Raw genomic sequence first — 57,671 nt, forward strand, 5'->3', positions numbered from 1 at the left:
AGCACCCAATGCCACGTCGGATAACCCCGATCAGATCGGTAAGGTAGGTAAGGCCAGCCAGTCGAGCCTTAAAGCGCGCGTGTTATATCTCAACAAAGGTTATGGTGTGGCGGACTTAGCCGCAGAACTGGCAAACAGTGAACCCATGAGTCACATTCGCAACCGCTTTGGTACCTACTGGACTCGCCAATGGCAGCGCTACCTGATTGGGACGGCGCGTGGGGTGATTGGCAGCAACATCGCGAATGATGATAGTGACATGGTGGTTCAGGGCGGAGATGAAATTTCCGCTAATAACCTGATTGACGCCGCGTTTACCGCCGGTGATGCCGCCGACACATTCAGTGCTATCGGGGTTCACTCTGTGGTGATGAAACAGATGGCAACCAAAAACCTGATTGAAACGATCCGTGATTCAGAAGGCCGTATTATCTTACAAACTTACCTCGGTAAGCCCCTGTTCATGGATGACAGCCTGAAATATGACGATGGGCGTTATCTCACGGTCTTTTTTGGTGGCGGGGCCTTTGGTTACGGCAGTGGCAATCCTCATACGCCCGTCGAGCTGGATCGCAAGGCATCGGGCGGTAATGGCGGGGGCGCTGAAGTCCTGTGGGAACGTAAGACCTTTATTCTGCAACCGGCGGGATTCAGCTGGCTGGGTGAAGAGGACCCGAATCAAACCCCGTCAATCACGGATATCGCTAAAGCGGCTAACTGGCAGCGCAAGTTTGACCGTAAAAACGTCCCCTTTGCAGCGGTGTTAAGCGGTAAGCCGGTTTCTGGCAGTAAAGCGAAGGATACGGCGGCGGGCTAATCACAGAGAGGGGCGCTTGCCCCTTTGTTACTCAGGCGGTTTCATGGTTGTAGAAATTACCCTCGGGCAGGTTCAGGAATTGCTGGATTCAATGGGCTTTGAGGCTCCTGATTTTATTATCAATGCATTTATCACTGTGGCTAAGAGTATTGATGATGGCTTACATGCTGCGGGATACCCAGAGTCAACCGTGTTGTTGATCAAGCTCTATGCCGTTGTGTTAATGCTGTCATCTGCTGACGTGAGAAAGACAACGTCAGAACGTGCCCCCTCTGGTGCTTCTCGTTCATATCAGTACTTCGATGATGGAAGAAAGCAACTGGCTCATTTGTTATCAAAACTGGATGTGAAGGGGTGCACCGAGGCTTTACCCATCAATAAACCCCTGAGTTTTGTTCAGTTCGGCGTGTTCAGGGGGTGATATGGCTAAAATGTCACGATGGTCTTACAAGAGCGTGGCGACCGTTTACCCTGTCAGTTTCGGCGGAACATGGGCGGATGAAATCACTTTCGGCGCACCTTACCTTATTGACTGTAACTGGGTATCCACGAATGAAAAGGCCATTGATGCCAACGGAAGTGAATTTATTTCTCGACGGGTTTTCAATACCGAATTGTTACACCAGGGTAAGCCCGTAAGACGACCCGAAGTGGGTGATTATATCACTCAGGATGACACAAGATCAGAGCCTGATCCGCGAAAGGTTAAAGCGGGTGGTTCAACAATCCGCGCTGTCGATAGCTATGACATGAACATGTTTAGGCAAGATCCTGATTACAAAATAAGGACGTGATATGGCAACCAGCGTGAGAGGCATCAGAGAAGCCAAGGCTTCACTGGCTAAAATGGTGGGTGATATTCAGTCAAACAAAGTCAGCAGGGCGATGCACAGAGCATTAGATATTGGCGGCAGGCAGGCCGCTGTTTATACCCCCATCGACACAAAGACACTCATCAACTCAAGCTTTCGGGAGGTCAGCGTTAGCGGCACGCTGTTCACGGGTCGAGTGGGTTACAGTGCCACGTATGCCGCCTTTGTGCATGACCCGAAAGTGGTACAGAAATTCAAGCGCCCAACGGCAAAGAAAGCGTTCCTCAAGGCCGGTTTTGAAGAAACAAAAGCCCTGATTGACGCTGCCATTGCGGAGGAACTGAGGCTGTGATTATTGATGACTTTCTCGATTACTTAGCGCGTGGAAATCTAACGGAGGGCTTTATCGCTCAAAGATTGAAGTGGGAGGAAAAGGCGAATACCCAAACGCAGCAATATCTCGTCATTCAACCTGCTGGCGGCTCCGGGCGGCTGGCTGGGTTAAGTGCGGATGATTACATTGATGTGATTTTAGTCTCTGAGCAAGGCAAGCCCATTCCCGTGATGGAGAGAGCGGTTGAAATATTGAATTTTGTCGCCAACAACCCTGATGACGATCAATTAAACTCAGTATTCAATGTGGGGGGATTGCCATCGCCCATCACTTCAGAAGAAAACCGAACGATATTCAGGCTCTCATTCCGTTGTTTGTCATAAACAAACAAAACTCAAACGAGGTCGCTTAATGCGGCCTTTTTTCTTTTACCCATAAGAGGTTATTTATATGGCAAATTGCCCGGTAGAGACCAATAAACTGATTGGTCGTCATGCCATTATTCGTATTGCTCAGGGCTGCCCTGACAACGCACCGAAACAAGCCGCATTTTTACGCATCGGGGCGCTGACCACCAAATCCTTTGACCTGTCCCCCAACACCCTGACGTCTGAAGCGGATGATTCCAAAGGGCTGGTTGAAAGTGTCGTCACCAGCATGGACTTAACCATCAGCTTTGACGGGGAATACCGCAAGGAAGATAAAAAAGAGGACTTCGGCCCCTTGCGTCTGCTGAAGGAAATCCCGAAAGAGGTGCAGGCCGGTCGTCAGCCGGCCTATTGGGTACAAATGGATTTCACGGGCGACCATGCCTTTGTGTTGCAGGGCTATATGGTGTTTACCTCGTGGTCATCCCAGTTCGGTGCCAATGAGATTGCCACCTATTCCGGCGAGTTAAAAGTCAGTGATGCCGACTCGGTTGACTGGCTGATTGAAGAAGCCGTGACCAAGCAGAACGCCGGCGGTTGATCGGCGGGGCTGAATATCACAAAGGGTACTGGCGCAGTGCCCTTGATTATGTTCAGGAGGCTTTATGACACCCATACTTGAAATCGGGGAGATGGTGATCTCCACGGCGAAAAATGATTTTTTACTGCGTCCCTCTTTTGCGGCCATGACCCGGCTGGGCACCCCCCGGCAAATCGTCGAGGCATATACAGTATTGAACGGCGCGCCCGCACAGGCACTGGTGCAACAGGCGATGCAGGCTTACGGCACGTTACCCGACTGGCTGCTGACCCATATGCATAAGCCGGTATTTGGTCGTCCGGTCTTATCGACCGCAATGGCGGTGATACAGGCCTGCTGTGAAGAGGACACTGACGCCCTGACGGGGGAGTGGCACCCCGGACAGCGGGGCGTGGTCTATCGTCCGGGCAGCATGCCGGTGAAGGATATGATCCCGATAGCCCAGGAACTTATCACCCACGGGGTAATGGGCAAAGTCAAACTGCGCAAACTCCAGCGTCACGAAGGCACAGAAGCCTACTCTGATGCGTTCCATGCGGTGGAATACATCAATGCGGCGCGTACCCACTTCACCATGTCACGCACGGAAGCCGAGCGGTTAACCATGACGGAATTCCAGATGATGCTGAAAGCGAAGTTCCCGGAAGAAAAAGGCTTCACCCGTGAAGAATACGACGCGGTGATTGAGGCCGATGATAAACGCACCCGTGAATTGCTCAGCGGTAAACGAAAACTGGTGAGGATGAAATAATCAAAAAGTGACATCAGTGGTAACAATCTGAAAAAAATGATTATTTAAGGGTGTCAATCTACCATTTAATCAAATCTGCTGACTTATTGAAGGTGTTTAGTGATAAAAAGGGATAAATACCTATCATATGGGTACAAATAGTTGAATATTCGAAGTGTGTCCCAATTTTAAATGACTATTATTTACAAAAAGTGACACTTGGTAATTAATAGCGTCCTACCGAAATGACGAAGCCCCTGACTACAGCCATAGTCAGAGGCCTCTGAATTGCCCAGTTTGATTAGGAATCTAAGCGTGACCATTGTAACAGTTAAGGCAGTAACTCAAACCCTCAATGTGCCATTTTATGGCGTAGATCTCGCTATCGTGAATTATCACGGTCAGCCGTATGTGCCGATGAAGCCGGTGGTTGAGGGGATGGGGATGGACTGGAAAAGCCAGCTAGCTAAGTTAAATAAACGCTTTAAATCAACTATGGTGGAAATCACCATAGTTGCCGCAGATGGTAAAAATAGGGATATGGCTTGTCTCGCTCTTCGTAAACTTGCTGGGTGGTTAGCTACTATCAACCCGAATAAAGTTAATGTCGCTATCAGGGATAACGTCATGCGATGATGTGCTTTACGAATACTGGACAACGGGAGAGGTTACAGCGAAGAAAACCACGACTCAGGATCGCACTCCTCTTCGTGGGCTGGTTAATACACTGATAGGCAAATATGGCGTAAGCAGTAAAAAGTTATACCAAATGGTTCATCATGAGTTTGGGATAAAACATATCAATGAATTAACGGGCGAACAGTTACCCTCTGCTATCGAATATTTGGCGACTAAAGCCGTTGAAGGTGAGTTTTTAGGAAAAGAGGAAATTCCGATCTTTCATGGTTACACGGGTTTTACAGGCCGCTTGCTGATGGAATTGAAAAATGGCGAGGTGCATTGTACTCAGATGCTAACCCCGCAACACCATGTTGCTACTTTGAATGACTTCACTGAGATGACGCAACGCGCTGGCTATCTGATGATACATGAAGAAGATATGAGACCGATGATGAAAGCATTACAGGGTTACAAACTCAGCGTGTAACTCCAAGCCAAGGATGGCTAAAAGTTGAAGTAATTGGGTATTATTTGATGCATTATGATGATTAAACAGACAACTAAAATAGAGTTTAAGCTGTTGAACCTAAGGTTCAAACGGTCTAATATTACCTCAGTTATATTTATCAATGAGATAAATGGTAATGATTTTTATATTAACTTCATGATGTTAGGGGGCTATATGAGAACTGAGCATACCAGATCTATACAAACTATTAGCCACTCGACAGAAATAGTTGATAGGTTCTTTGATGATTGTTTGCAGAAAGAGTTTTTTATCCGTCGTCTGAGCTTTAGAAGTGATCCCAATCGTCAAATATTTATTGTTACAATAAACAACGATAAGAAAAGTGATGCTTTTTATGTTGTTCCTTTTGCGGAATTCTCATATAGGCGCAACAAAGTGAATGTTATAGTAGACCCTAAAGCACAGTACCCTGAGCTGTGCGCAGATGTTGATAAAGCTATAGAGCTGATTAAATCCTCAATTATTGGCTATATGTCACAATATAAAAGTTTATCTCTTCACTAAACCGGAGATAGGGAATTGGCTCCAAACTTCACTAAAAACTATTCTAAAGACTTAACGCGTAAGCCTTTCAGCACATCAGAGGCAATAATAGATACATTTTATTACCTATCTTCTGACGGTGATTTAGTCAGAGTGGTTGAATATGCATTAATTGGTAGTGAATTCGATTACTATTGCGAATTAGTCGAAATGGGGTGCGGGACAGAAGACTTCTACTCGCATCACGCAGCCGCTCTAAAAAGAGCAGGATTAAAAGAATGGCAGATAATTGAAGAATTATTGTCATTAGATATGCATGAACCCAATGAAGACTCTCTGATTGGCAGGGTAGCATTTAATGATTTTAACTTTTATGACTATGACACTCTAAAAACGGGTAAACAGATTAGAGGCATTGAAATACTACGTAAATATCAGGGTATTGGTATTGCTAAGCAAATATATAAATGCTTGCTTTTAAGGCATGATTATTTAGTTTGTGACCATATACAAACCATTCTGGGTGGCCGATTATGGGCGCAGGGAATGATAAAAATTGGCGAGGTCAGAGTCTATGACTGCACGAAAAAGCAATTTATAGATGTATTGACGCCATATGGTCGCGGAATTAAAGGCGTCCTCCCGTGGAGTGCGATTGGACTAGATCAGCGTGATATGGCTCTATGGGGTTCAGAAATGAAGCTGTCAATGGAATCTTGCCACCACTTGGTCAATATTATCAGCAAAGAGCGAATATACGATAATTATGCTTAACCGTTATAAATCTAATCCCGCTAACCCGCTTCGGCGGGTTTTGCATTTCTAAAGCCACTTAATCGTGGCTTTTTGCATTGTTTTGCGCCAACTGATTGGTATCATGAGCAAAATTTAATGATGAGGGGTTATGATGAGGAAGAATGTAATTGCTCTGCTTGTGGGCGCTGTTTTATTAGTTGGATGTGACTCAAAAGAGTTATCTCCAGAAGATAATCAACAAGTAGATAGTTTGAAAACCGAGCAACAATTACTGCCAGCGGCTAGTGGACCATTTGGATTACAGATGGGGCTAACGAAGAAAAATATTGAGGATATGATCGGTAACACACTAGAGCCAACTAAAGTTACAAATGTTTATCTAGTGGACAAATTACCTAAAAAAAATGATTCTTTTAAAATCTATGCACTTTTTATCTCCCCAACGCTCGGGCTTTGCAAAATACGCGCTATTGGTAACGATATCGAAAATGACGCATATGGCATTTCTCTAAGGGTTAAATTTAATGACCTAAAGACATCTCTTGATTCGATTTACGGTGAAAGTAAGGAAACTGACTTGCTATTACCCAGTTCGATATGGAATGAGCCGAGAGATTGGATGGAAGGATTAAATAAAAAAGAAAGAGTTTTACGTGCAAAATGGGAATCTAAAAGCGAAGCTTTGCAAAAAAATAATGTTGGTTCTTTATTATTGAGTGCTAAAGCTAGCGATAGTTCATCTGGATACCTTCTCTTGCAATATGAATTCAAGAATCATATTGAATGTGCTAAAGAGATAAATAATGCTAATAAAGACTCACTTTAATTAAATAGATCTTGCCAGCATGGGATTTTTTCTCACGCCACTTTAGACAGAAGCCTCATTACGGGGCTTATTATTGGCAGTTATCTACACTAATCAACCATAACCTCGCTTCGGCGGGGTTTTCTGTTTTAAGGGGATCGGAAAATGACAACGCAGGTCGGCAATATTGTTTATCAGGTATCAATGGATGTGGCGCAACTTCTGACAACGCAACGGCAACTGGATTCGCGCATGAGTCAGGTAGAGCAGCGTTTTAATCAAACAGGGCGTTCAGTGCAGGGGGCCGAACAAGCGTTACTCAGTCTGTCACGGGCAGCCACTGCGGTCACCGCCGCTTTATCCGTGGAGAAAATAGCCAGTTATGCCGATGCGTGGGTTGTGGTGAATAACAAACTGGTTAACTCCATTAAAACCAATGAAACACTGGCGGAAGTGACCGAGCGTGTATTCAATATTGCCCAGAACTCCCGTGCGAATCTGGATGCTACGGCTGCGTTGTATGGTCGCCTTGAAAGAGCCACGCGCAGTTATGGGATGTCGGCTGATGAGGTGGCGAAATTAACCGAAACCGTGGCAAAAGGTCTGGTGGTCTCAGGCGCAACGGCGGCAGAATCATCAAGCGTTATGATTCAGTTCTCGCAGGCGATGGCTTCGGGTGTGCTGCGCGGTGAAGAATTTAACTCCATGTCTGAGAACGGCAGTCGTTTAATTGCAGCATTGAGTGACCACCTCGGCGTAAATATCGGTCAGCTAAGGAAGATGGCGGCAGAGGGTAAATTAACGGCTAAGGTTGTCTCGAAGGCTTTTCTGGCGCAGGCCAGCACTATCGCGAAAGAATTTGATAAAACATCTGCAACCATGAGCCAGTCAATCGAAATGGCGGCAAACAATATGACCAAGTTTTTTGGTCAATCCACTACGGTTCAGACGGCACTGAAAGCGTTTAATAGCACGTTGGTCACGGTCAGTGAAAATATGGATCTGGTTGCGGGGGCTGCCACTGCCTTGGCTGCTGTGATGGGGTCAAGGATGGTCAGTGCGATGACACTGGCGGCGAGTCAGAAAATCACAAACGTCAGGTCATCTATCGCGTTAGCGCAAGCGAATAAAGCAGAAGCAGAAAGCGCACTGTATGCCGCCAATATGACATTGCGTAAAGCAGAAATGGATAAAATTGCTGCGATTGAGGCATTACGCCATGCCGAGGCTGAATATGCTGTCGTCAGGGGCACCGACGCTGCTACAGCGGCACTTGCCCGATTCACCGCTGCTAAAGCCACGGCAACGACAGCCACAGCGACATACAGAACTGCACAAGATGTTGCCGCCACTGCCCAGACAAGGCTGACCGCTGCGACAAACACGGCCAGCGTTGCAATGAATAGACTGAAAGGCGCGATGGCATTTTTAGGTGGGCCACTGGGGGTGGTGATGCTAGCCGCAACAGCGCTTTATTATTTCCATGACCAAGCAGAAAATGCGAAGAAAGAGGCGAAAGACTTATCTAATACGGTTGAGAGTTTGACTGGCAATCTACAGGCGCTGAGTAAAGTTAAGCTTGAAGAAAATAAAGTCAAATTAGAAAGAAAGCTAGATGAACAGCGTGAACAGACAAAGAAGCAAAAAGTCAAGGTAAGCGGCCTTCAATACTACGCTGATCATAATGCTGGGCTAATATTTGCAACACCATCTGAGAAAAAAATGAAGGAACTCAGAGAAGAGTTAGCCTTGGCTAAGGGTGAGCTTGAGGATATGCAAACGGTCGAAAGTAATTATAAAAAGGCGCTTGATCTCACCAATAAAGCTATTGCTGACAACACAAATCTAACCAATAAAAATGCGGATGCTCTCAAAAACAAAAATGAAGGCACTGATCAGGCATCTGAAAAAGCCGCTGACTACATCAAGCAACTTAAACAATCCAATGAACTGCTCAGGATTAAAGAGGGGCTGGAAAGGGATTTAAAGGCCGCAGAGTTCAAGGCTGATGAGGTGGGCGCAAGCTCTAAGCAGAGGACAGTGATAGAGGAAGAAATCAGAGAAGAAAATCGACTGAAGGAAGCGAAACAAAAAAGAGAAGACGCTGAAAGGAAGGCAGAAAACGCCAGAAAGAAAGCCGCAGATGAAGCTGAGCAGCGAGCCAATGATATTACGAATGCGTTAGCCCGGCAGCGTGCTGAAATAGAGCGGATTAACACCGGTTACAAAGAAAACAGCCTTGAAATGGCGAAATACGATGCCGTCAAAGCCATGCCGAAAGGGACGTCCCCCGACGTACTGGAAAAAGTCAGAAAACAAGCCGAAGAGAAGTACAACCTTGAACGGGATGCTGCTGCCAGAGCGTGGTTTCTTGAGCAGGATGCGTTGGCGAAATCAAAGGCGAGCATGGATGAAGAGCTGGATTACCTGATCCGTATCAAAGATCAGGAATTGATTGAAAAAGAAGATTTCCACAAGCGCGAACAGGAAATCAGGGAACGTTATAAGCAGAAACAAACGGAAGCGGACATTAACAAAAAAGTGGGCGCCTCTGTTAGTACGAACGATACATTAATGGGGCAGGTCGATCCGATTCAGCAGCTCCAGAATGAATATACGCAAAAAATGGCGTTACTGGATGCCTATAATGCCCATGATATCGGCGAACACGAAAGAATTCTCCAGCTCAAAGCCGATCTGACCCGTAAATTCAATGATGACATGACCAACGCCCAGTGGGAGCAATGGAAGGGGCAGAGTGAGATGTATCAGTTTATGGGAAATTCCCTGGAAGCATTAGGCCAACGCTCCGCCAATGCCATCACCGGACTGTTAACCGGCACGCAGACCGCCAATGAAGCCATGCGCAATCTGGCGTTAACCATCACCAACGAAGCCGTCTCTGCCTTAGTCCAGATGGGGATGCAGCAAATCAAGAATATGATCATCGGAAAAGCTGCGAATACGGCGGCGAAGGTGGATGCGGTCGCAACGGGGGCGACCATCACCACGGCAATGGCACCGGCAGCAGCAGCGGCCAGTGTGGCCACTATGGGGACGGCGGCAACGTTTGGCATGGCTGCCATGACTGCCGCTGTCCCTGCCATGATTGCCTTACTGGGGGCGCGTAAGAACGGCGGACCCGTCAGCCCAAACGGCGCCTACCGGATTGGGGAGAATAACCAGCCGGAGATATTCAAGGCTAACAACGGTCATCAGTACATGATACCGGGCGATCGGGGGAAGGTGGTCAGTAACCGGGAGATGGGCAAGGGGGGTAATGGCGTATCGGTGGGCAGTATCAACGTGTCGTTTAATGTCCAGACACAGGGCAACTTTTCCGAACAGGATGCACGGATGATGTCAGGGATGGTGAAAAAGACCATTTATGACGTGCTGATGGATGAACGCAGGCCGGGCGGTATGCTGGAACATTAACCTTCTTCGGCAGGTTTTTTTATAGGTGAAATATGACAAAACCAGAATTTACCTGGCGGCCACAGGATCATTATGAAGTGTCCCATGCGCCGCGTGTGAAAGTGATTAAGTTCGGTGATGGCTATGAGCAGCGTGTCAAAGACGGCCTCAATCATCAGCTCAAACGCTACCAGCTGAATTTTATTGAACAGGCCGATATGGGTCGTGAGATTGATGCGTTTTTACGGGCACGGGGCGCGGTGGAGGCGTTTACATGGCGCACCAGTGACGATAACCGGTTGCGCACGTTTGTCTGCCGGTCATGGACGGTCAACCGCCAGCGGGTGGTCTGGTCAGTGAACTGTACGTTTGAAGAGGTGGTGGCATGAGGGATATACCACAGGACATGCGGATTGCGGTCACCGAACTGGGTCAGGCTGCCATTCTCAATCTGTATGAAATTGATTTAACCGCCTTTGGCGGCGATATCTACCGGTTTCATGATGGCATGAACGGGCGGTTACAGCCGGTGATTTGGCAGGGGGTGCGCTATGAGGCGTACCCGGTTGAGGTGAGCGGGTTTGAGATGAACGGGAAAGGCCCCAGTGCCCGTCCGAAAATGGTGTTTGCCAATATCAATGGGTTGATGACCGCCATCAATCAGGATTTCCATGATGCACTGGGGGCGGTGGTGACACGCCATCAGGTGCCGGAACAATATCTGGATGCGGTGAACTTCCTCAATGGCAACCCGCAGGCCGATCCGACACGGGAAGCGGTCAGTAAGTACCTGATTGAGCAGAAACAGGAGGCCAATGCGGATTTTGTCACCTATTTGCTGGCCTTGCCCAGTGAAACGGACGGTGCGTTAATTCCGGCACGGGTGATTCAGGCGGATATCTGCTGCTGGCAGTACCGTTCGGCAGACTGTGGCTATGATGGCCCGCCGGTGGCGGATGAAAAAGACCAGTCCACCTCCAATCCCCTGCAAGACCGCTGCTCCAAGAAATACAGCGGCTGCGTGATCCGTTTTCCCCGCCCGTTATCGATGCCCTATGGCGGTTTTCTGGGTGCCAATAAGTTAGGTTAATACCATGATTGAACAAGACATTATCGCCCACGCGCAAGCGGAAGGGGTGAGGGAGTCGTGCGGCCTGATTGCCGGGGGGCGCTATTTTCCCTGCCGCAATATTGCCCCCGATCCGGCGCACTATTTTGACATTCACCCGGATGACTGGATAACCGCCGAGGGCATGGCCGAGATTGAGGCCATTGTGCACAGCCATCCTAACGGTCAACCCCATCTGAGTGCCGAAGACCGCCGACAGCAGATAAAAACCAGGCTGCCGTGGTGGTTGGTCTGTGGTGATCGGGTGCATCAATTCCGACCGGTGCCGCGTTTATTGGGGCGCGAATTTATCCACGGGTTACAGGATTGCTACTCGCTGATCCGGGATGCCTACCATCTGGCGGGGATTGAGTTAGACGATATTCCCCGTGATGAAGCATGGTGGAACACGGGGCAGAACCTGTATCTCGATAACAGCCTCAGCCAGGGGTTCCGGCAGGTGGATGAGATTCAGCCCGGCGACATCATCCTGATTTGTCTGGGCAGTCAGACGCCCTGTCACGGGGCGATTTATCTCGGTAACCAGCACATTCTGCATCATCGTCCTGATCGCATCAGTAAGCGGGATATCTATGACGGTTACTGGCTTCGCTACACACATTCAGTCTGGAGACATTCTCAATGGTCAAGTTACAGCTTGGCGGCCATCTCAGAAGATTTGGCCGTCGCTATGAATTAGAGGTGCGTGACGCCGCCGAAGCGGTCAGGTGCCTGTGTTATCAGTTAAAAGGCTTCCAGCAGGCGTTGGCTGACGGGCAGTACCGCATTCGCATTGCCGGGCGGGATATGACGGCACAATCGATGCCGGCGGGGATGAATCATCCGCTGAATGCGGGCGATACCGTGACGATTGTGCCGGTGATTACCGGAGCGGGTGGTAATAGTGCCGGGATCGGCATGGCGGTATTGGGAGGCGTGGCGATTGCGGCGGCCTTTATGACCGGGGGCGCGTCAATCGCCTTGTGGAGTGCTTACACGGCGGGGCTGGCGATGGCGGGGGTGGCGCTGTTAGGGGCAGGCTTGGCGACGATGCTGACCAAAATGCCGGATACCCCCTCGATGGGGGCCAGTAAAACCGAGGGGAACCGCTATTTCAGTTCACTGGAAAACCGGATCGGGCAGGGCTATCCCGTGCCGATTGCTTACGGGGAACTGGTGGTGGGGTCAAATGTGATTTCGCAGGGCCTGGAGATCGAGTAATGGGTAAAGGTGGTGGCAAGGGCAGTACCCCGAAACGGCTGGATGATAACCTGAAAAATAAGCAGTTTCTCAATGTCGTGGATTTGATTAGTGAAGGGCAGATTGAAGGGCCGGTCGGTGGCTTGCACGGGTTTCGCCTCAACGGCACACCGGTGGTGGATAAGCACGGTAATCCCAATATCCACGGCGTCACGGTGCAGTGGCGGGCCGGTACGCAATCGCAGGAACCCTTAAGCGATTACCCGTTTGTGGAAAGTGAAATTTCGGTTGGGGTGGAAGTGAAGAAAGACACGCCCATTCTGCGGTCGGTCTCCAACCGCGATGTGGACAGGGTGCGGTTTACCGTGGGGGTGAGCCAGTTGATTAAGACCGATGACAAGGGCAATCAGGAAAACAGCTCGGTACAATTGTCTATCGATGTGAATGACGGCTCAGGCTGGTACAACGCCAAATTTGTGCATATCGGCCCGGCAAAAATCAGCGGCCCCTATTTGGAAGCCCACACGATTGAAGCACCAAAGAAAAAGCCGTTCCAAATTAGGGTGTCCCGCTTAACCGACGACAGCAAAAGCGACCGGCTGCGCAACGGCACAGTCTGGGCCAGTTACACTGAAATCACCGATACCCTGATGAGCTACCCCAACAGTGCCATTGCGGGGATGCGCATTGACCGTTCCCTGTTTGCCGATACCCCCAAGCGCTCCTATCACATTAAGGGCATGATTGTGCAGGTGCCGGACAATTACGATCCAGCAACCCGTGACTATAAAGGGGTCTGGACAGGGCGTTTTAAACCGGCCTACACCAATAACCCGGCGTGGATATTCTACGATTTGGTGACCCATACCCGTTATGGCATCGGCAAGCTGATGGGGGCATTTGGCTGTGACAAGTTCGCCCTGTATGCCATTGCGCAATATTGTGACCAGCTCGTGCCGGATGGATTTGGTGGCACCGAACCCCGCTTTACCTGCAATGCGTACATCGCCAATCAACGTAAGGCACGGGATGTGCTGGATGATTTGGCCTCGGTGTTTCGGGGTATGCAGGTCTGGAACGGGCTGCAACTGACCTGCTTTCAGGACCGGCCTGCCGATCCGGTCTGGACATTCACCAATGCCAATGTGGTCGAGGGCAAATTTAACTACAGTGCCGCCGCCAAGAAAGCCCGGCATACGGTGATTGAAGTGACGTGGGTCAACCCGGACAACGGCTGGAAAGAAGAACGGGAACTGATTCAGGATGATGCGCTGGTTGACCGGTTGGGCCTGAACGTTAAAAAGGTGACCGCGTTTGGCTGTACCAGTCGGGGGCAGGCACACCGGGTCGGTCGGTGGATCATTGAAACAGAGAAGCTCGAAACGGATTCGGTGACGTTCAGTACCGGTCGCGAAGGCATTAACTGCATTCCGGGCGATATTGTGGACATTGCCGATAACAGCTTCGCGGCTGCCCGCATCGGCGGACGGGTACTGGCGTTTTCCGGTAAAGACGTGCGTCTTGATGCGCCTGCCGACTTTGCCCAAGGGGAGTCCGGTTATTTCTCCTATATGGGCACCGCGGGCAAGTTTGTCCGGGTCGAAATTGAATCGGTCAGCGGGGATAGGGTCACCCTGAAAGATGAACCGGTGGGCTTGCGGCAGTGGGGGGTGTTCTCTATTTCCAAGCGGTCATTGGTTACGCGGTTATTCCGGGTTATCAGTATTGCTGAAGACACCAAAACGGGTCATTACAATTTCACCTGTCTTCAGCATGAGCCGCAGAAAGAAGCAACAGTGGATGAGGGTGTCGATTTTCAGGGGATGCCCGCCACACAAAACGTGATCCGCATTCCCAACATAGAACGCCTGAGTATGGCGTACATTCAGGACAGCAATCAGGTACAGGCGCGTGCAATGTGGGCCACCACCACGGTAAACCGCACGATCACCTTTGACGTCACGGTCTATCGGGACACTAAAGTGGTTTCCCACGGCAATACCCGCGAGCTGGAATACTATTTCAGCGGATTGGATGCTGGGGTGTATCAGGTGGGGGTGCGTGCCCGTGACGACAGTGGCATGTTGGGGGATGAAGCCCGTGTGCCGATGGTGATTGGTGCCCCGGCTGCGCCCTCGGTCATCACCATTGAACCCGGCTTTTTTGAGCTGAAAGCCCTCCCGCATATCAGCGCCCCGAAGACACTGGATACCCAGTTTGAATTCTGGTTTTCAGACCGACCCATTCCCGATATTAACGACGTGGAAGCCCAAGCCGATTTTCTGGGCATCGCGAAGTTCTGGATAAAAGGGCAGCTGAAAGCCGGTACTTCTTACTGGTTCTATGTGCGCAGCGTGAATGAATTCGGTAAATCGCACTTTGTCGAAGCTGAGGGGAAACCAGACAATAATGCCAACGACATACTGGACATTACGGGTAAACAATTTCTCTCTTCTGAAAGTGGCAAGCGACTGGCGGAAGACCTCCGGCACCATGCAGAAAAGGTGGCGGAGATAGAAAAAGTCACTGAGGCACTGGGGGATAAGACACTTGAATTTGAATCCACCGCCAATCAGCTGGGCAACAAAACGCTCAACCTTGAGCACCAGCTGGCGGATATCGCTGAAGGGACGTTAGAAACCACCCGGTTCACGACCGAAGTCAGTCAACGGGTGACCGAGGAATCCGCGGATCGCAAAGCGGAGATTTACCGGCTTGAGCAGGTTCAGGCTAACGACAGGGAAACGCACGCCAAATTTCAGGAACAGGTCAGTGCAGACGTGGCGGGCAATGCCGCTGCCGTGCTGGCGGTTAAAGAGGCGCAAGTGACACAGGGTGAGGTGGTCTCTCAGGCGCTGGATCAGGTGAAGGCGGCCATGAAGGAAACGGAAGAAGGGGTTCAGGACGTTGCAGGCCGCGTCACCCGTCACGCGGAAGCCATCGCCCATGTCACTGAGGCGCAGGCGACCTTCGAGCGGGCTACTACCTCACAGTTTGCATCACAAAAAAGTGACCTGAGCAGGATTGAGACCTCAGTCACCAATACCGAGCAGGCACTGGCAGAATCCCTCCTGCAGACCTCAGCAGAATTCAATGTCTTCAATGAACGCCAGCTGACCGCAGAGGCCCGGATTATCAAGAATGAGCAGGCCATCGCTACCGAATCGGCAGCGCGGGCAGAGATGGGGGCGCAGATCACGGCGAAGTTTGATGAGTCAGCGGCCTCACTGGTGGAGATTAAGCAAGCACAGTCTGACACGGACAAGGCACTGGCGGAATCAACATCGCAGCTCCGGGCTGAGATACAGTCTGCCGGTGACGGGCTGCAAGGGGAAATCGACCAGCAGGCCGGTGCATTATCCGCCATCAGCAGTGCTTTCACGGAACAACAAACGGCGCTCGCGGATCTTGAGAAAACCACCACCACGTTGCAGGAAAAACAACACAGCCAGTACGAAGCACAGCAGGCGAGTCTGGGTCGGGTCGAAAATACCCTGACGACGGTGGAGACGTCACTGGCTGAGGCTGTCGCACAGGTCTCCGCCGAGTTCAATGGGGTTAACGGACGGCAGTTGGCCTCTGAGGCCAAAATTGTCAGCACCGAGAAAGCCATCGCGACCGAGTCGGAAGCCCGCGTGGAGATGGGGGGACAGCTCTCCGCCCGGCTTGATGGCAACGAGGCGGCGATAGTCGATGTCAGAAAGGCGCAATCCGAAACCGATAAATCGGTCGTGGAAACGGGTAGTCAGCTCAGGGCGGCGATGAAGAAAGGGGATGACACACTGCAGGATGGCCTCAATCAACAGCGCGGTCAGCTTTCCGCTGTTAACAGTAAGGTTGACAGCCAGAATACCCTCATTGCTGATCTTGAGAAAACGTCCACTGAAATACAGGCGCGACAAAAGAGCCAGTATGACGCCCAGCAGGCTCAGATAGCCAGGTTAAACCAGACGGTCACCACACAAGCCTCATCACAGGCGGAATCGGCGCTGCAACTGGCGGCGCAAGCCAGCACCACCGCAGGTGAACAGCGACAAATCCGGGCGGAAATCAGCCGGGTGGATAAAGCGCGAGCCGATGATCGTCAGGCTTTTGCCCAGTCGATGGCGACCCTGAGCGCGAAGGTCGGGGAAAACGGGGCGGTACTGGAAGAGAAAGCCACCGCCGTGTTTGATATCGACGGCAACGGCTATGCCATCAAGGATATCGGGGCTGGAGTCAATTACAAAGGCCAGTTTTATCAAGCCGGAATGGTCATCGGGGCGGAGGTCAAAAACGGGCAGGTGGAAACACATTTTGGGGTACGCGCCAACCAGTTTACGGTGGTCAACCCCGCTAACGGCAAGCTGGAATCGGTTTTTATGGTGAAAGACGGGCAGGTGTTTATCAAGGAAGCCTTTCTTGGCACGGCAGTGATCGACGGGGCTAAAATCCGCGATGCGTCGATTTCGATGGCAAAAATTGCCGATGGGTTACGCTCAGATAACTGGCCTCACGCGGGCTGGAATTTACCGAAAAATGGCGCGTTTGAGATGAAAGGCACCTCAGGCGGGGCGAGGGTCGCGCTCGATAACACCGGACTGGCGGTGTTTGATGGCAACGGCGTGTTAAGGGTTAAGGTCGGAGAAATCTAAATGAGTGAAATAGGCCTATTAGTGCATCCCGGTGACGGGGGCAAACCGTACCGGCTGGATTCTGACCGGGCGCAGACACTGAGCCTGATAAGGACGATCACCATTGATTTACACGGGGATTACCGCAAGCAGGGCTGGCAACAATCCCGTCATATCCCGGAGGCAAAGGATTTCCATATTGTCCTGATCCCGATAAAAACAGTGATGGTGGGGCAGAACGGGAACGTATCCGCCATTGTTGATATACGCCTCACCAACATCCGTATGGAGGGGGAGTACCTGCGTTTTGAGTACAGTGACAGCCCGAACGGAAAACCCGACTGGTATGGCAACGTCACAGGCTGGTTCGATCCCTTTTTTGAACGCGAACGGACGTTCTCCATTCAGGTTTGTGGCTACCCGAAGCCGACCAGCTCCTTTGGCATTCAACTGGCAGGCATGAACGGCATTGCAACCTTGTCTGACCGGAACCGGCTGGGTTACTGCGTGTATCGGGGAAAAATCACCTTAGGGAAATGGGGAGAATGGCGGGTACCGGCGGCTATCCCGAACCGTGAACAGTGTCTGGTGTTTGCCCGGACAGAAACGCCGGGCGCGGCGGTCGGCATGAACCACGATAAAGTCATCAGGAACAATGACGTTCCCTGCGAGGTGTACGTGGTGATTTTCTCCAGCGGGTTCTCCCTTAAGAAACCCGATGTGGGTGTGGCGGTGTATAACGCTGCCGGAGAGATGACCTATTCCTCGTATTACACCCCGTTCTTTTTGGGCGAAATGATCCCGGTCAGAAACGGGCGTGGTTCAGCCAGCCACATTGCCCGCCCGATGGTGCAGGTCAGCCGGTTGGCGAAACTGGCCCGCAATATCCGGGGAAACAGCTGGCGCTTTGCCGATTCCGGTTTCAGCTTCGCCGGGAAGACGATTGCCGTCAATGAAGCCGGACGCATGGATTATGAATACTTTCAGGTGAATTGGTTCAGCTACAAACCCATCAACTACGACATTTACGCGATTAATTTCGACGATTATTTCTAATTTTATCTTTTCAGGGAATTACCATGATTTACACACAAGGCACAATTTCTACGGTGTCCGGCTCGGCGATGGTCCGTGGCACCGGCACCCAATTTAAAGACAACCTGAACGGCGTGGCACCGGGGCAGGTGATTCTCATCCAGTCCGGCAGCAGCAATTTACTGCATATGATTCAGGCGGTGAACTCCGATACTGAACTGGTACTGGCGGACAAGGCGACCGTGACGCTGAATAACGTCACGTACCAGATTCAGACCACCGTGCCCAACTCCATCTCCGATGGTGTCCGGCATCTGTGTGCGATTAACAGCCATATCATCACCTTTCTGCAGAATATGGATAAATGGATGACGCAGAACGGGGTTGTGGATTTGACGTTGCCGAATGGACAGACGGTGTCGTTGCAGTCGATTAAGGCACTACAGGCATCAATGCTGGATAAAAACCGGAACGGGGCGGATATTCCGAATAAAGCGGCGTTTACCCAAAATATCGGTGCAGTCTCCGCCAGTGGTGGGAATTATCAGGGGTATTTCAGATTTAAGCAGGTAGAAACCTTACCGAATGAGCGTAATGCGGTCATGTTGGTATCGACGAAAGGCGGGCAGCCAGAAAACGCTCAGGTCGCATTCACCAGTTATGGATGGTATGAAAATTATGTGCATACCGGCATTATTCGTGGGGGTGGGGCGGATACTATGGGGTATGCCATTGATATTAACGCCAGACGAGTATTAACAATAGACCCGGGTACTATCACGTTGAACTCTAATAGTAATTGGGGTGGGTTAAAGGTATACAGACCCTCTGGCACGCATTGGCGAATAGAAAGTGCGCCTGATGATTCAAATGTATTATTAAATTTTATAGACAGGGACGTTAATAGCTTAAATAAATCGGTTCAGACATTACCAAAAGGCTCCGGCACTATCCTGTCGTTAGGAACGAATTGCTGGCGTGACAGCAATGGATTTATCAAAGCGTCCTCTCCCATCCTTCAGATTCACCCTGACGGCACCTTTATCACCAATGACGAATCCGAAGGGGCTACAGTGACTAAACTAAACACCGGTCATTATCAGGTTACTGGCGTACTGGGCTATAACTCCGATAAAGCGTGGGGGGTTCACGGTGGCATCTCTTCCCCGAAGAACAACAACGGCCTTGAACTCATCTACATTGATGACAAGGTGAACAAGGACGGCAGTATCACGATTGAGACGTTCCACCGTCAGCACAGTCACTTACCAGAACGCTTTCAGAACAAGCGTATCAAAGCCCTGATTGACGGGGAGAAGGTGTACTATCAGGACGGTGAACCGTGTGATATTCCCGAAGGTTGCCGGTTAGACGTCCGTGTCCAGATGCCGGAGAATTCAGTGTGGAATTTGAAGCAGAAGGCAGCGGCGGAGAGGGTTGGTGATGGTGAGCCGCAGGAATAACCACCAGAACAGGGGCATAACGCCCCTGATGCAAGAACCTGAGCTGCATTCACTCAGAATTAAGCAGCCCTGACGATGTAGTTGAATGCGACGTTGCGAGGGCGAACTCTGAATGTTGCTAACTTTGCAGCATTGCCTTCTGCTATTAATTTAGCAGATAGGTATGTGCCAACTGGTGTGTACACAGGCTCATCAAAGTCTTTAGCTATTATGCCTGTACCTTCTATCCCCTCTATCCCTTCTGTTTTGTATGCACTCATTGGCGGTGAGACAAATACCCCCGATTCTTTATCTAAAAATTTATAGGTATATACCGACGGTAACAGAGTTGCCTGTTGCTTAGACAGCAATTTACGTTCTGGATCAATCATCCCTTCGCTATCCCAGCCACGAATGAATTCACCACGCAAGTCGGGTAATATCCCTTTTGGATAAGCAAGGGCAAGCTTTGGGAATCTTTTTGTATCGAATGATTCGCCATTACATATCACCCAACCTTCAGGGGGTGTTTCTGTAGGCCAAGGAATAGGAACACCAACAGGTAAGATGGTATATTCCCATAACTGTTGTGTTGATACATCAGGCTTCTTATCTTGCATAGTCATTCCCTCATTTAATCAACAATACACATTGCTAAGTAACATGAAGGCGGTGGGATACTACTCCGCCTGTGAACATCAATAAAATGGGTTCATCAATTTTGGAGAGTACGGCTTGATTACTTTTTGATAGGTAGCATGTTTTGTTGGCAGGATGACATAAAATGACAGAGGATCAATTAACGAAATTTATTTCAATACTGATAAAAACTAATTCCTTATTTGAATTATTGCTATTGAGATATTATCGATAAAGTAACGTTACCTTTCTGATAGACTAATCAATAGACAATTTTAAGATGAAATTATTTGAATGGTGAGATGATTGAAAGCAGGGCTACTGGCTCAAGTGAACTTCTTTTGTCGCCTGCCAAGTTGTAATTTGCAAAGACCTTTTATCAGTGTAAAATTTTCGCAAATTTATTTTCTGTACATGGTTTTGTACATAATTGGAAAAACTTCTATGCAAAACCCAATTTTTGCCAATGAGGTCGCTAAGCGAAGAACCTTTGCAATAATTTCCCACCCTGATGCGGGTAAAACAACGATTACTGAAAAAGTATTATTATTCGGACAGGCGATCCAGAAAGCCGGAACGGTAAAAGGCCGAGGTTCCAATCAGCATGCTAAGTCAGACTGGATGGAAATGGAAAAACAACGCGGCATCTCCATTACTACCTCGGTGATGCAGTTTCCTTATGCTGATTGTCTGGTTAACCTGTTGGATACACCGGGACACGAAGACTTCTCTGAAGATACTTACCGCACTCTGACGGCGGTTGACTGTTGTCTGATGGTGATTGATGCGGCGAAAGGTGTTGAGGATCGCACCCGTAAGCTGATGGAAGTGACCCGCCTGCGTGATACGCCAATTCTGACATTCATGAATAAGCTCGACCGTGATATCCGCGACCCGATGGAGTTGATGGATGAAGTTGAAAATGAGCTGAAAATCGCCTGTAGCCCGATCACATGGCCTATCGGTTGTGGTAAGTCTTTCAAAGGGGTTTACCATCTCTATCAGGATGAGATTTATCTGTATCAATCCGGTCAGGGGCATACTATTCAGGAAGTCCGGGTTATAAAAGGATTGGATAATCCAGAACTGGATACCGTGGTCGGAGAAGAACTGGCCGGTCAGTTGCGTGAAGAACTGGAGTTGGTTAAAGGCGCGTCACATGAATTTGATCTGGATGCCTTTTTACAGGGTGAACTAACACCGGTATTCTTCGGTACTGCGTTAGGTAACTTCGGTGTCGATCATATGCTGGATGGCCTTGTGAAGTGGGCTCCGACCCCAATGCCTCGCCAGACTGATGCGCGCGAAGTGACAGCAACAGAAGAAAAATTCACTGGTTTTGTGTTCAAAATTCAGGCCAATATGGACCCGAAACACCGTGACCGTGTGGCATTTTTGCGTGTTGTCTCCGGTAAATATGAAAAAGGCATGAAACTGCGTCAGGTGCGCATCAAAAAAGATGTGGTTATCTCAGATGCCCTGACTTTTATGGCAGGTGATCGCTCGCATGTTGAAGATGCCTATCCGGGCGATATCATCGGCTTGCATAACCACGGTACTATCCAGATTGGCGATACGTTCACTCAGGGTGAAGAGCTGAAATTTACCGGTATTCCTAACTTTGCTCCTGAACTGTTCCGCCGTATTCGTCTGCGTGATCCTCTGAAACAAAAGCAATTGCTGAAAGGGCTTGTTCAGTTGTCGGAAGAGGGGGCTGTGCAGGTATTCCGGCCATTGACCAATAATGATCTGATCGTTGGTGCGGTGGGTGTCCTTCAGTTTGATGTTGTTGTTGCCCGCCTGAAAAGTGAATATAACGTTGAAGCACTTTATGAGCCAGTCAATGTTTCTACTGCGCGCTGGGTAGAGTGTAATGATGTCAGAAAGCTGGAAGAGTTCAAACGTAAGAATGAGCAAAATCTGGCTCTTGATGGTGGTGATAACCTGAGTTACATTGCGCCAACCATGGTTAATTTAAATCTGACCAGCGAACGTTATCCCGATGTTGTTTTCCGTAAGACGCGGGAACATTGATATTTTCGGGAACGTTGATATTTTTTTATGGGCCAACAAATAGTTGGCCTTTTTTATTTTTTGTACCATCCTTAAAATTTTTCGGATTTATTTAAAATACGATTTCTAGGTATAAGAAAATATACGTTAGTTATTGTAAAGCTCATTCCATCTTCGTAATTTGCTGATATATCATCCTTTGACATTCTGGCTTAAGTAAAAGGAAAGTAGGAGTATGAAAAATTCAAAGTTCACGCACTCATTCCTGGCTGTTGTTTTAGGCTCGGTACTAATAGGCGGTAACGCACTGGCAGCAGGTACATCTTCAGATTCTCTTTCCGAAGGTAAGACACTGAAAAATACAGACCAGAAGATTGATGATTCAATAAATCATACTGGGGGAAAAACCGGGAATTCTCTTAAAAAAGCAGATGGCTATTTTGACGATAGTGTTATTACTGCCCGAATAAAAGAAAATTTTCTGGAAGATATCGGAATTAATAGTGATGATAACAATATCTCAGTAAAAACAGAAAACGGCGTAGTTTACCTTTCTGGTTTTGTCAAAAATGAAGAGCTGACAAAGCGAGCTATCAGACTTGCTCATAAAGCGGACGGTGTTCAGTCCGTCAACAGCACCCTAAAAATCAAAAAATAACCTATTTTTTGTCGAGAGTGGCTGAGAACAGGTCACTCTATCGGCTTATTCTCCAAATAAAATCCAACTTAATTAAGCGATTATCTTTTTTAAGAACATAAAGAATGAGATCTATTCAGGTTATCGGTAATGACTTGCCTGTTGGTGAATTAATCTTCATTATTTAATACAGGCTTTGTGAATTCACTGTTTAAATGATAAAGCACTTTAGCGACGTATTATTTGCATAACATTATTACTAATTACTGAAAGATGATCATAATTCAAATTATGTCTTAAAACTGACATTGACTTGATAGGGGGGTAATGTGGGGAAACATATTCCAATTACGTTGGGTAATATAGAGCCTTTAGCTTATACATCACAGATTAAGCCGGGAAAAATTGCTCTTGTCTGTGAAGGCGGTGGGCAGCGGGGAATTTTTACTGCGGGTGTGTTGGATGAGTTTCTCCGGCTGGATTTCAACCCGTTCGAATTGTTTATTGGTACTTCAGCCGGTGCTCAGAACCTTTCTGCTTACATTTGCGGGCAAAAAGGTTATGCACGTAGAGTTATTAAAAAATATACAACTAATCCGATTTTCTTTAACCCATTGCGTTTTGTCCGGGGTGGCCATCTGATCGATCTGGATTGGTATATCAATATGGTTTCTGAACAAATCCCCTTAAACATTCCAATTGCGATGGATCATTTTGATGCCGGTCGAGAGTTTTATATGTGTACATGCCGGGCTGATAATTTTGAGGCCAGTTATTTTCAACCCAATGAAAATAACTGGATGGAAATTATCAAGGCCTCCAGTGCGATCCCTGGATTGTATCGCAATGGCGTGACGCTTGATGGTATTGTTTATCAGGATGGTGGCATTAGCGATGCGATTCCGGTTGAAGAAGCCTATCGTCGGGGAGCGGATACGATTGTGGTGATCAGGACAGTGCCTTCACAGCTTTATTATACGTCACAGTGGTTCACGCGCGTAGAGCGCTGGCTGGAAAGCAGCAGCCAGCAAAAAATGCTCAGGATGTTGAAGCTGCATGCTAAACGTTATTTTCAGACACAACGATTTATTGAAAACCCACCGGATGACGTACAAATTTTCGAAATTTATCCGCCTGCATCATTGGCAACAATGGCTCTGGGAAGTAAAGCGAGTGCACTGGATAAAGATTATCATCTGGGGCGGCGTTGTGGGCGATACTTTTTAGCGACCATCGGGCATACTTTTGTCGGCGGTAAATTCGGATTAGCAGAACGCAAAAGTTATGGGGTCTGCCGTAGCGGTTTAAATCATGATGGAACGAACCGTCATTGTTTCCGGCGTAACAGTTTTCTGAATAATACCGGTACTCCGACAATAATAGAGGGAACTGAGGCAAATGATGCCGAGCCAATGCCACTGACAGGAACAACCATGATCAATAATGATTATGAAAAATAATATGGATAATCAGATGTTTATTGATACACATTGCCATTTTGATTTTCCGCCTTTTTCTGGCGATGAAACTGCCAGCTTAGAACTTGCCAGACAAGCGGGCGTTGAAAAAATTATTGTGCCGACGGTCAGTCAGGAATATTTCCAGCGGGTTGCTGATTTGGCGGCTACTCATGAGCCAATTTATTCTGCGTTTGGCTTACATCCTTTATATATTAACGAACATCATGATATACACCTGAACGATCTGGAACAAAAGCTTAAGGAAAAACTGCCCCATTGTGTGGCAATCGGGGAAATCGGGCTTGATCTGTACATGGCTGAACCCCAGTTTGAGCGGCAAAAAAGTGTTCTGGCAGTTCAGCTAAAGCTAGCCAAAAAGTATGAGTTACCTGTTATGCTCCATTCCCGCAAAAGTCATGATCAACTGGCGGCAATGTTACGCAAGTATCACGTACCACGTAGTGGCGTTATTCACGGCTTTGCTGGCAGCTTATCTCAGGCGCAGTCCTTTGTTCGCCTTGGTTTTTATATTGGTGTCGGGGGAACTATAACTTATGAAAGAGCGAAAAAAACACGTGATACGATAGCCCGTCTGCCTCTTTCAGCTCTGGTATTAGAAACGGATGCGCCTGATATGCCATTAGCCGGTTTTCAGGGGCAGCCAAACCGACCAGAAAGGATTGCACAGGTTTTTTCTGTATTGTGTGAATTACGTCCTGAATCTCCGGATGAAATCTCTCGCCAAATTTATCAAAATAGTGTGAAATTATTTGCCCTCAGCTAATGTATGCCAGTAGAAATAGTCCATTTTTGGCGGAGCGGAAAACGCTATTCCGGCTGAAATAAATATTAATAATACTTAACTGGCATTATCTTCTCACTTCTTTCTTTTTTACGGCTTAATTATCTAAAACCTGATAAATCGCATGGTCATATGTGATGTGGGTCTCATTTTCTGTTTTTATATTACTTTCTGCTGCATTAATTTGTGATGTTAGTAGCTTGTTCTTTTTTACTACTGGGTATAATCGCCTCCACACACAGTGTCAGTAGGAACTCACAAAAGAACTGACATATCTTTAATCATTTAGTGAACAGGGATTCTTCCAATGCAACTCTTTATGAGCCTGATAGGGATGGTAGTGCTGATTTTTATCGCAGTACTTTTCTCCAGTAATTACAAAGCTATTAAAATCCGCACTGTCCTTGGCGCCTTTCTTATTCAAGTCATTGTTGGGGCATTTGTACTTTATGTCCCGGCAGGTAAAGACATTCTGGGCGGAATGTCAAAAGGTGTGTCCAATGTAATCGGATATGGTCAACAGGGAATGGATTTCATTTTTGGTGGGTTAGTATCCAACAAAATGTTTGAGCTGTTTGGCGGCGGTGGCTTTGTCTTTGCCCTGCGCGTCCTGCCTGTCATTGTTTTCTTCTCTTCTCTGATTGCCGTTTTGTATTACATTGGCGTTATGCAGCTTATCATCAAGATCTTGGGTGGTGGCCTGCAAAAAGTATTGGGCACATCACGTACTGAATCCCTGTCAGCCACAGCGAATATCTTCGTTGGTCAGACTGAAGCGCCATTGGTTGTTCGCCCTTATATTGCGACCATGACTCAATCCGAGCTTTTTGCTGTGATGTGTGGTGGTCTGGCTTCCGTAGCTGGCTCTGTATTGGCAGGTTACGCATCAATGGGGGTTCCGCTGGAATATCTGATTGCCGCTTCGTTCATGGCAGCACCGGGTGGCCTGCTATTTGCAAAACTGATGGTACCGGAAACTGAAACCACTCACGATAATGTTGATGCGATGTCACTGATATCAGCAGAAGACCGTCCTGCAAATATTATCGATGCGGCGGCTTCTGGTGCAGCATCAGGTATGCAACTGGCACTGAATGTTGGTGCAATGCTGCTGGCATTTATTGCCCTGATTGCGTTGCTGAATGGTATTCTGGGCGGTATCGGTGGTTGGTTCGGTTACTCTCAATTATCTCTGGAACTGCTGTTAGGATGGTTGTTCTCTCCAATCGCTTACCTGATTGGTGTACCGTGGAATGAAGCAACAGTTGCGGGCTCTTTCATTGGTCAAAAACTGGTTGTTAATGAATTTGTTGCATTCATGAACTTTGGTGAATACCTGAAACCGGATGATGTTGTCCGCGCTGCGGGACTTCAGGTTCTTTCTGACCATACTAAAGCAATTATTTCTTTCGCACTGTGTGGCTTCGCGAATCTTTCTTCTGTGGCTATTTTGCTGGGCGGCTTAGGTGGTATGGCACCGAGCCGTCGCGGTGATATCGCGCGTTTTGGTCTGAAAGCCGTATTGGCTGGTTCACTCTCTAACCTGATGAGTGCCACAATTGCAGGGTTCTTCCTCTCTCTGGCATAATTAGGCAAGCCTAACCAAAAAACAGAGGCTAAATTGAATGCAGGTGAGCTTATCTTACCTGCATTTTATTTTTCTCAGGCTTAATCAATGTGATTTTAATCACGATAAAATGATAATAATTGCAATTTTCATTTGATTAGTGTGATTCTAAACACGCATTATTACATGCTTACATGTTCAAATAATGATGAATCAAGATTTCATCGATTAAGCTAATGCCTGCCGGGCAAGACAAGCTGAAAAATCAAATTAAAGAAGCAGGTGCGGAGAGAAGGAACTCTGTTGTTGCTGTGATATAGGCGTATGCAACATCTTCAAGGAACCAAGTCCGCTCCCCAACATATGAATACATTAATAATTCGGAACAGTTAGCTGTTAAATGTTCGGAAGGGTATGTGAACTAATTCAGTCACAACAATAATACCGTTGGAGAGTTTTATGACCAATTGCAGGGTTAATAAAATCAGTGCCGCTTCTCAGCGTGCGCTGGGCTTGATGGATTTAACAACACTTAATGATGACGATACTGATGAGAAAGTGACTGCACTTTGCCATCAGGCAAACAGTCCGGCAGGGCATACTGCGGCCATCTGTATCTACCCGCGTTTTATTCCGCTCGCACGTAAGGTGCTGCGTGAGCAGGGAACGCCTGATATCCGGATTGCTACTGTTACCAACTTCCCTCATGGTAATGATGATATTGAGATTGCACTGGCGGAAACCCGTGCTGCGATTGCTTATGGTGCAGATGAAGTGGATGTGGTTTTCCCTTACCGGGCACTGATAGCGGGTAACGAAAAAGTGGGTTTTGATCTGGTTAAAGCCTGTAAAGACGCTTGTGCTGAATCAGGTATCTGGCTGAAAGTCATTATTGAAACCGGAGAGCTGAAAGACGCTGAACTGATCCGTAAAGCCTCTGAAATTGCAATCAAAGCAGGTGCTGATTTTATTAAAACATCAACCGGAAAAGTGCCTGTTAATGCGACACTGGAAAGTGCAGAGCTAATGCTTAATGTCATTCGGGATATGGGAGTGGGGGATAGTGTCGGGTTTAAGCCTGCGGGCGGTGTCCGCACAGCAGAAGAAGCAGCACAGTATCTGGCACTGGCCGATCGGATTATGGGTGAAAAATGGGCTGATTCCCGCCATTTCCGCTTTGGTGCCTCCAGCCTGCTGGGGAGTTTATTGAGCGAGTTAGGTCATCAGGGACAAAAACAAAGCAGCGGTTATTAAAATCAGTCGTTATTCAGAGTAATCGTTTAAGATCAATAATGACCTATTAAATATTCGTTAAGATAAGATGCATAACTGCTTTGCTTTTCAGGCAATGATAATCGGGAGGTAGCTTTGTTTTTGGCACAGGAAATTATCCGCAAAAAACGAGATGGTTTTTCACTGAGCGAAGAAGAAATCCGCTTCTTTATTAACGCAGTGCGTGATAATACGGTATCTGAAGGGCAAATCGCTGCGCTGGCGATGGCGATTTATTTCCGGGATATGACGATGAAAGAGCGTATTGCCTTAACATTGGCGGTACGTGATTCTGGTACAGTGCTTGACTGGAAGAAGCTGAATCTGCCCGGCCCGATTGTGGATAAACATTCAACGGGTGGAGTCGGTGATGTAACATCCCTGATTCTGGGGCCGATGGTTGCTGCATGTGGTGGTTATGTTCCGATGATCTCAGGGCGTGGATTAGGTCACACCGGAGGGACGCTGGATAAATTAGAGTCTATCCTCGGCTTTGACATTTTCCCTGATGAGCAGCGGTTCAGGGATATTATCCGGGATGTCGGCGTTGCAATTATCGGGCAGACTAGCTCACTGGCACCGGCGGATAAACGTTTTTATGCAACCCGTGATATTACTGCCACTGTTGATTCTATTCCGCTGATTACCGCTTCTATTCTGGGCAAAAAATTGGCTGAAGGGTTAGATGCTTTGGTCATGGATGTGAAAGTCGGTTCCGGCGCATTTATGCCGACTTATGAACAGTCAGAACAACTGGCTGAATCCATTGTTGCGGTGGCTAATGGTGCGGGTTGCAAGACAACGGCGCTGTTGACCGATATGAATCAGGTATTGGCATCCAGTGCCGGTAATGCGCTGGAAGTGCGTGAAGCTGTGCAGTTTCTGACAGGAGAATACCGTAATTCCCGGTTATTTGAAGTTACCATGGCATTATCTGCTGAAATGTTGGTATCGGGTAAACTGGCAGAAGATCGTGATACTGCATATCGCAAGTTACAGGCAGTACTCGATAATGGTCAGGCTGCGGAAATATTCGGGCGCATGGTTGCAGCCCAGAAAGGGCCGGTCGATTTTATTGAAAACTATGATCGTTATTTACCGACAGCTTCTTTCAGCAGGCCTGTATTTGCTGAAAAACGCGCCATTGAAAATAATATTAAAGAACAACGCATTGTGACAGAAATGGATACCCGTGCATTGGGGATGGCAGTCGTTGCATTAGGCGGTGGTCGCCGCAAAGCGACTGATCCGATCAATTACAGTGTGGGGCTGAGTGATATCATTGCACTTGGTTCAGAAGTAAACGCAGATACTCCTCTGATGGTAATTCATGCCAATAATGAAGATGATTGGCATGCGGCGGCAGAGGCTGTGCGAGCATCGCTTGTTTTTCAACAGGCATATACTTCGGCAGCACAATCAGATGCCGGAATGAAAGTCGCCACCCAGATGGTTTATCGTCATATTGGTGGATAGTCCAACATATAAGTATTAAATAGATTTTAATAGCTGGCAGTTCCCTCTTTGAGAGCGTGAGTTGGCGCAGGAGAAAAATATGAAACGTACATTCATCATGGTCTTGGATTCCTTTGGCATCGGTGCGAGTGCAGATGCAGAAAGATTTGGTGACGAAGGATCTAACACTTTAGGGCATATTGCAGAACAGTGCGCTCGTGGTGAAGCTGATATCGGTCGTCAGGGATTATTGAAATTACCGAATCTGAGTCGTTTAGGGCTGGGAAAAGCAACGGAAGAGTCCAGCGGAACCTTCCCGATTGGTTTGGATGAAGATGCTGAAATTATCGGTGCCTATGGTTATGCGAGTGAACTTTCTTCTGGTAAAGACACACCATCAGGTCATTGGGAAATTGCCGGCGTGCCGGTTCTGTTCGACTGGGGTTATTTTCACGAGTTAGAAAACAGCTTCCCGCAGGCATTATTGGATAAATTGGTTGAACGTGCCAACCTGCCGGGCTATCTGGGGAACTGTCACTCTTCCGGTACAGTCATTCTGGATAAACTGGGAGAGGAGCACATGAAAACGGGTAAACCGATTTTCTACACCTCAGCGGATTCCGTTTTTCAGATTGCCTGTCATGAAGAGACATTCGGTCTGGATAAACTGTATGAACTATGCGAAATAGCCCGTGAAGAACTCACCGAGGGTGGTTATAACATCGGTCGTGTTATTGCCCGCCCGTTTGTCGGAGACAAGGTCGGTAACTTCCAGCGTACCGGCAATCGCCATGATTTGGCCGTTGAGCCGCCAGCCCCGACAGTGCTGAAAAAACTGGTTGATGAAAAACAGGGTGAAGTTGTTTCCATTGGTAAAATTGCTGATATTTACGCCAATGTCGGTATCACCAAAAAAGTGAAAGCTACAGGGATTGATGCGCTGTTTGATGCATCACTGGTAGAGATGGAACAGGCTGGTGATAATACTATTGTGTTCACCAATTTTGTTGATTTCGACTCATCTTATGGTCATCGCCGTGATGTAGCTGGTTATGCGGCTGCGCTGGAACTGTTTGATCGCCGTCTACCTGAAATGCTGAAACTGCTGAAAGAAGATGACATTCTGATCCTGACGGCTGACCACGGTTGTGATCCAACCTGGCCGGGTACGGATCATACCCGTGAGCATATCCCTGTGCTGGTTTATGGGCCGAAGGTAAAACCGGGTTCATTAGGACATCGTGAAACGTTTGCAGACATTGGTCAGACAGTGGCTAACTACTTTGGCCTGACTCCAATGGATTACGGTAAAGTGATGTTCTGATTTTCCGGAGCAGCGATATCCAATGGTTTTGCTGCTCCGATATTGATCTATTTTACTGCTTCTTTTTAATACCTACTTTTAATACATAGTAAAACAAGGAATAGATTTATGGCTACCCCACATATTAATGCTGAGATGGGCGATTTTGCTGATGTAGTTTTAATGCCAGGCGATCCACTGCGCGCAAAATATATTGCGGCAACATTCCTCGAAGATGTTCGTCAGGTTAACGATGTTCGCGGTATGCTCGGTTTCACCGGTACTTACAAAGGCCGCCGTATTTCAGTCATGGGACATGGTATGGGTATCCCATCCTGTTCTATTTATGCCAAAGAGCTGATCACCGACTTTGGTGTTAAAAAGATTATCCGTATTGGCTCCTGTGGTGCGGTAAGCGAAGGCGTTAAAATTCGCGACGTTGTCATTGGTATGGGTGCCTGTACTGATTCCAAAGTAAACCGCCAGCGTTTTAAAGATCATGATTTTGCGGCAATCGCTGATTTTGATTTGATCCGTAACGCTGTGGATGCGGCTAAAGCAAAAAATATCAATGCACGTGTTGGTAACATCTTCTCTGTGGATCTGTTCTATACGCCAGACCCACAAATGTTCGATGTGATGGAAAAGTACGGCATTCTGGGCGTTGAAATGGAAGCTGCTGGTATTTATGGTGTTGCCGCTGAATTTGGCGCAAAAGCACTGGCAATCTGCACTGTTTCTGACCATATTCGTACCGGTGAACAAATAACGGCTGAAGAGCGTCAGACTACTTTCAATGACATGATTGAAATTGCGCTTGAATCTATTTTGTTAGGTGATAATTAAAAAATAATGTAATTTAATTACTTTATTAAAATAAAAGCCCTTCTCAATAATGAGAAGGGCTTTTTTATTATCCAAATTAATAGATTGTTTGAGTAATTTTGTTAAGAATCAATCTCATTTATTTGCTTTTTTCCATTTTACCCAGTGTCGATTTTATTATAAAAATAATCAAATAAGTCGGTTGGGTAAAAAAACAACTTTTAAAATAAAAATAATAAGTTGATATTATAATTAGCGTGTTAATTTTATAAATCAGATGAATATTTTGTTTGTATTTTATATCCCTCCGATTGATCGAAATTAAATGCTGATGTTTATTGTTATTTTAGTTTAATTGATCATTTATTTATTTTCAGAAAGATAAAATCGCTCAATAAAGATTCGCAAACTAAGATTCTGAACTATTCGTCTTTGTTCGACTCAATTCAGAAAAATAAACCAAATTTATACCATTATCAGTAAAATATTTTGCTACTTATGCGGGCTTTTTGGTAAAAACTCATAATCCATACGCAGTTAGAGATCATTGCCAGTTTTATCCGCTGAAATTTGACTTAGGGGTTTTTGTATAGAATCATACTTAGGATTTTTGTTTAGTTAGGTCAGTGAAGCTGTCTGTCAAAAACTAAATAGCAATTATCCTAAGTGCCAGAAATTAATTTCTGAGCTTCGGTTATCCCATGAGTATAAATCCCCTACTTTTTATTAAAAGGTATAAATTCGATTATGAAACTGAATAAATTGGCAATGATTTTAGGTCTTGGTGTCGCTCTAACTGCGGGCGCTGCAAATGCGGAAAATATGAATGACCGTGGTTTTGTTCACTTCAAAGGTACTATTATTAATCCGACTTGTTCACTTAAAAAATCCCATATCGATGTTAATTTTGGTGAAGTTCGGACTTCTAAGTTTAAATCCAACGTAAATGGTCAATCCGAACGTATACCTTTTGATATTGAATTAGACAAGTGTTCTGATATCACAGGAAAGAAAATCTCTACAACATTCACTGGCGACGCAGTTGATGCTAGCGGCGAAATGTTAGCTGTTAAAGGTGTTAAAGGTGTTGGCATCGAAATCGGCGACTTAAATGACGGCGAGAACGGAAGAATGGTTCGTTTAGGCACGCCTACTACTGCTGTAGATGCAGTTGATAACCGCCTGCGTTTCGATGCGAACCTGAAAGCTATCCCAGGTGAAACTATCACAACTGGCAATTTCTATGCTTTCGCATACTTCACTTTAAACTACCTGTAATAGTGAAAATTAAAGGTTAGTTTTTAATTGCTGAATGTCGGGAAGCCCGCGCCATTTTGATTTTTTGGGTTTCCTGACATAATTATTCAGCCTATTTCAAACATGTAATGTGTTTAATAATGGTGTTTAAAACTGATAAGAAAGCGATTTAAGTGGCAGTGCGTTGAAACGCTTTTTTAGGGTTAATTGAAGTTGTTTTTATCTCAGTTACCTATATTCGGAAAATCACATATTTTGCCATGTATACAGGTTTGGCATTATCAGGCAGTAATTAAATTCAAATTGGATTATTAACGATTCATTGCTTAGAGGATGTTATGGCTTGGTTTATAGCTTCTATGAATCATGATTTTTCGTCTGTTAATAAAAAAACACGCAGTAATAGAAAAAGAATATTTAATAAAAATGACGTGCTTAATACACAAAGAATAACGAATAAAACAAATGCAAAGCCTTTGATGCCCGGAATTAAACTCCTTTCTGCCCTGATACTATTTTCGCTATCCGGTATTCAGCTTGCTTATTCTAAATCCATTGAATTCAATACTGACGCGCTGGATATCAATGAACGCGACCATATTGATTTGGGTAAGTTTTCCCGTGCGGGTTATATCATGCCGGGGAACTATATGATGGCAGTTCGGGTGAATGAATCTGAATTGCAGGATATGTATTCTATTGATTTTATTGCGCCGGATGATGATCCGAAAGGCAGTGAAGCCTGTGTGTCACCAGAATTAGTGAAAAAAATCGGTCTGAAATCACAATGGGCCGACAAATTGGTCTGGCAGAATAATGATACATGTCTTGATATTAGTAGCCTGCCGGGGACGTCAGCTAAAGGGGATTTAGCCACTTATACCCTGTATTTAGCGGTTCCTAAATTTTATCTGGAATATGAATCATCGGATTGGGACCCTCCTTCCCGCTGGGATGAAGGAATAGCCGGACTGTTGTTTGACTACAATCTGTATGCACAGGCAACTAAACCCGATCATGGCAACGCTCGCCAGCAAATCAGCGCAAATGGTACGGCAGGTTTTAATGCCGGTGCGTGGCGCTTCCGTGCAAACTGGCAGAGCAGATACGATCGCGAAAATACCAGTAAGAACAGCTCGGATGACGCAAATCGTTCCAGTGTCAGAAAACGCAGTTGGGACTGGAGCCGTTACTATGTATATCGTGCGCTGCCCTCGCTAGAGGCTAAATTGTCGCTGGGAGAGAATTACCTCAATTCTAATATCTTCGATAGTTTCCGTTATACCGGGGTCAGTCTGGTAACAGATGAAAATATGTTGCCACCCAATTTACGCGGCTATGCACCTGAAGTTACAGGAGTCGCGAAAACCAATGCCAAAGTTACCATCAGTCAGATGGGAAGGGTTCTGTATGAAACTCAGGTTTCCGCAGGCCCATTCCGTATTCAGGAACTCAGTGATGCTGTGGCAGGGACACTGGATGTCAGAATTGAAGAGCAGGATGGCAGTGTACAGGAGTTTCAGGTTAATACGGCAAACGTTCCTTTTCTGACCCGCCCCGGACGTGTGCAGTACAAATTTATTGGCGGGCAATCCACTAATGAAAAACATCATCGCGAAGGGCCTGCTTTTGGTCTGGGAGAATTCTCCTGGGGGATCAATAACGGCTGGTCGTTATATGGTGGATTCTTGGGTGCGGGTGATTATAACGCTTTATCGCTGGGAGTTGGCCGTGATTTGCTGAGCTTTGGTGCATTAGCATTTGATGTCACAGAATCAAGAGCAAAACTGCCGGGAGAGAATAAAACGTTTACAGGGGGATCTTATCGCCTCAGTTACTCGAAACGTTTCGAACAATACAACAGTCAGGTGACATTCGCCGGATACCGTTTCTCTGAGCGTGATTTCATGAAAATGGGTCAATATATTGACCGCCGTTACCGAAATACCTCCTCTGAAAGTGGAAAAGAACTTTATACCGTTAATTTCAGTAAACAATTTAACGACATAGGGTTCAGTACTAATTTCAGCTATAGCCACCAAACTTACTGGAACAAACCAACGAATAACCGTTATGACCTTTCCTTATCTAAGTCTCTGGATATCGGGCGTTATAAAGGTATTTATGTCAATTTATCTGCTTATCGCAACAAGTTTGACAATAAAAAAGATGATGGTCTGTATCTGGGGCTTTCCATTCCTTGGGGAGAAAGCGGAACTGTCAACTATAACGGATTAGTCAATCGTCAGGGTAATGGGCATACAGTCAGTTATTTCAATCGGATTGATGATCGTAATAACTATCGTATCTCAACAGGTGTGAATACATACGGAAGGGCGACAGCCGACGGCTATTACACCCACTATGGTGATGAGGCATTGGTAACAGCCAGCGCCAGCCACCAATCCGGCAATAATACTAACGCGACACTGGGCTTACAGGGCGGGATCACTGCTACCGCTAAAGGTGTCGCTTTACACCGTACGAATATCTCCGGAGCAACCCGCCTGATGGTGGATACCGAAGGTGTGCGGAATGTTCCTGTCCAGACATTCGGTTCTTCAGTTCACACTAACTATTTTGGCAAAGCTGTTCTGACTGATGTGAACAGTTATCACCGTAATACCGCAAATATTGATCTGGATAAATTACCGGATGATGTGGAAGCAATACGTTCTGTCCAATTGGCAACATTAACCGAAGGTGCCATCGGATATCGTAAATTTCAGGTTATATCTGGACTTAAGGCAATGACAGTAATCCGTTTGCCTGATGGTTCGTTTCCGCCTTTTGGTGCATCTGTCACAAACGCAAATCAACGGGAAATTGGCATTGTAAGTGATGATGGATATGCCTACCTGAGTGGGATGAATAAAGGGGATAAATTGCAGGTTCATTGGGATGGACAGGCTCAGTGTGAGATGACTGTACCAGATGATATTTCATCAGAGTATTCAACCGCAATTTTACTGCCTTGTCAGTTTTTAAATGTAAAAAATAAGTAAAAATTAATAAGAAAAACTACGGAATGGTTTTTTTATGGAATATTGCATTAATTTTTAATGCGGCAATGCCGATATTAATTGATAGCAGTAATACAAGTATACGTTTTTTAAGCATGAGCTAATGACACTATGAAACTGAAAAAAATTCTAATGATAGCCGCCGTAACGGTAACAAGTTTAATGTCAGCGCATCAGGCAATGGCGGCGATAGCCTTAGATCGTACCCGGGCTATTTTTAATGGGAATGAAAAATCTGTCAGTTTGAATATTGAAAATCAACACTCTGATTTACCTTATTTAGCACAGGCATGGCTTGAAGATGAGCAAGGAAATAAGATCAACAGCCCACTCGTTGTTGTTCCGCCTGTCCAGCGTATTGAAGCCGGAATGAAAAGTCAGGTTAAGATTCAGGCAATACCAGCTGTAGCGCAATTACCACAGGACAGAGAAAGCCTGTTCTATTTCAATGTGCGTGAAATTCCGCCACGCAGTGAAAAGTCGAATGTTCTGCAACTCGCGATACAAACAAAAATTAAGCTGTTCTACCGCCCGGATGCGGTTATTGCGCGCCGTATAGATCTTGAAAACCCATGGCAGCAAAAACTGACGTTAACCCGTCAGGGAAATCAATATGTGGTGAATAACCCAACGCCGTATTACGTCACCCTTGCCGAAGGCCAGAGTAAAGTTAAAGGCAAGCCGGTTGAGGGTTTTAAACCATTAATGCTGGCTCCTCAGAGCAGTGAAACACTGGGTGGAACGGCCAGCGCTTTCGGCAGTAATCCCATATTGACCTATGTCAATGACTATGGCGGACACCCGCAGTTAGCTTTTAGTTGTAGCGGCGATAGTTGTGTGGTGACAAAGATTATCGATGAAGAGAGCTGATTAGATTGGGGGAGGAACCAAACAGACTCCACCTGATCATGATGAATTTTAGGATAAATGATAATGAATTCGTTAACTATAAAGCCCTCTGAGCATACGCTGAAATCATTAGTTCTGTCGGGCTTGTTCCTTCTGGGAATGAGTGGTCAGCAAAATGCTTATGCGCAGGATAACCTGCGCCAGAATGTCAGAATTACCATGACTGTCCTTGCTCCTTCCTGTGTGATTAAACCGGAAGATAAAGCAATGGAAGTTGATTTTGGCACTATTAACAGTCGGGATCTTTATTTGTATCACCGTACAGCAGGCCAACAATTCCGTCTGCATTTGGAGGAGTGTGACCCCAAAGTAGCCCAGAAAGTCAAAGTCAAGTTTGCCGGTCAGGAGAGTAGAGAACAGCCGGGATTGTTGGCGTTCAATCATGGTAGTAGTGCTTCTGGTGCGGCTATTGGTATGGAAAAACTGGATGGCACTCCGCTGCCTTTTAATAAAACCGCCCAGTTCGCACTTACTGGCACAAACAGTAATCATGTTATTCCGTTTCAGGCATACATCAAAGCCGATCCCAACGCGCTTTTGCAAAATAAGATTGGTGTAGGAGAGTTCAATGCGATGGCAACTTTTGAGCTCAGTTATGAATAGCCACCCCGGTTTCTTGTGTAATTTCCGTGATATTCAATCCGAGCTTGAGGCTATTTAGGGAAATAAATTATGCGCCATATTAAAAAACCATTAATGAAGTTTTCGGCATCATTATTTTTCTTAACTGCTTCATATGCTTATAGTGGAGCTTATGTCATGCCGGTGAATACAGTTGCATCGGGTAAGCAAACCATGACTACTATGGAGATTGTTGAATGGACAGAAGACGAGGGGATTGAGAACCCTTGTTACAACAAGCCACAGTGCTATGTCGGCCCGGATGTCCAGTATAACAATGGCAAACAGCCGGGCATGTATGGCTCCTGTATTGATGCAAAAGTATGTTTGACTGATGCACATAAATACCGGACAACAGCAGATGTTATGCGGGCTTATAAAAGTCAGCTCGGGGTTCCTAAGCGGGTAACATTTCCGATTATTACTGCCAATGCTCAGTGTGTAGGCTTGTTTTACACTAACCGGATATCATCAGGATATGGAACGGCACAAAAATTTCCTAATTCAACCTGTAATAAATTACCGCCTGCAAACCAGAGTTGTGAACTTAAAGTTCCTGCTGAAATTGCTTATGGTGAATTAAAAGCCTCAGAAGTTAACAATGCAATCCGTTCTATTAATGGGCAGTTTAGCTGTGCACTTTATAGCAATAAAATAATGTTACAGATTAAATCTATTAATAATGAATCCAAAGTTTATCTCGATACTAATAAGCAAATTTATTCAGCATTACAGATTGATGGAAAAAATGCAGCGAATGGAGTGAATGTCATCGCTGAGGGAAAATATATTCCTTCAACTTTTACTCTGACGTCAACGCTGCACACATTAATACAACCTAAAGCCGGTAAATATGAAGGTACAGCCGTTGTCTTATTAACCTATTTATAATTGAGAGTAAAATACTATGCGAGTCAGTATGCTGGTAGGTAAACGGATCCAAATGAGGCGCAAAGAGCTTGGGATAACAGCAGCAGAGCTGGCGGATAGAATCGGCGTCAGCCACCAGCAGTTATCACGTTATGAACGCGGAACTAACCGAATTAGTCTGGAACATCTGGTTATTGTCTCTATTACTCTGAAGACACCAGCAAGTTGGTTTCTGGAAGATTGTTTTATTAAACCTGCACCTCAAATAAAAAACCAACATACCTGTGTGGCTGAAACAATATTAGACTTATATTGAATAAAAAGTTTAATAGAAAAAATATTATTCACTTTATATAAAAGCCATCTCAAATCAGAGGTGGTTTTTTTATCCCTCATAAAAGATGGATGCGTTGTTATTTTTTGAGAATGAAATGAATTCTGTTTATCGTTATTTTATTGTCCGGTTGTAATTGGGTTTTCGGTATTTAATCATCATGTTCCGTAGTATTATTGCCATTACCAGTGGCAGTAACCATAAGAATATTCTTTCTTAATTATAATAAACGTATATTACTTTAATTTTCAGCCATTATTTTTGGTTGATTCTGGTTATCAATATTTGGGCATTTATCGTCAGTATTATTTTTTATTTTTACACAAGGAAAATGTTTTATGAATAATTTGTGCCCTACTGATCTTGAAAAAGAAGACCATCACCGAGATATCACGCGATCTAACGATTATCTACAAAGCATGTCCGCCCGCCATGAGCATTTTGTTGCTGCTGGAAAAATGGATATGATTGGCAGGGTATTTCATAGAACACCCTGTAAGCATGTTTCTGTTAGCTATAGCCCCACCAGCACTGATAGTGAGCAAGTACGTGAAGTTTTGCATTTAGGCTCTTATAACTATTCTGGGCTTAATGGTCATCAGAAAATCATCGAAGCCAGTATTAATGCAACTCATCGCTATGGAACCACATCCAGCGGCGTACGCCTTCTCAATGGGACCTGCGGTCTGCATCTTGAAATGGAACAGAGGTTGGCTAACTTTCTTGGTGTGGAAGACGTGATTACCTTAAGCTCGGGGTTCTGCGCTAATCTTGCGGCTCTTTCCACACTATGCCGTGAAGGTGACATCGTTTTCAGTGATATTCTCAACCATCAGTCTATTGTTGATGGTCTGAAACTGAGTGGTGCAACGATTCGGATTTACCAGCACGTTTCTCTGAAAAATCTTGAGCACAAGCTTCGTCAAACGTCATTTCAGGCACGCAAGTTTATTATTACTGACGGTGTATTCAGCATGGATGGCGATTTGGCTCCCTTGCCCGGAATTGTCGAATTAGCCCGAAAATATAATGCGTTCGTCATTGTGGATGATGCGCATGGCACCGGACACATTGGCCCAAATGGCCGGGGAATTTGTGCACACTTTGGTATAACGGATCAGATTGATATTATCACTGGCAGCTTGAGCAAAGGCTTACCGGGCATTGGTGGATTTATTGGTACCAGCAAGAGAACAGGAAACATTATCCGTCTTGCTGCAACCCCTTATATTTACTCAGCTTCACTGCCTCCGGCTGTACTCGCTTCAATCATCAGCGCCATTGATATTCTTGAAGCTTCACCGCAGTTGACTCTGGAGCTGCAAACTAAGGCTGAGTATTTTCGTCAGAAATTACGTGATGCAGGATTCAATATACTCAACAGTGAAACGGCTATCGTGCCATTGATTACAGGTGATGAGCAATGCTGTTACACGATGGCTCGTATGCTGCATGAGAAAGGTATATATGTTAACCCCGTGACATACCCTGCTGTGAGTAAGACACGATCACGGATACGGATTAACCTGAGCGCGAATTTGAGTGACGAAGAGTTGGATTATAGTATTAGCACGTTAGTGCAGATTGGGCGGCAATTGGCGCTGATATAGCCTCGGAAGGGAATGATTTTAACCATTCAAAATATTACCCGATAAAAAAACAGCCCCCTGACCCACTTGGGGAGCTGTTTGTTATCTAGCTATACTCGTCGTCTTTCAAGTTGCCTCTTTCAAGTTGCCTCTTTGTTGGCTGCCCTCATTCGCCCCAGTCACATAGTTATCTATGCTCCCGGGGACTCATTTCCTTGCCGCCGCGACGCAACTTGAAATCCATAGGGTATAAATTACCCGGTAATTTTTGCGTGCATCTCTTGTACAGAAATAACCTGTTCAGTCGGGTCAGCACTGAGTGCCATGGTAGTCGCGAAACCGCCATTCAGAGTTGTGTCGTAATGCACTTTATATTGCAGTGCGCTGCGACGAAGTAGTTTTGAATCTTCAATCGCCTGACGACCAGCGGTGGTATTGACGATGTAGTCATATTCACCGTTTTTGATTCTGTCCTGAATATGCGGACGACCTTCATGAACTTTGTTCACCAGACGTGGGTTAATTCCTGCTTCACCCAATACAACGGCAGTGCCGTGAGTTGCATCCAGTTCAAAGCCCTGCTTAACTAACTGAGCCGCCAAATCAACAACACGCTCTTTATCGCCTTCACGTACTGACAATAATGCGCGACCTTTTTTACCCATGATAGAGTTGCTGCCCAGCATTGCTTTGGAGAAAGCCTCAGCAAAGGTACGGCCGACACCCATAACTTCACCGGTAGAGCGCATTTCTGGCCCCAGAAGCGGATCAACTCCCGGGAATTTATTGAATGGCAGTACCACTTCTTTCACGGAGTAATAAGGCGGGATGATTTCTTTGGTAACACCCTGTGACTGCAAAGATTGCCCAGCCATGACGCGTGCAGCCACTTTTGCCAGTGGCAGACCGGTTGCTTTGGAAACGAATGGTACTGTACGAGCTGCACGTGGGTTCACTTCGATCAGATAGACTTCGTTGTTTTTCACAGCAAACTGAACGTTCATCAAGCCACGGACACGTAATTCAAAGGCCAGCTTTTCAACCTGATTACGCATAACATCCTGAATTTCCTTGCTTAACGTATAGGCAGGCAAGGAGCAGGCAGAGTCACCAGAGTGAACACCTGCTTGTTCAATATGTTCCATGATACCGCCAATCAGGACGCGTTCTCCGTCACAGATAGCATCCACATCGACTTCAACTGCATCATCAAGGAAGCGATCCAGCAGAACCGGCGCATCGTTAGAAACACTTACTGCGGTTTGGAAATAGCGACGCAGATCAGATTCGTCGTATACAATTTCCATTGCACGACCGCCCAGTACATAGGAAGGGCGAACGACCAGCGGATAGCCCAGATTGTTACCTTTTTCTATCGCCTGTTCGATAGTTGTCACAGTCGCATTGGCTGGTTGTTTCAGGCCAAGACGGTTTACCGCTTGCTGGAAACGTTCACGGTCTTCTGCACGGTCAATAGCATCCGGACTGGTGCCGATAATGGGTACGCCAGCAGCTTCCAGTTCGCGTGCCAGTTTTAGCGGAGTCTGGCCACCATACTGAACGATCACTCCTTTTGGCTGTTCAACGCGTACAATTTCCAGTACGTCTTCCAGTGTTACCGGCTCAAAATAAAGGCGGTCGGAAGTGTCATAATCTGTTGAAACAGTTTCAGGGTTACAGTTAACCATGATAGTTTCGTAACCGTCTTCGCGTAGCGCCAGTGCTGCATGTACGCAGCAATAATCGAATTCAATACCCTGACCGATACGGTTCGGGCCACCACCCAATACCATGATTTTCGGTTTATCACTGTTCGGGTTAGCTTCGCACTCATCCTCATAAGTGGAATACATGTAGGCAGTATCAGTTGAAAACTCTGCCGCACAGGTATCCACACGTTTGTAAACCGGATACAGGTTGTAATCATGACGCAGTTTACGGATTTCTTTTTCGGATACACCCGCCAATTTTGCCAGACGTGCATCAGCAAAACCTTTACGTTTAAGCTGGCGCAGGAAACCGGCAGTCAGGCCGTTGATGCCTTGCTCTGTAACCATATCCTCCAGACGTACCAGCTCTTCAATTTGAACTAAGAACCAGCGATCAATATTGGTCAGGTTGAAGATACCATCAACGGACATACCCGCACGGAATGCGTCGGCAACGAACCAGATACGTTCAGCACCGGCATCTTTCAGTTCACTGCGGATTTTGGTCAGGGATTGCGCATCATCCAGATTGACTTTCGGGTCGAAACCCGTTGCGCCGACTTCCAGACCACGCAGTGCTTTTTGCAGGGATTCCTGGAAAGTACGACCAATCGCCATAACTTCACCGACAGACTTCATCTGAGTGGTCAGGCGGTCATTACTGCCAACAAATTTTTCGAAGTTAAAACGAGGGATCTTCGTGACGACATAGTCAATTGATGGTTCGAAAGAAGCCGGAGTGAGACCACCGGTGATATCGTTCATCAGTTCGTCAAGGGTGTAGCCAACAGCCAGTTTTGCCGCGATTTTAGCAATAGGGAAGCCAGTCGCTTTAGAAGCCAGAGCAGATGAACGGGATACACGCGGGTTCATCTCAATGACAATCAGGCGACCATTTTTAGGATTCACGGCAAACTGTACGTTTGAGCCACCTGTCTCCACACCAATTTCACGCAGTACTGCCATCGAGGCATTACGCATGATTTGATATTCTTTATCAGTCAGCGTCTGGGCTGGTGCGACAGTAATGGAGTCACCGGTATGGATACCCATCGGGTCAAAGTTTTCAATGGAGCAGACGATGATGCAGTTGTCATTTTTGTCACGAACAACTTCCATTTCATACTCTTTCCAGCCAATCAGAGATTCATCGATCAACAGTTCATTGGTAGGAGAGAGATCCAGACCGCGTTCGCAGATTTCTTCAAACTCTTCGCGGTTATACGCGATACCACCGCCGGTTCCGCCCATGGTGAAAGAAGGACGGATGATACAAGGGAAGCCTACGTCTTCAGCGACTGCCAGAGCTTCTTCCATGGTATGAGCGATGCCGGAACGTGCGGTATCCAGACCGATTTTTTTCATCGCTTTATCAAAACGCTGACGATCTTCTGCTTTATCAATAGCATCAGCGGTTGCACCAATCATGGTGACACCGAATTCCTGCAATACGCCCTGACGTTCCAGTTCCAGTGCGCAGTTGAGTGCTGTTTGCCCGCCCATTGTTGGCAGGACGGCATCCGGACGCTCTTTTTCAATAATTTTGCGTACAACTTCCCAGTGAATCGGCTCGATGTAAGTTGCATCAGCCATTTCCGGATCGGTCATGATAGTTGCCGGATTCGAGTTCACCAGTATGACGCGGTAGCCTTCTTCTCTCAGTGCCTTACAAGCCTGCGCCCCTGAGTAGTCAAATTCACATGCCTGACCGATAACAATCGGACCTGCACCCAAGATCAGGATACTTTTAATATCAGTACGTTTTGCCATTTTCGTTTTTCTCCTGATTATTTGGTGTTCTGAGCGTTTTGCTGACGATGCTGTTCAATCAATGCAATAAAATGGTCGAACAGAGAAGCGGCTTCATGCGGACCAGGGCTGGCTTCAGGATGCCCCTGAAAACTGAATGCAGGTTTGTCAGTACGGTGGATACCTTGCAGAGTGCCGTCAAAGAGTGATTTATGGGTTACACGCAAATTTGCTGGTAATGAACTTTCATCAACGGCAAATCCGTGGTTTTGAGCAGTAATCATAACGACATTGCGATCTAAGTCTTTAACAGGATGGTTGCCGCCGTGGTGACCAAATTTCATTTTGACGGTTTTTGCACCACTTGCCAGAGCCAGTAACTGATGCCCCAGACAGATACCAAATACAGGAATGTCAGTATTCAGGAAGGTTTTAATGGCTTCAATAGCATAGTCGCACGGTTCTGGATCACCGGGACCATTGGAAAGGAAAATGCCATCTGGTGCCATTTTCAGTACTTCATCCGCAGGTGTTTTGGCTGGTACGACAGTCACGCGGCAGCCGCGATCCACCAGCATACGCAGGATGTTACGTTTTACACCAAAATCATAAGCAACAATATGGTATGGCAATTCTTGTTCTTTGCGAGCTTCAGGCAGCTCTTCTGCCAGTGTCCAGCTCCCCTGTAACCACTGATAAGGCTGTGCCGTGGTTACTTCTTTCGCCAAATCCATACCTTTCAGGCCGGGAAATGCTTTCGCTTTTTCAAGTGCAATTTGAGCATCCGCTTCATTGCCAGCAATGATACAACCGTTTTGTGCGCCTTTTTCACGTAACAGACGGGTCAGTTTACGTGTATCAATATCAGCAATAGCAACAATGTTATGTTTTTTCAGATAATCAGACAGGTTGTTTTCACTGCGGTAGTTGCTGGTGATTAGCGGTAAATCGCGGATTACTAAGCCTTGGGCCTGAATGGCGGGAGATTCTTCATCAGCAGTATTAATGCCGACATTTCCAATATGAGGATAGGTGAGAGTAACAATTTGGCGGGAATAGGAAGGGTCGGTAAGTATTTCTTGATATCCGGTCATTGAGGTATTGAAGACCACTTCTCCAACAGCCACACCTTCTGCACCTATGGCGCGACCGTGAAATTGGGTTCCATCTTCCAGAACCAATATAGCTGACTTAATCAAAACGCCCTCCAGGAATGAATAACAACTCGCACTCAATGCATATTAATTCAGAATAAATCCTTTAGATCAATGCCAATCATGTTCTTGGTCGAAATTTTGGCAAATTGGGCGCATTCTAATGACGGGAATGGGACTTGTCTACAAAAAATCCCTTTTTTATTGTTTTTTTTGCGAGGCTCAATCCAACATTGATGAAATATGCCTGAAAATTATAAGTAAAGTCCGATTATATGCTCGATTAATGTGAAATTAAATTTTAAAGCTGAAAAAACCATGCTGCTTTCAGTGATTATGGGAGAAAAGATGATAAAAATGAGAATTTAAGATATAAAAGTAGTGATAATTTGGTTTTTGAGTTTTATTTTTATGTTAATCATGTAATTGCGTTGTCATCTGAAAATAATAACGCAATTACAATGAATTACGTATCAACAGAATTATAAGTTTTCCAGGTTAAGGACATCTTTCATATCATAAAGTCCACTATTTTTATTGGTTACCCAAGCAGATGCCTTAACAGCGCCATTTGCGAACGTCATCCGGCTTGAGGCTTTATGGGTTATCTCCACTCGCTCACCGATATCAGCAAAAATAGCCGTGTGTTCTCCGACAATATCCCCCGCTCTTATAGTGGAAAAACCAATGCTTTTGGGATTCCGTTCGCCTGTATAGCCTTCCCGGGCATATACTGCACAGGTTTTCAGATCACGGCCTAAGGTATGAGCGATAGATTCTCCCATCGCCAGTGCCGTTCCTGATGGTGCATCCACTTTATGGCGATGGTGAGCTTCAATAATTTCAATATCTGTATATTCACCCATTACTGCCGCCGCTTTCTCCAGTAGTTTAAGGACAAGATTGACTCCAATACTGAAATTTGCTGCAAAAACAATAGGAATTTCACGGGAAGCTTCTTTAATAGCCTGCTTGCCTGCATCATCAAATCCGGTTGTACCAATGACCATTGCTTTGCGGTATTGATGGCAGACTGCGAGATATGCCAGCGTTCCTTCCGGGCGGGTAAAGTCGATTAAGACATCAAAATCATCAATGACAGTGTTAAGGTCATCGTGGATCGTAATACCGTTAGTACCAATGCCTGCTAATTCGCCAGCATCCGTTCCTAATAATGATGAGCCAGAACGTTCCAGAGCGGCTCCCAGAGTAACACCATCCGACTGTTGAACCGCCTGAATTAGATTGCGCCCCATACGGCCACTGGCCCCTACGATAGCAATGCGGATATCTGTATCAGCCATAAGGCCCTCGCTGTAGTTAATATTGATTTTTAATAGAGGTGATAAAGCAAAATTGCCTACAGCTTAACTGGCAATAGCTGGCTGTGCCAGACTTAGAGGGATACCATTAGGAAAACAGCGATCAGGCGGACAGTTATAAAAAATGCTAAAGTGTGCATCTTACATATAGCTATTCACCGGCTTCAGGCAATTCATAATGGCAGATATGTTTATCCCTGACTGACTTTTCATCCTCGGCGTGTTCCTGACGAAGACATTCGGCAAGAAATTCGATAAAGACACTGAGTTTTGCGGGTAAGTGCCGTGTTGGTGGATAAAGTATCCACAATTCACCGGTATAATTAGCCTTAAAACTCCAGTCAGGCAGAACCTGAACCAATCGCCCCTGCTGCAAGGCATGTCTGGCGGTAAAATAGGGCAGGCTGCTGATACCAATGTTTTTGAGTGCTGCATCAAGTCGTACTCCCGTATGATTGGCGGCATAACGACCCTGAATATTGACGGTGGCAATTTTACTGCCCTGACTGAACTTCCAGCGTGAATCGCCGGGTTCTTCACCAAGATAGATGCAGCTGTGAGTTTTCAGATCGTGGGGATGTTGGGGTATTCCGTGTTCTGCAAGGTATTCCGGTGTGGCACATAGCATATGCCAAATCTTCAGTAATCGTCGCCCCATCAGACCCGGAGGAGGCTGATCGGTGATCCGGATGGCAAGGTCAACTTCATCATCTATTAAATCCACATACCGATCATCAAGCCGTAAGCTGATATCAACTTTGGGATAGCGAGTAAGGAAAGCCGGTATATGAGGATGAATGACAAAACGTCCGACTGCTTTCGGTACGCTCACCCGGACCATTCCCTGCGGTTCATGATTAAAGTTTCCTGATATAGACATGACAGCCTGAGCTGAATTTATCATGCTCAGACAATTTTCATAAACCTGCTGTCCACCCTCACTTAAACGAAGTTTGCGAGTTGTTCTCTGTAACAGTCGGATTCCGAGGGCTTTTTCCAGTCTGGTTACAGAACGGCTTATGGCAGAAGGTGTCGCAGCTAGCTGGCGTGCCGTTTCAGAAAAACTTCCTGTTTCAACGACTTTGGCGAAAATGGCCATTTCCCGCATCAGGTTTATTGTGTTATTTGTGCTCATAAGTCAAAAGTTATTTGATTTTGGGATGGATTATCCCAACTGAGTTTATTTAATACAATCAGGATATTCTGCTTATACAAAGAGTATTAAATATGCTTTCTAACTATCTACATGAATTTCTGGGGCTTGCACTAATCCATTTTCTGGCTGTCGTGGCGCCGGGGCCTGATTTTGCTGTGACTATCAGGCAAAGTATACGTTTTGGTCGCTGGGTTGGGATCTGTACTGCTATTGGTATTGGGGCAGGGATATCAGTTCATGTCATTTATACATTAATTGGGGTTGGTGCTTTAATCCACTCGACGCCTTGGTTGATGACAGCCGCGAAAATAATGGGTGGTGTATATATTTGTTATCTGGGAATTCAATTTATCAGAAGTAAACCGGAACAGGCTGATTTTGTTCTTTCACATGACGCACCAGTGCAGCAACAAAGTCTGCAAAGGGCCTTTTTTACCGGATTTATGACAAATGCTACCAATCCTAAAGCAACTCTGTTTTTTCTGGCTGTCTTTACAACCGTAGTGAGTACAACGACGCCGTTATCTGTTCAGGTTTTTTATGGTGTCTGGATGTGTATAGTAAATGCGGTATGGTTTATTCTGGTTAGCTGGCTTTTTTCCAATCCTTTAATTCGAATGAAATTTATTCGGATGGGATATTGGTTTGAACGTGGAATTGGCATAATTCTGATTGGTTTTGCTGCTCGCCTTGTGTTTCTGACGGTATAACAGGAATTGACTCAGTACAGTAATGGAGTATTATAATTTAATCTGGAAATGGGTTTCTCTTATAAAGATTATTTATTTTTGTTATATAACTTAGTTGATTAATTTTATATGTTAAATTTTTTAATATAAAAAATAAAAATAACTAATTGTATTTATATGATAAAAGGATAATAACATGTTTGGTTCAAGAAATTGCAATTTTGATATTGAAGTTAAGGAAGTTACTTCAGAAGAAGCATCAATAGCATTGAAAAGAATACTGGAAACGTTAGATTGTAGCTGGGAATGCTCTGAGCCTCTATATTCACCTAGATTTGATAATGAGCAAATAGCATGGAATCATAGATATAACGATACAAGAAAGATACTCAGGTTTCTCAAGAATAATACAGGCTCTAGCAGTAACAGAAGTAATGAGTTGAATAAAAATATATTTTTAATTGCTTATTTCAGAGGTGTTCCTATAGGTGCTTCATTGTTGTGTCGGGAGCGTAATGACTCACTTAAAGTTCGCTTCTTGGCAACACATCAGGGTATTCGAGGGTGCGGAGCATTATTGATTGAAAGTGCGGTAAATAAATCAAAACAGATGGGTATGGAGGGAAAATTAGAGCTTGCTCCATTAAAAAGAGCTGAAGGGGCATATATGAATATGGGATTTATTGGGAACGGGGAATATATGGTGTTACGCCCTAACGAAAGTAGTGAACAATGGATGTGGAATGAAGAAAAACAATGTTATAAATATAAGCTTAAATGAAAATTAAATCTATCGTATAAAAAATATTTTACATAAATGGCAACTGTTGATTAAGTGTTTATATTAAATAATACAATAAAGGAAATGAGGATGAATAGATCAAAATCTCTCTGTATTAATAGATTTACTCAGCAGGGTTCTTTAACTCGTAGTCAATCTCTTCCATCATTGGATTCAGTATCACGGTTATCTGTTGACGCAAAACATTATATTAAAATTAAGGAGGTTAACCCAAAAGAGGCTTTTAATGAATTAGTGCTTATTGAAAGGAATATACATAATTATGATCATGGAGTTGATGCCATTGGGCAGCTTGATGAAGAGCAGGGTAAATGGTACGATAGATATGATCAAGCATTTAATATAAGTTCTTCTATTTTGTTTCAGATAAAGTATTGTTTGCAAAAAATGGAAACGAATACGACTAGAGAATTAAAAACGTTTTTTTTTGTTGCTTATTTCAGATTCGTACCTATAGGTGCGTTAATGTTATCTCTGGAAGAAGAAAGTGAAATTCCTGAGGTTTCTTTATTGGCTACTCATCCCGGTATCCGGGGTTGTGGTATTTTATTAATCGAAGAGGCAGTAAAGAGATCACAACAATTAGGTATAGCAGGAAAGCTCAGACTCTATGCTCTAGCTGGTGCTGAACCAGCATATATTAAGATGGGTTTTGTTTTGTCAGCTAGTGGGGATATGAAGTTGAATCCCGCTGAGACTAGTAATAAATGGAAGTGGAGTGAAAAAGAACAGTGCTATAAATTCCTTTATTGTTAATTATATTTAATATTAACTCTTATTGTAATGTGATTTTATCAAGATATTCATAACCAAGAAGAAAGGGTGATTCTTAACTCAAGGTATTATAAATTATATTTTTATTATAGAGGTACTAATGGTATGTTCAGATCTAAATCTTTTTATATAAACAGGCCTAAGAAATCTAAGTTTTTATCTCGATATAAGTCTAGTCCGAATATATACATAGCATCCGTTGATATGAAAGCATCTATCATAATCAAAGAGGTCGGCCCAGAAGAAACATTCAGAGCAATGGGAATAATGGAAAACGAAACTATGGCTGAAGACTGGTACGATTTTGATTTACATCAACTTGATGAAGAACAAAGAAGTTGGAGTGCGAGATATTCTCAATCGTCTGAAGTTCTTAGTTATATCGCGAGGAATGCAAAACTTGAATCTCTGCCATCGGTGTATGGAAATGCTAATCCATCGGGAAGAAATCAGTTCTTTTTTGTTGCTTATTTCAGGGGAGTACCTATCGGGGCTTTACAATTATTAGTGTATGGTAAAGATGAAGATCAGTTACCTGAAGTTTATTTTTTGGCAACGCATTGTGGCATTCGGGGATGCGGGGTTTTATTGATGGAGTATGCAGTAAATAAATCACAGCAATTAGGAAGGAAAGGGAAATTAAAGCTTACTCCATATGATAGAGCCAGGTCTGCTTATATGGGGATGGGGTTTATTGTTAATAAAGATAATAAGTTGGAATTACATCCTGATGAAAATAATGATAGATGGATATGGAATGAAAACACTCAGAGTTATAAATTTAGGTCTTGTTAAACTTTATTTTTAATAAGGATGATTAATAATATGTTTAGATTGAAATTTTTTAATACTCATCGCCCTGTAAACCCGAGTTCTTTAACCAGAGCGGAGTCTTTTTCAAAACCAATTAATATCAGATATTCTATAGTAATCAGGGAAGTCAGTATACCTGAAGCATTAAGCGCAACGAACATAGTAAAAAAGAATATGGCTAATGACTGGCTTGGTTCCCATTCTTCTGATTCACTTGATGCCGAACAACAAAGATGGCATGAGAGATATAGTGAGGCTCTCGATATGTTTGATAACATCATTGAAGATACAGAAGGTTACATTAATAATCCAGAAAATGCGAACAAAGCCAAAAATATATTTTTTGTCGCTTATTTAAATGGTACTCCTGTAGGTACTCTAGGGCTATCAATGAATCATAAAACCCCTAAAATTATCTCTTTGGCAACGCATTGCGGTATTAGAGGCTGTGGGGTTTTATTGGTTGAGTATGCAGTAAATAAATCACAACAATTAGGAAAGAAAGGGAAATTAAAACTTCAACCGTTTGATAAAGCCAGACTAGCGTATACGAATATGGGTTTTATGCAAGATGACGGAAATTTAAAGTTAAATCCGGCTAAAAGAACTGATAAATGGATATGGGATGAAAGTAGTAAACGATATAAATATATATTTTGTTAGGTTTCATCTATAGCAAAGGTAATCTTTAATGTATAGGTCAAAATCTTTTAATATTTACCACACTGTAGATCCCGGCTCTTTAGCTCGAGCTAACTCTTTTTCAGGTAGGTTAAGCTCAGTTGATATAAGAGCTTCTATAGTTATTAAAATTGTTAATCAACAAGATGCCATCAACGCAGCAAAAAGAGTACTTACCGAAACTATGAGTAATAACTGGGATAGTTTTATTTCTGCTGAAAATCAGTTTCGTATACGAAGACTTGATGAGGAACAATGCCGATGGATTTCGAGATACAAGAATGCACGTAATATATTTGATTATATTATAGATAGTTGTGAGATTGATACAGAAACTAGTTCAGAACAAAAACATTTCATTATTGCTTATTTTCGTGGTGTTCCTATAGGGATCTTATATTTACTAATTAAAGAAAGTAATGTGTTGCCCGAGGTTGTTTTTTTAGTAACGCATTGCAGTATCCGGGGTTGTGGTGCTTTACTCGTTGAAAGAGCAATCAATAAATCATTGGAGTTAGGTAAAGGAGCGGATATCAGGCTTTTGCCACTCGAAGATGAAAATGTCATATCTGCGTATGAAAATATGGGGTTTATGCAATCACATGGAGAAATGGTATTATATCCCGCTCAATGTAGCGCTAAGTGGAGGTTTAATGCAGCGAAGAATTGTTATAAATATCTTTTTTGCTAAATTGCGGTTAACGCACTTAACAGATTGTAATATCCCAGCTTTTTGTAAGAAGACTCAATCAGTTAATAATTATTTTTCTTACAAAAAGCCGGGATAAGAATATCTAATTAACTTCTTTTACTTCAACCCGTAGCTCTTTCGGTACTTCAAATACAATATTTTCTTCACGGCCATGCAGCTCATTAACAGTCTTGGCACCGAGGGTTTTCAAACGCTCAATAACTTGTTGCACCAGAATATCCGGGGCAGATGCACCAGCAGTAACACCAACAGCAGTCACATTATCAACCCATTCTTCTTTGATATCCTCAGCAGAATCAATCAAATAAGCCAGTTTTCCCATGCGCTGTGCCAGTTCAGCCAGACGGTTTGAATTTGACGAATTTTTGGAACCGACTACCAGAACAATATCAGCATCATTTGCCAGATCACGTACTGCTTCCTGACGGTTAGTAGTGGCATAACAGATATCGTCTTTACGGGGGCCAATAATCTTCGGAAAGCGGGCATTAAGAGCATCAATGACTGCTGAGGTATCATCTACAGAAAGTGTCGTTTGTGTCATAAAGCACAGATTATTTTCATCTTTAACCTGTAATTTCCACACATCTTCTGGTGACTCTACCAGATACATACCGCCTTTGGGGTTATTGTATTGCCCCATTGTTCCTTCTACTTCCGGGTGACCAGCATGCCCGATCAGAATGGCTTCTTTACCTTTACGGCTGGCTCGGGCAACTTCCATATGTACTTTTGTGACCAGAGGACAGGTTGCATCAAACAGCATGGTCAGATTGCGGGAGCGGGCTTCGGCACGGATAGCCTGAGAAACACCATGTGCAGAGAAAATCAGAATTGCACCATCAGGGACTTCTGAAATTTCTTCGATGAAAATAGCACCCCGATCCCTGAGATTGTCAACCACATAACGGTTGTGAACGACTTCATGACGAACATAAATCGGAGCGCCATAAAGTTCTAATGCTCGCTCCACAATGCTGATGGCACGATCAACACCAGCACAAAAACCACGAGGGTTAGCCAGCAATATTTGCATGGTTTTCCTCCAACTGAGGGTCTATTTCCAACACTTCAATGTCAAAAGTGATGTTTTGATCAGCCAGCGGATGGTTAAAGTCAACAGTGATGGAACCTTCCGCGACTTCCTTGATGAACCCCGGCATTTCACTGCCGTTCATCGCCGTAAATAGCATGATAGTGCCGACTTCAGGAGTACCTGAGTCTGCAAAATCACGGGGCGTGAAGTATTGTACTAAATCAGGATTATATTTGCCGAAAACAGTTTCTCCTGCCAGTGTAAATTGGTGTTTTTCGCCAGCTTTCAGACCAAGGAGCTGCTGTTCCAGTGGCTCAGAAAGACTGCCATCACCTAAACGGAATAATGCGGGTTTACCTTGACTGTAAGTTGAGTCTGCTGTTGAGCCATCATCCAGTTTTAGTGTGAAATGTAATAAAACAGCGCTATGCGCCTGCACCTGCATTGACATGTCGCTCAAACCTTTTAATAAAAACGATTGCAGTGAGATTGAATGACCAGCCCCGGTTGCTTTAACCGTGGCTGGCTTCTTATTGTTTTTTAGTGACTATCTTTTAGTAACTATTTTTTTGATGACTGTACTTTCGATGAGGTTTTTTTATCATCCGGTCTGATAAAACTCTCAATGATGATGAGTGCTGCCCCGATGCAAATTGCAGTATCTGCAATATTAAAGGTAGGCCAGTGCCATTCTCCGACATAAAAGTCGATGAAATCCACAACAAAGCCGTGTACTAACCTATCGAACAGATTTCCCAGTGCCCCTCCGACCACCAAAGCATAGGCGATGTTGCTCAGTTTCTGTTTGGCACTGGAACGATACATCATTACCAGTAATGTGACAGAGATAGCAATTGCTACTAAAGCAAAGAACCAACGCTGCCAGCCACCTTTGTCTGCCAGAAAACTAAATGCCGCTCCAAGGTTCTGAGCGTAAGTCAGATTGAAGTACGGTATTAACGGTATGGACTCATACAGCGTAAAATTCTGCAATACTAACTGCTTGCTGCCCAGATCCAATATTAATACCACAGCAACTAACCAAAGCCAGCGGAGGCCAGTGGAACAAATGGGTTTCTTCATCAGGCAAATTTACGCTCTTCACCGTTACCGGCAACGTTAGTCACACAGCGGCCACAGAGTTCTGCATGTTCCGCCACCAATCCCAAGTCTTTAGCATAGTGCCAGCAACGTGGGCATTTTTCACCGTCTGCTTTACGGAAGGCAATTTTAAGACCCTGAAGTTCGCTCTGTTGTGCATCATCACCCGCCGTCGAGTATGTAGCAACGTCTGCCTGTGAAGTTAACAGAACAAAACGTAACTCATCAGACAGTTTGTTGAGTGTTCCGGCCAGTGCTTCATCAGCATACAGTGTTACCGCTGCTTCCAGTGAACTGCGGATATGCTTATCAGCACGTGCCTGCTCCAGAACTTTGTTCACTTCACCACGAACTTCGAGCAGCTCAGCCCAGAAAGTATCGTTCATATCTTCACTCTCTGCCAGACCGAACAGGCCATCGTACCACTCTTCAGTCAGAACGAACTGAGCACGTTTACCCGGCAGTTCATTCCAGATCTCATCAGCAGTGAAGGAAAGGATCGGAGCCATCCAGCGAACCAGTGCTTCTGCGATATGATACAGAGCGCTCTGGCAGCTTCGGCGGGCAACACTGTCGCTTTTTGCGGTGTATTGGCGATCTTTGATGATATCCAGATAGAATGAACCCATTTCTACGGAACAGAACTGCATCAGACGCTGAACAACGGCGTGGAAGTCGTATTCATCATAGTATCTGAGGATATCAGCCTGTGCTGCCTGTGCGCGACCTACTGCCCAGCGATCCAGTGTCACCATCTCTTCTGTTTTCACCATATGCTGTTCAGGATCGAAACCATTCAGGTTTGCCAGCAGGAAGCGCGCAGTGTTACGGATACGGCGGTAAGCATCCGCAGAACGTTTCAGGATTTCATCTGAAACTGCAATTTCACCGGAATAATCTGTTGAAGCGACCCACAGACGCAGAATATCTGCTCCCAGTTTGTTCATGACATCTTGTGGGCTGACGGTGTTGCCGATGGATTTGGACATTTTACGTCCCTGCTCATCAACGGTGAAACCGTGAGTCAGAACCTGACGATAAGGTGCTTTGCCTTTGATAGCGGTGGAAATCATCAGAGAGGACATGAACCAGCCACGGTGCTGGTCAGAACCTTCCAGATAAATATCAGCGGCATTGCCATTGAATTCTGGACGGGCATCGACAACGGAAGAACTGGTACTGCCGGAGTCAAACCAGACATCCAGAGTATCCTGTGCTTTCATGTAATCTGCTGCTTCATCACCCAGCAGTTCGGATACGTCGAGATCCCACCATGCCTGAATACCATCCACTTCAACCCGCTTGGCAACTTCTTCCATCAGCTCAACAGTGCGGGGATGCAGTTCCTGAGTCTCTTTATGCAGGAACAGAGACATTGGTACGCCCCACGTGCGCTGACGGGAGATACACCAGTCCGGGCGGTTTTCTACCATTGATTCGATACGCGCCTGACCCCAGCCCGGTATCCATTCAACACCTTTGATCTCTTTCAGTGATTGTTCGCGCAGGCCTTTTTGATCCATGCTGACAAACCATTGTGGTGTTGCACGGAAGATGATCGGTTTTTTATGACGCCAGCAACAAGGGTAGCTGTGCTGAATTTTTGACAGGCTCAGCAATGCACCTTTTTCTTTCAGTAGCTCAACGATGACATCATTCGCTTTGAAAACAAACAGGCCATCCAGAGTAGGATAAGTACCGGAGATGTAGCAACCGTTAGGCCCGACTGGGTTGGCGATTTCGAGACCATATTTCAGGCTGATGGAGTAGTCGTCCGGGCCATGACCACCTGCTGTATGTACTGCACCCGTACCTGCTTCCAGTGTGACGTGATCACCCAGAATGGCAGGAGCATCAAAGCCCATGAACGGGTGGTTGAAACGCATCAGTTCTAAATCTGCGCCTGTACAGTCACGCAGCACTTCCCATGAAGTGATGCCTGCACGCAGCATAACAGATTCGACCAATTCTGCTGCCAGAATCAGGCATTCGTTGTTAACTTTAACTAATTGATAACTGATTTCTGCACCCAGCGCTATTGCACGGTTAGCTGGCAGCGTCCACGGAGTGGTTGTCCAGATCACCAGAGAAACCGGCAGACCCTGTGGTTGTACACCAAATTTAGCGTATACAGCATCAGCATCAACGGCGGTGAAACGGACGTCAATGGAAGGGGAAGTTCTGTCGTAATATTCAACTTCCGCTTCGGCAAGGGAAGAACCACAGTCGGTACACCAGTGAACAGGTTTAACACCTTTCAGCAAATGACCATTGCCGATGATACGACCCAGAGCACGAATGATGTCAGCTTCAGTTTTAAAGTCCATTGTCAGGTAGGGTTTATCCCAGTCACCCAGAACACCCAGACGTTTGAAGTCCACTTTTTGTGCTTCGACCTGAGTCATTGCGTATTTGCGACACTCGGCCCGGAATTCGGCAGCGGAAAATTTTTCCCCCGGTTTACCAATAATCTGCTCAACCTTGAGCTCAATCGGCAAGCCGTGGCAGTCCCAACCCGGAATATAAGGCGAATCGTAGCCTGATAACCCTTTGGACTTAACAACAATATCTTTGAGAATTTTATTAACTGAGTGACCAATATGAATATCGCCGTTTGCATATGGAGGGCCATCATGCAGAATAAAGCTCTTCTTGCCGGATTTTGCTTTTCTGATGGCCTGATACAAACCTTCTTTGTACCAACGTTTCAACATATCTGGTTCGCGCTTGGCTAAATCGCCGCGCATAGGAAACCCTGTTTCCGGTAAATTTAGGGTGTCTTTATAGTCACTCATTAGTAGATTCTCAGTTCCAATTTTCCGCTATAGGATTAAGTAGATGGTTCGGATCGATGCAGAAAGTATTCTCTCGCAGCGACCACATCATTTGCGATTTGCTGTTTCAGCGCATCAAGCGAAGCAAACCGCTGTTCATCACGCAATTTTTTGCGTAAGACAACATCAATATGACACCCATACAGATCCATTTGGGTATCAATTAAATGCACTTCAAGCTGCTGGCCCTGACCAGCAACAGTAGGACGGTTCCCGATATTAGCGACACCCGGTAAAGGAGTATCACTTAAACCGTAAACTTCGACAGCATAAACGCCCTTTACGGGAGTAACCAGACGTTTCAGAGGTAAGTTTGCTGTGGGAAAACCAATAGTTCGCCCCAAACGGTTACCATGAACGACTCTGCCACTTATGCTGTAAGGATGCCCCAATAAGGTTTCAGCCAATGTTAGATCATCATTTTGCAATGATTGACGAATGGCCGTACTGCTGACCCGTAGCCCACTGTCACAAAAGCTGTCTGTACTGGCAACATCAAAACCATATTGCCTGCCTGCCTGTTGTAAATAGTGAAAATCGCCCAGACGGTTTTTACCGAAACGGAAATCATCACCGATTGCCAGAAACTTAACACCCAGTTTTTCAACGAGCAACCGGAAAACAAATGCTTCCGGTGTATTGGCTGCAAAGTGTCTGTCAAATTTCACACATAACAGATAATCAACACCGTAGCGGGATAAATATTTTATTTTATCCCGTAGCCGTGTCAGGCGGGCTGGTGCTTTATCGGCGACAAATACTTCCAGTGGCTGCGGTTCGAAAATCATAACCATTGTTGGTAACCCGAGACGCAGCCCTTCTTGCTTCAAATGTTTTAATAAAGCCTGATGCCCGCGATGGACACCATCAAAATTACCAATCGTCAGCACGC

Annotated in this window: 50 protein-coding genes and 1 pseudogene (2 of these 51 running past the window's edge); 41 read left to right on the forward strand and 10 right to left on the reverse strand. The window is 45.5% G+C overall.

Features of this window, described 5'->3' with window-relative positions:
* The 19 genes and pseudogenes from Xinn_RS05640 to Xinn_RS22635 form a co-directional block, all read left to right on the forward strand.
* Positions 1-817 carry the 3' portion of a phage coat protein gene (locus tag Xinn_RS05640; RefSeq protein ID WP_086954313.1) on the forward strand. Its footprint begins 191 nt before the window's first position, so only the last 817 of its 1,008 coding nucleotides appear in the window; its start codon lies beyond the left edge, outside the window; it ends in the stop codon at positions 815-817.
* A 43-nt stretch (positions 818-860) separates the two neighbouring features.
* On the forward strand, positions 861-1,238 hold the full coding sequence (locus Xinn_RS05645) for a DUF7370 family protein (RefSeq protein WP_086954312.1): 378 nt from the start codon (positions 861-863) through the stop codon (positions 1,236-1,238).
* 1 nt (position 1,239) lies between these two features.
* Complete coding sequence (locus Xinn_RS05650) at positions 1,240-1,611, forward strand: hypothetical protein (RefSeq protein WP_086954311.1); 372 nt, start codon at positions 1,240-1,242, stop codon at positions 1,609-1,611.
* Between the two features lies 1 nt (position 1,612).
* Entirely contained in the window at positions 1,613-1,981 is a 369-nt protein-coding gene (locus tag Xinn_RS05655; RefSeq protein WP_086954310.1) for a hypothetical protein, read from the forward strand.
* Complete coding sequence (locus Xinn_RS05660; RefSeq protein ID WP_086954309.1) at positions 1,978-2,346, forward strand: phage tail termination protein; 369 nt, start codon at positions 1,978-1,980, stop codon at positions 2,344-2,346. The genes Xinn_RS05655 and Xinn_RS05660 overlap by 4 nt, the downstream gene beginning before the upstream one ends.
* A gap of 67 nt (positions 2,347-2,413) precedes the next feature.
* Positions 2,414-2,932 carry a hypothetical protein gene (locus Xinn_RS05665; RefSeq protein ID WP_244590140.1) on the forward strand — a complete coding sequence of 173 codons (519 nt, stop codon included), beginning with the start codon at positions 2,414-2,416 and terminating at the stop codon, positions 2,930-2,932.
* A gap of 64 nt (positions 2,933-2,996) precedes the next feature.
* Positions 2,997-3,683 (forward strand): DUF6246 family protein, encoded by a 687-nt coding sequence (locus Xinn_RS05670; protein WP_086954308.1) that lies wholly within the window; start codon positions 2,997-2,999, stop codon positions 3,681-3,683.
* Between the two features lie 336 nt (positions 3,684-4,019).
* Positions 4,020-4,332 (forward strand): annotated as a pseudogene (locus Xinn_RS22625) (phage antirepressor N-terminal domain-containing protein); the annotation flags it as partial.
* Between the two features lie 492 nt (positions 4,333-4,824).
* Complete coding sequence (locus tag Xinn_RS05680; protein ID WP_143706521.1) at positions 4,825-5,316, forward strand: hypothetical protein; 492 nt, start codon at positions 4,825-4,827, stop codon at positions 5,314-5,316.
* Positions 5,317-5,331: 15 nt separating this feature from the next.
* Positions 5,332-6,069 carry a hypothetical protein gene (locus Xinn_RS05685; protein WP_086954306.1) on the forward strand — a complete coding sequence of 246 codons (738 nt, stop codon included), beginning with the start codon at positions 5,332-5,334 and terminating at the stop codon, positions 6,067-6,069.
* A 130-nt stretch (positions 6,070-6,199) separates the two neighbouring features.
* Complete coding sequence (locus tag Xinn_RS05690) at positions 6,200-6,877, forward strand: hypothetical protein (protein ID WP_143706520.1); 678 nt, start codon at positions 6,200-6,202, stop codon at positions 6,875-6,877.
* Positions 6,878-7,021: 144 nt separating this feature from the next.
* Positions 7,022-10,294, forward strand: a complete 3,273-nt coding sequence (locus tag Xinn_RS05695; protein ID WP_086954304.1) for a tape measure protein — start codon at positions 7,022-7,024, stop codon at positions 10,292-10,294.
* Between the two features lie 32 nt (positions 10,295-10,326).
* Positions 10,327-10,662, forward strand: coding sequence for a phage tail protein (locus Xinn_RS05700; RefSeq protein WP_086954303.1), 336 nt, complete (start codon positions 10,327-10,329; stop codon positions 10,660-10,662).
* Entirely contained in the window at positions 10,659-11,363 is a 705-nt protein-coding gene (locus tag Xinn_RS05705) for a phage minor tail protein L (RefSeq protein ID WP_086954302.1), read from the forward strand. The genes Xinn_RS05700 and Xinn_RS05705 overlap by 4 nt, the downstream gene beginning before the upstream one ends.
* A 4-nt stretch (positions 11,364-11,367) precedes the next feature.
* Positions 11,368-12,081, forward strand: a complete 714-nt coding sequence (locus Xinn_RS05710) for a C40 family peptidase (RefSeq protein ID WP_086954301.1) — start codon at positions 11,368-11,370, stop codon at positions 12,079-12,081.
* Positions 12,024-12,602, forward strand: coding sequence for a tail assembly protein (locus tag Xinn_RS05715; protein ID WP_086954300.1), 579 nt, complete (start codon positions 12,024-12,026; stop codon positions 12,600-12,602). Before Xinn_RS05710 ends, Xinn_RS05715 begins: the two co-directional genes overlap by 58 nt.
* Positions 12,602-17,215, forward strand: a complete 4,614-nt coding sequence (locus Xinn_RS21915; RefSeq protein ID WP_086954299.1) for a TipJ family phage tail tip protein — start codon at positions 12,602-12,604, stop codon at positions 17,213-17,215. The genes Xinn_RS05715 and Xinn_RS21915 overlap by 1 nt, the downstream gene beginning before the upstream one ends.
* Positions 17,216-18,250, forward strand: a complete 1,035-nt coding sequence (locus Xinn_RS05725) for a DUF6453 family protein (protein WP_086954298.1) — start codon at positions 17,216-17,218, stop codon at positions 18,248-18,250.
* A 23-nt stretch (positions 18,251-18,273) separates the two neighbouring features.
* On the forward strand, positions 18,274-19,692 hold the full coding sequence (locus Xinn_RS22635; RefSeq protein WP_244590142.1) for a phage tail fiber protein: 1,419 nt from the start codon (positions 18,274-18,276) through the stop codon (positions 19,690-19,692).
* Positions 19,693-19,751: 59 nt separating this feature from the next.
* On the opposite strand, the gene Xinn_RS05735 is transcribed toward Xinn_RS22635, so the two are convergent.
* Positions 19,752-20,291 carry a phage tail protein gene (locus Xinn_RS05735; protein WP_086954297.1) on the reverse strand — a complete coding sequence of 180 codons (540 nt, stop codon included), beginning with the start codon at positions 20,289-20,291 and terminating at the stop codon, positions 19,752-19,754.
* A gap of 463 nt (positions 20,292-20,754) precedes the next feature.
* Here Xinn_RS05735 and prfC point away from each other — a divergent pair, with 463 nt between their 5' ends.
* The 16 genes from prfC (at position 20,755) to Xinn_RS05815 (ending at position 40,268) form a co-directional block, all read left to right on the forward strand.
* Positions 20,755-22,344, forward strand: coding sequence for a peptide chain release factor 3 (gene prfC / locus Xinn_RS05740; protein ID WP_086954296.1), 1,590 nt, complete (start codon positions 20,755-20,757; stop codon positions 22,342-22,344).
* A 214-nt stretch (positions 22,345-22,558) separates the two neighbouring features.
* Positions 22,559-22,981, forward strand: a complete 423-nt coding sequence (locus Xinn_RS05745; protein ID WP_086954295.1) for a BON domain-containing protein — start codon at positions 22,559-22,561, stop codon at positions 22,979-22,981.
* A 308-nt stretch (positions 22,982-23,289) separates the two neighbouring features.
* Positions 23,290-24,420, forward strand: coding sequence for a patatin-like phospholipase family protein (locus Xinn_RS05750; RefSeq protein WP_086954294.1), 1,131 nt, complete (start codon positions 23,290-23,292; stop codon positions 24,418-24,420).
* Between the two features lie 13 nt (positions 24,421-24,433).
* The gene (locus Xinn_RS05755) at positions 24,434-25,204 is read left to right on the forward strand and encodes a TatD family hydrolase (protein WP_086956503.1); all 771 of its coding nucleotides are present in this window, start codon (positions 24,434-24,436) and stop codon (positions 25,202-25,204) included.
* Between the two features lie 337 nt (positions 25,205-25,541).
* Positions 25,542-26,810, forward strand: a complete 1,269-nt coding sequence (locus Xinn_RS05760; RefSeq protein WP_186435697.1) for a NupC/NupG family nucleoside CNT transporter — start codon at positions 25,542-25,544, stop codon at positions 26,808-26,810.
* Positions 26,811-27,248: 438 nt separating this feature from the next.
* Positions 27,249-28,043, forward strand: a complete 795-nt coding sequence (gene deoC, locus Xinn_RS05765) for a deoxyribose-phosphate aldolase (protein ID WP_086954292.1) — start codon at positions 27,249-27,251, stop codon at positions 28,041-28,043.
* Between the two features lie 114 nt (positions 28,044-28,157).
* Positions 28,158-29,537 carry a thymidine phosphorylase gene (deoA, locus tag Xinn_RS05770; RefSeq protein ID WP_086954291.1) on the forward strand — a complete coding sequence of 460 codons (1,380 nt, stop codon included), beginning with the start codon at positions 28,158-28,160 and terminating at the stop codon, positions 29,535-29,537.
* Between the two features lie 79 nt (positions 29,538-29,616).
* Positions 29,617-30,840 (forward strand): phosphopentomutase, encoded by a 1,224-nt coding sequence (deoB, locus tag Xinn_RS05775; RefSeq protein WP_086954290.1) that lies wholly within the window; start codon positions 29,617-29,619, stop codon positions 30,838-30,840.
* Between the two features lie 108 nt (positions 30,841-30,948).
* Positions 30,949-31,665, forward strand: a complete 717-nt coding sequence (gene deoD / locus Xinn_RS05780; RefSeq protein ID WP_086954289.1) for a purine-nucleoside phosphorylase — start codon at positions 30,949-30,951, stop codon at positions 31,663-31,665.
* Positions 31,666-32,391: 726 nt separating this feature from the next.
* Positions 32,392-32,922, forward strand: coding sequence for a fimbrial protein (locus Xinn_RS05785; RefSeq protein WP_086954288.1), 531 nt, complete (start codon positions 32,392-32,394; stop codon positions 32,920-32,922).
* Between the two features lie 317 nt (positions 32,923-33,239).
* Positions 33,240-35,906 carry an outer membrane usher protein gene (locus Xinn_RS05790; protein ID WP_280176131.1) on the forward strand — a complete coding sequence of 889 codons (2,667 nt, stop codon included), beginning with the start codon at positions 33,240-33,242 and terminating at the stop codon, positions 35,904-35,906.
* 129 nt (positions 35,907-36,035) lie between these two features.
* Positions 36,036-36,794, forward strand: coding sequence for a fimbria/pilus periplasmic chaperone (locus Xinn_RS05795; RefSeq protein WP_086954286.1), 759 nt, complete (start codon positions 36,036-36,038; stop codon positions 36,792-36,794).
* Positions 36,795-36,857: 63 nt separating this feature from the next.
* Entirely contained in the window at positions 36,858-37,436 is a 579-nt protein-coding gene (locus tag Xinn_RS05800) for a fimbrial protein (RefSeq protein ID WP_086954285.1), read from the forward strand.
* A 69-nt stretch (positions 37,437-37,505) separates the two neighbouring features.
* Positions 37,506-38,345, forward strand: a complete 840-nt coding sequence (locus Xinn_RS05805; RefSeq protein ID WP_086954284.1) for an MrpH family fimbial adhesin — start codon at positions 37,506-37,508, stop codon at positions 38,343-38,345.
* 16 nt (positions 38,346-38,361) lie between these two features.
* Positions 38,362-38,640 carry a helix-turn-helix domain-containing protein gene (locus tag Xinn_RS05810; protein ID WP_086954283.1) on the forward strand — a complete coding sequence of 93 codons (279 nt, stop codon included), beginning with the start codon at positions 38,362-38,364 and terminating at the stop codon, positions 38,638-38,640.
* Between the two features lie 356 nt (positions 38,641-38,996).
* Positions 38,997-40,268 (forward strand): aminotransferase class I/II-fold pyridoxal phosphate-dependent enzyme, encoded by a 1,272-nt coding sequence (locus Xinn_RS05815; RefSeq protein ID WP_086954282.1) that lies wholly within the window; start codon positions 38,997-38,999, stop codon positions 40,266-40,268.
* A gap of 233 nt (positions 40,269-40,501) precedes the next feature.
* On the opposite strand, the gene carB is transcribed toward Xinn_RS05815, so the two are convergent.
* From carB to Xinn_RS05835, 4 genes are all read right to left on the reverse strand, one after another.
* The gene (carB, locus tag Xinn_RS05820) at positions 40,502-43,726 is read right to left on the reverse strand and encodes a carbamoyl-phosphate synthase large subunit (protein WP_086954281.1); all 3,225 of its coding nucleotides are present in this window, start codon (positions 43,724-43,726) and stop codon (positions 40,502-40,504) included.
* A 17-nt stretch (positions 43,727-43,743) separates the two neighbouring features.
* Positions 43,744-44,904: a glutamine-hydrolyzing carbamoyl-phosphate synthase small subunit gene (gene carA / locus Xinn_RS05825; protein WP_086954280.1), complete on the reverse strand. Its 1,161-nt coding sequence runs from the start codon at positions 44,902-44,904 to the stop codon at positions 43,744-43,746.
* Positions 44,905-45,341: 437 nt separating this feature from the next.
* Positions 45,342-46,163: a 4-hydroxy-tetrahydrodipicolinate reductase gene (dapB, locus tag Xinn_RS05830; protein ID WP_086954279.1), complete on the reverse strand. Its 822-nt coding sequence runs from the start codon at positions 46,161-46,163 to the stop codon at positions 45,342-45,344.
* Positions 46,164-46,332: 169 nt separating this feature from the next.
* A complete protein-coding gene (locus Xinn_RS05835) occupies positions 46,333-47,316 on the reverse strand; it encodes a LysR family transcriptional regulator (protein WP_086954278.1) in 984 nt (327 codons plus the stop codon).
* A gap of 92 nt (positions 47,317-47,408) precedes the next feature.
* On the opposite strand from Xinn_RS05835, the gene Xinn_RS05840 reads away from it, so the two are divergent.
* From Xinn_RS05840 to Xinn_RS05865, 6 genes are all read left to right on the forward strand, one after another.
* On the forward strand, positions 47,409-48,047 hold the full coding sequence (locus Xinn_RS05840; RefSeq protein ID WP_086954277.1) for a LysE family translocator: 639 nt from the start codon (positions 47,409-47,411) through the stop codon (positions 48,045-48,047).
* A gap of 175 nt (positions 48,048-48,222) precedes the next feature.
* Entirely contained in the window at positions 48,223-48,807 is a 585-nt protein-coding gene (locus Xinn_RS05845) for a GNAT family N-acetyltransferase (protein ID WP_086954276.1), read from the forward strand.
* Between the two features lie 90 nt (positions 48,808-48,897).
* On the forward strand, positions 48,898-49,584 hold the full coding sequence (locus Xinn_RS05850; RefSeq protein WP_099137617.1) for a GNAT family N-acetyltransferase: 687 nt from the start codon (positions 48,898-48,900) through the stop codon (positions 49,582-49,584).
* 222 nt (positions 49,585-49,806) lie between these two features.
* Positions 49,807-50,397 carry a GNAT family N-acetyltransferase gene (locus Xinn_RS05855; RefSeq protein ID WP_143706519.1) on the forward strand — a complete coding sequence of 197 codons (591 nt, stop codon included), beginning with the start codon at positions 49,807-49,809 and terminating at the stop codon, positions 50,395-50,397.
* A 30-nt stretch (positions 50,398-50,427) separates the two neighbouring features.
* Positions 50,428-51,078 carry a GNAT family N-acetyltransferase gene (locus tag Xinn_RS05860; RefSeq protein ID WP_086954272.1) on the forward strand — a complete coding sequence of 217 codons (651 nt, stop codon included), beginning with the start codon at positions 50,428-50,430 and terminating at the stop codon, positions 51,076-51,078.
* Between the two features lie 28 nt (positions 51,079-51,106).
* Positions 51,107-51,787: a hypothetical protein gene (locus Xinn_RS05865; protein WP_086954271.1), complete on the forward strand. Its 681-nt coding sequence runs from the start codon at positions 51,107-51,109 to the stop codon at positions 51,785-51,787.
* A gap of 103 nt (positions 51,788-51,890) precedes the next feature.
* Here the strand turns inward: Xinn_RS05865 and ispH are convergent, their stop codons facing one another.
* The 5 genes from ispH to ribF all read right to left on the reverse strand — a co-directional run.
* Entirely contained in the window at positions 51,891-52,844 is a 954-nt protein-coding gene (ispH, locus tag Xinn_RS05870; protein WP_086954270.1) for a 4-hydroxy-3-methylbut-2-enyl diphosphate reductase, read from the reverse strand.
* Positions 52,825-53,295: an FKBP-type peptidyl-prolyl cis-trans isomerase gene (gene fkpB, locus Xinn_RS05875; RefSeq protein WP_086954269.1), complete on the reverse strand. Its 471-nt coding sequence runs from the start codon at positions 53,293-53,295 to the stop codon at positions 52,825-52,827. Before fkpB ends, ispH begins: the two co-directional genes overlap by 20 nt.
* A 110-nt stretch (positions 53,296-53,405) precedes the next feature.
* Complete coding sequence (gene lspA / locus Xinn_RS05880; protein ID WP_086954268.1) at positions 53,406-53,927, reverse strand: signal peptidase II; 522 nt, start codon at positions 53,925-53,927, stop codon at positions 53,406-53,408.
* A complete protein-coding gene (gene ileS, locus Xinn_RS05885; protein WP_086954267.1) occupies positions 53,927-56,740 on the reverse strand; it encodes an isoleucine--tRNA ligase in 2,814 nt (937 codons plus the stop codon). The genes lspA and ileS overlap by 1 nt, the downstream gene beginning before the upstream one ends.
* Before the next feature lie 35 nt (positions 56,741-56,775).
* Positions 56,776-57,671 carry the 3' portion of a bifunctional riboflavin kinase/FAD synthetase gene (gene ribF / locus Xinn_RS05890; protein ID WP_086954266.1) on the reverse strand. It continues 49 nt past the right edge of the window, so only the last 896 of its 945 coding nucleotides appear in the window; the start codon falls outside the window, past its right edge; it ends in the stop codon at positions 56,776-56,778.

It is taken from the genome of Xenorhabdus innexi (assembly GCF_002632485.1).
Classification (GTDB): Bacteria; Pseudomonadota; Gammaproteobacteria; order Enterobacterales; family Enterobacteriaceae; genus Xenorhabdus; species Xenorhabdus innexi.

What these genes read in the sequence shown, in the direction of transcription:
- Xinn_RS05755 (WP_086956503.1), top strand. Translation starts at nt 24,434, where the DNA reads ATGTTTATTGATACACATTGCCATTTTGATTTTCCGCCTTTTTCTGGC.
- Xinn_RS05665 (WP_244590140.1), top strand. Translation starts at nt 2,414, where the DNA reads ATGGCAAATTGCCCGGTAGAGACCAATAAACTGATTGGTCGTCATGCC.
- Xinn_RS05710 (WP_086954301.1), top strand. Translation starts at nt 11,368, where the DNA reads ATGATTGAACAAGACATTATCGCCCACGCGCAAGCGGAAGGGGTGAGG.
- ileS (WP_086954267.1), bottom strand. Translation starts at nt 56,740, where the DNA reads ATGAGTGACTATAAAGACACCCTAAATTTACCGGAAACAGGGTTTCCT.
- carB (WP_086954281.1), bottom strand. Translation starts at nt 43,726, where the DNA reads ATGGCAAAACGTACTGATATTAAAAGTATCCTGATCTTGGGTGCAGGT.
- Xinn_RS05760 (WP_186435697.1), top strand. Translation starts at nt 25,542, where the DNA reads ATGAGCCTGATAGGGATGGTAGTGCTGATTTTTATCGCAGTACTTTTC.
- Xinn_RS05840 (WP_086954277.1), top strand. Translation starts at nt 47,409, where the DNA reads ATGCTTTCTAACTATCTACATGAATTTCTGGGGCTTGCACTAATCCAT.
- Xinn_RS05745 (WP_086954295.1), top strand. Translation starts at nt 22,559, where the DNA reads ATGAAAAATTCAAAGTTCACGCACTCATTCCTGGCTGTTGTTTTAGGC.
- Xinn_RS05725 (WP_086954298.1), top strand. Translation starts at nt 17,216, where the DNA reads ATGAGTGAAATAGGCCTATTAGTGCATCCCGGTGACGGGGGCAAACCG.
- Xinn_RS05795 (WP_086954286.1), top strand. Translation starts at nt 36,036, where the DNA reads ATGAAACTGAAAAAAATTCTAATGATAGCCGCCGTAACGGTAACAAGT.
- Xinn_RS05810 (WP_086954283.1), top strand. Translation starts at nt 38,362, where the DNA reads ATGCGAGTCAGTATGCTGGTAGGTAAACGGATCCAAATGAGGCGCAAA.
- Xinn_RS22635 (WP_244590142.1), top strand. Translation starts at nt 18,274, where the DNA reads ATGATTTACACACAAGGCACAATTTCTACGGTGTCCGGCTCGGCGATG.
- Xinn_RS05790 (WP_280176131.1), top strand. Translation starts at nt 33,240, where the DNA reads ATGGCTTGGTTTATAGCTTCTATGAATCATGATTTTTCGTCTGTTAAT.
- Xinn_RS05855 (WP_143706519.1), top strand. Translation starts at nt 49,807, where the DNA reads ATGAAAGCATCTATCATAATCAAAGAGGTCGGCCCAGAAGAAACATTC.
- dapB (WP_086954279.1), bottom strand. Translation starts at nt 46,163, where the DNA reads ATGGCTGATACAGATATCCGCATTGCTATCGTAGGGGCCAGTGGCCGT.
- Xinn_RS05655 (WP_086954310.1), top strand. Translation starts at nt 1,613, where the DNA reads ATGGCAACCAGCGTGAGAGGCATCAGAGAAGCCAAGGCTTCACTGGCT.
- ispH (WP_086954270.1), bottom strand. Translation starts at nt 52,844, where the DNA reads ATGCAAATATTGCTGGCTAACCCTCGTGGTTTTTGTGCTGGTGTTGAT.
- Xinn_RS05815 (WP_086954282.1), top strand. Translation starts at nt 38,997, where the DNA reads ATGAATAATTTGTGCCCTACTGATCTTGAAAAAGAAGACCATCACCGA.
- Xinn_RS05715 (WP_086954300.1), top strand. Translation starts at nt 12,024, where the DNA reads ATGGTCAAGTTACAGCTTGGCGGCCATCTCAGAAGATTTGGCCGTCGC.
- Xinn_RS05695 (WP_086954304.1), top strand. Translation starts at nt 7,022, where the DNA reads ATGACAACGCAGGTCGGCAATATTGTTTATCAGGTATCAATGGATGTG.
- Xinn_RS05680 (WP_143706521.1), top strand. Translation starts at nt 4,825, where the DNA reads ATGATGATTAAACAGACAACTAAAATAGAGTTTAAGCTGTTGAACCTA.
- Xinn_RS05650 (WP_086954311.1), top strand. Translation starts at nt 1,240, where the DNA reads ATGGCTAAAATGTCACGATGGTCTTACAAGAGCGTGGCGACCGTTTAC.
- Xinn_RS05805 (WP_086954284.1), top strand. Translation starts at nt 37,506, where the DNA reads ATGCGCCATATTAAAAAACCATTAATGAAGTTTTCGGCATCATTATTT.
- fkpB (WP_086954269.1), bottom strand. Translation starts at nt 53,295, where the DNA reads ATGTCAATGCAGGTGCAGGCGCATAGCGCTGTTTTATTACATTTCACA.
- Xinn_RS05670 (WP_086954308.1), top strand. Translation starts at nt 2,997, where the DNA reads ATGACACCCATACTTGAAATCGGGGAGATGGTGATCTCCACGGCGAAA.
- prfC (WP_086954296.1), top strand. Translation starts at nt 20,755, where the DNA reads ATGCAAAACCCAATTTTTGCCAATGAGGTCGCTAAGCGAAGAACCTTT.
- Xinn_RS05860 (WP_086954272.1), top strand. Translation starts at nt 50,428, where the DNA reads ATGTTTAGATTGAAATTTTTTAATACTCATCGCCCTGTAAACCCGAGT.
- Xinn_RS05700 (WP_086954303.1), top strand. Translation starts at nt 10,327, where the DNA reads ATGACAAAACCAGAATTTACCTGGCGGCCACAGGATCATTATGAAGTG.
- Xinn_RS21915 (WP_086954299.1), top strand. Translation starts at nt 12,602, where the DNA reads ATGGGTAAAGGTGGTGGCAAGGGCAGTACCCCGAAACGGCTGGATGAT.
- Xinn_RS05645 (WP_086954312.1), top strand. Translation starts at nt 861, where the DNA reads ATGGTTGTAGAAATTACCCTCGGGCAGGTTCAGGAATTGCTGGATTCA.
- deoD (WP_086954289.1), top strand. Translation starts at nt 30,949, where the DNA reads ATGGCTACCCCACATATTAATGCTGAGATGGGCGATTTTGCTGATGTA.
- Xinn_RS05785 (WP_086954288.1), top strand. Translation starts at nt 32,392, where the DNA reads ATGAAACTGAATAAATTGGCAATGATTTTAGGTCTTGGTGTCGCTCTA.
- Xinn_RS05690 (WP_143706520.1), top strand. Translation starts at nt 6,200, where the DNA reads ATGATGAGGAAGAATGTAATTGCTCTGCTTGTGGGCGCTGTTTTATTA.
- Xinn_RS05800 (WP_086954285.1), top strand. Translation starts at nt 36,858, where the DNA reads ATGAATTCGTTAACTATAAAGCCCTCTGAGCATACGCTGAAATCATTA.
- Xinn_RS05845 (WP_086954276.1), top strand. Translation starts at nt 48,223, where the DNA reads ATGTTTGGTTCAAGAAATTGCAATTTTGATATTGAAGTTAAGGAAGTT.
- Xinn_RS05705 (WP_086954302.1), top strand. Translation starts at nt 10,659, where the DNA reads ATGAGGGATATACCACAGGACATGCGGATTGCGGTCACCGAACTGGGT.
- deoC (WP_086954292.1), top strand. Translation starts at nt 27,249, where the DNA reads ATGACCAATTGCAGGGTTAATAAAATCAGTGCCGCTTCTCAGCGTGCG.
- Xinn_RS05850 (WP_099137617.1), top strand. Translation starts at nt 48,898, where the DNA reads ATGAATAGATCAAAATCTCTCTGTATTAATAGATTTACTCAGCAGGGT.
- deoB (WP_086954290.1), top strand. Translation starts at nt 29,617, where the DNA reads ATGAAACGTACATTCATCATGGTCTTGGATTCCTTTGGCATCGGTGCG.
- Xinn_RS05735 (WP_086954297.1), bottom strand. Translation starts at nt 20,291, where the DNA reads ATGCAAGATAAGAAGCCTGATGTATCAACACAACAGTTATGGGAATAT.
- Xinn_RS05835 (WP_086954278.1), bottom strand. Translation starts at nt 47,316, where the DNA reads ATGAGCACAAATAACACAATAAACCTGATGCGGGAAATGGCCATTTTC.
- Xinn_RS05865 (WP_086954271.1), top strand. Translation starts at nt 51,107, where the DNA reads ATGTATAGGTCAAAATCTTTTAATATTTACCACACTGTAGATCCCGGC.
- lspA (WP_086954268.1), bottom strand. Translation starts at nt 53,927, where the DNA reads ATGAAGAAACCCATTTGTTCCACTGGCCTCCGCTGGCTTTGGTTAGTT.